This window comes from Nocardioidaceae bacterium, assembly GCA_018672315.1.
Classification (GTDB): domain Bacteria; phylum Actinomycetota; class Actinomycetes; order Propionibacteriales; family Nocardioidaceae; genus TYQ2.
In genome coordinates this window covers 1,264,637-1,322,307 of record CP076053.1, presented here as the reverse complement: position 1 = coordinate 1,322,307, position 57,671 = coordinate 1,264,637, and the positions used below count along the sequence as shown (strand labels likewise).

The window sequence follows — 57,671 nt, the reverse complement described above, 5'->3', positions numbered from 1 at the left end:
CCCGTGCCGACGATCGCGCAGGAGCACGTCTCTGTGGGACGCGCCGAGGAGCGCCGTCACCGAGAAGGCATCGTCTGCCATGTCTCGCCCGGCGACTCACGCCTCACCCGAGGCGTCCGCGTGTCGACGCCGGAGGTCATGTTCGTCGAGCTCGCGGAGCTGCTCGAGCTGGTCGACCTGGTGGTGGTCGGAGACAATCTCGTGCGGACGGGTCGTGCTTCGCGTGAGTCGCTCTCGGAGGCGGCGAGATCCGCCCGCGGAGTCGTGGGACGTCTCGCCTGTTCGGCGGCGGCCCTGATCCGAGAGGGCGTGGACTCCCCGATGGAGACCCGGCTGCGGTTGCTCCTGGTTCTCGCGGGATGCCCCGAGCCACAGGTCAACGCGACGCTGAGAGGGGGCGACGGAGAGGTCCTCCGCCGCTACGACCTGAGCTGGAACACCGCACGCCTGATCGTGGAGTACGACGGCCGTCATCACATCGACGGGAGCCACAGTGGCAGCGGGACATCGACCGGCGTCATGCGATCGAGAACGACGGATGGCGGCTCATCGTCGTCACGGCGCACGGGATCTACCGTGACCCGGCAGCGACGGTCGCCCTGGTGATGGACGCACTGCGTCAGCGCGGAGAGCCGGGCGTGCCGTCGCGCGCCCTCGCCGATTGGCGGCCGCACTTCGTCCGATGACCCGGCGGGGTCACAACCGTTCATGGTGCGCCGCCGTGACGTGAGCACGCCCTGCCTGGGTGTCACAACCGCTCACCATGCGCCGTCGTGACATGAGCACGCCCTGCCTGGGTGTCACAACCTGCAGGTCGCCTGCCACGCTTGCTGCGTGACGCAGCAGCAGCCCGGCCTGGCACTCACCTCCGGGGCCGGCCGGTGGGTGCTGGCTGCCGCCTCGCTCGGCACGGGGTTGGCGTTCCTCGACCAGACCGTGGTCAACGTCGCGCTGCCCACCCTGGGTGAGGACCTCGGAGCCTCGACCAGTCAGCTGCAGTGGGTGGTCAACGCCTACCTGCTCACCCTCGCCTCCCTGGTGCTGGCGGGCGGGTCACTGGGTGACAGGTTCGGCCGTCGCCGTGTCTTCACGATCGGCACCGTGTGGTTCGCCGTGGCCTCGTTGGCGTGCGCGCTCGCCCCGAGTCCGGTGGTGCTCATCGCGGCTCGGGCTCTCCAGGGCATCGGCGCGGCGCTCCTGGTGCCGGGCAGCCTCAGCCTGATCCAGGCGTCGTTCCGTCCGGCCGACCGTTCCGCGGCCATCGGCTGGTGGACGGGGCTGGGGGGCATCGCCATGGTCATCGGGCCCCTGGCCGGGGGTGCGCTCGTCGAGCTCGTCTCCTGGCGCTGGATCTTCGCCGTCAACCTCCCGCTGGCGGCACTGGTGGTCTGGGTCAGCGCGAGGCACGTGCCGGAGTCGCGGGATCCCGACGTGCACCCCGGCCTGCGTGGACTCGACGGGGGCGGTGCGGCGGCCAGCGTGGTGGCGCTGGGTGCGGCGACGTACGCGCTCATCGAGACCGGCACCCCGCTGACGCTCCCCGCCGCCGTGCTCGCCGCGCTGGGACTGGGCGCGCTCGTTCTCGTCGAGCGTCGCGTACGCACCCCGCTGATCCCGGTCGAGCTCTTCGCCGACCGCACGTTCGCGGTGGCGAACGGCCTGACCCTCCTGGTGTACGGCGCACTCGGCTCGCTGACGTTCTTCCTCGTGCTGCAGCTGCAGACCACGACGGGCTGGTCGGCGGTCGAGGCCGGGCTGGCGACGGTGCCCATCACCGCGATGATGCTGCTGGGGGCCGGCCGGTCCGGTGCGTACGCCGCGGCCCACGGGCCCCGTCTGCAGCTGACGCTCGGCCCGCTGCTCGCCGCCGCGGGCACCTGGTTGCTCGCCGGGGTCGATGCGGACACGGCCTACCTCACCGGCGTGCTCCCCGGCGTGCTGGTCTTCGGTGCCGGTCTCGTCGCGCTCGTCCCACCCCTGACCTCGAGCGTCCTGGCCGCCGCGCCCGACGAGCACGCGGGATCGGCGAGCGGGGTCAACAACGCCCTGGCGCGTACGGGCAGCCTGCTCGCGGTCGCCGCCCTGCCCTCGCTGGTGGGCCTGCGCGGTGGCGACTACGCAGACCCCGACGCCCTGACCGAGGGCTACCGCGCCGCTCAGCTGATCGGGGCCGCGGTGCTCGCCGGCGGTGGGGTGCTGGCCTGGGTCGGCCTCCCGCGACGCATCGAGCTCGACGCCTGACGCGGGCCCGTCGGAAGACCGTCAGACCTGCGGCTTCCAGCCGACGACCCCGACGACGATCATGCCCATCTGCTTGCGGGCACGTCGCATGATCTCGGCCTCGCGCTCCGCGGGTGAGTTGATCAGCTCGCCGGCGGTGTGGACCATCAGCTGCACCATCAGGTTCGACAGCAGCGCCAGGTCGGCCCCGGACCACCGGCGCAACGGCTCCATGCGGGCGAGGTCGGTGGAGAGCTCCCGCTCGAACTGGTCGAGGCCGCGGCTGATGGCCTCGCGGATCTCCGCGATCCCGCCGTACATCTCGCGGCCGATGAAACGGAAGTGGGGACGCTGCGTCCGCGAGAACTCCGCGACGACCGCGACGGAGCGGTCGAGGATCTCCTCGACCGGTGGATCCTCGCGGCGCACGGCCCGCACCATCTCGCGGACGGCGGCGAACGACTCGTCGACCAGCGCGAGGCCGAGCTCGTCGACGCTGGCGAAGTGCCGGTAGAAGGCGGTCGGCACGATGCCGACCTCCTTGGCCAGGCGTCGCAGCGACAGGGAGCTGAAGCTCTCGTGCTCGAGCAGGTCCAGGGCCGCTGCCATCAAGGCGTCCCGCGTGCGCTGCTTGCGCTCAGCGCGGGTGATGCCCTCGGCAGGCGCGGACGGGTCGGACACCTACACATCGTAAGACCACCAGACCAGCGTCATTCACAGAACACCTGTAGCGCTTGTGAGGTGCGTCGCGGAGAAAGTCCGACAAGGGTTTGACGCGTGACCGGGCGGCCACGCTATCGTTGAAGGTGTACAGGCGTTCACTCAATAAGATGTCTGGCCCCCCTCCACGAAAGGCAGGCCACCATGAGCATCGCTCAGACCCTGCTGCGGTCCAGGGCCGCCGCGGCGCTCACCGCGCCCCATGGCGTCGACCGCTACCTGGAGCAGATCAACCCGATGTGGGCCGCGCACGAGGTGCGCGCCCGGATCGTCTCGATCGAGCGTGAGACGCACGCTCTCGACGACCCGGCCCCCGTCGCGACCATCACGCTCCAGCCCACCTCCACCTGGCGCGGTCACCGCGCCGGCCAGCACGTGCAGCTCGGCGTCGAGATCGGCAGAGGGGTCGGCGGCGCCCGTCGTACGACCCGCGCGTTCTCCGTCTCCAGCGCCGAGTCCGGCCCCGGGGAGCGCTTCACCATCACGGTGCGCGCCAACCCCGAGGGCACGGTGTCCAAGCACCTGGTGCATGACGCCATGCCGGGCGAGATCGTGCACCTGTCGCAGGCGCAGGGCGACTTCACCGTCACCCCGGACCGGGGCGACCCGGTGCCGATGCGCCTGGTGATGGTCACCGGCGGCTCCGGCATCACGCCGGCCCTGTCGATGGTTCGTACGCTGCTGCGCCAGCGCTACCCCGGTCGCGTCAGCTTCGTGCACTTCGCACAGAGCCCGGACCACCAGATCGCGGCCGACGAGCTCGCCGCGATCAGCGCCGCCGACAACGGCGTCGACGTGCACCTGGTGCACGGCGAGCTGTTCACCGCCGAGCGGCTCGAGGCCCTCGTGCCCGACCACCGCAGCGTCCGCGCCTGGGCGTGCGGACCGGCGGCCATGATCGAGCTCGTGCAGGAGGCGTACGACGACCTCACGGTCGACGGCACGCCTGCGGACCGGGGTGGCGAGCCGCTGCTCGCCGTCGAGTACTTCAAGACCCCCGTCCTCGACACCGCCGACGCCGAGGGCACGGTCTCCTTCTCCCAGTCCTCCGGCGCCCCGGGCGCGGAGGGCGAGAACACCGGCGCGACCCTGCTCGAGCAGGCCGAGGCCCTCGGCCTCTCCCCGCAGTACGGGTGCCGCATGGGCATCTGCTTCAGCTGCGTCGCCACGAAGTCCAGCGGCACCGTCCGCGACGTCGTCTCCGGTGAGACCTCGGCCGCGCCGGACGAGGACATCCGCATCTGCATCTCCCAGCCCGTCGGCTCCTGCCAGGTCCAGCTCTGACCGGGCCGACCCCACCACCTCAGCCATCAGCCACCATCAGGAGGCACGCATGAGCATCACCAACCCCCTCAGCAAGCCGGTCCGCAGCAAGGCCCCCACCGGCAAGGGCGACCTCAAGGGTCCGCTCGCCACCACCGAGCTCCCCGAGGGCTCGACCTCGGGCACCCCCTCGGCCCCCGACGCGACCGAGACCGAGCAGGTCGCCGCCGGCCGTGTCATCGACATGGACACCGTCGACCCCACGACGGTCGCGGGCCGCTACGGCCTCACGCCGCGCCAGGTCGAGGAGTTCGGCGCCGAGGTCGAGGCCATCCGCAAGCGCGTCATGGACGACCTCGGCGAGACCGACGCGGCGTACATCCGCAAGGTCGTGAAGTACCAGCGCGGCTTCGAGGTCGCCGGGCGCGCCCTGTTCTACCTGCCGCCGTTCTGGCCGCTGGCCGTCGCGTCGCTGTCGGTCTCCAAGATCCTCGACAACATGGAGATCGGCCACAACGTCATGCACGGCCAGTACGACTGGATGGGCGACCCGGCCCTGAACTCGAAGATGTTCGACTGGGACAACGTCTGCCCCGGTGAGCAGTGGAAGTACAGCCACAACTACATCCACCACACCTTCACCAACATCCTCGGCAAGGACCGCGACATCGGCTACGGCATCCTCCGGATGGACGAGGAGCAGCCGTGGCACCCGTACTATCTGGGCAACCCGGTGTACGCGTTCCTGCTCATGGTCTTCTTCGAGTGGGGCGTCGCCCTGCACGACCTCGAGGTCGAGAACATCGTGAACGGCACGCGCTCGATCGAGCAGAACAAGCCGCTCCACGCGGGCATCATGCGCAAGGTCAAGAAGCAGGCACTGAAGGACTACGTGCTCTTCCCGCTGCTCACCGGGCCGTTCGCACCGCTGACGTTCGTCGGCAACGCGACCGCCAACCTGGTGCGCAACGTGTGGGCGTACAACATCATCTTCTGCGGCCACTTCCCGGCCGGTGTCGAGACCTTCACCGAGGCCGAGACCGAGGACGAGACCCGCGGCCACTGGTACTTCCGCCAGATCCTCGGCTCCGCGAACTTCGAGGGCGGCCCGCTGCTGCACATGATGAGCGGCAACCTGTCGTTCCAGATCGAGCACCACCTGTTCCCGGACATGCCGGCACGGCGCTACGCCGAGATCGCCCCGGAGATCCAGGAGCTGTGCGAGAAGTACGGCCTGCAGTACAACACCGGCGGCATCTTCAGCCAGCTCGGCTCGGTCTTCAAGAAGATCGCGCGGCTCGCACTGCCGGGCAGCGCCAAGAAGGAGACCGTGGCAGGCCCGACCGCGCCCGGCACGGGTCAGCCGCTCGTCCCCGAGGACGTCGACGGTGAGACGCGCGTACGCGCCTCGGCGGCCTGAGGACGCCCGCCCGAGCGCACCCGGGGCGGGGCACCCACGTTGTGCCCCGCCCCGGCGTACGCGCACAATGCCGCCATGGCAGACGACGTGACCGGAAGCCCCGAGCGACCCGGTGGGCGCCGCGGTGATCGCCTCAGCCGTGCCGAGATCAACAAGGACGCCGTGCAGGACGCGGTCACCGCGACCACCGGCGCCGTCGGCGACGTCATGGGCATCGTCGTGAAGGCGGTCGGCGACGTGGCCAGGTCCGTGGGCGGTCTCGCGACCGACCTGTTCGAGATCCGGGACGCCTCACGGCGCGCCAAGGACGACTGCGGCGAGGACCCCCGCGGGAAGTGACCCCTCGCGAGAAATGACCCCTCGCGAGTTGTGACCTCTCGGGTCAGCCGAAAGACATCGAGAAGTCGGCGGCGACGAACGAGGCGACCTGTCGGGCGTCCCGGAGCCAGGCCAGGGCTCCGTCGGGCGCGAACTCCCAGGTCGAGCGTGCCGGGGCGACCCGGGCGCGCCCCGCCACGGTCGTGACCACCTCGCCGCGGTCCTGCGGTGTCGCGTCCGGCACGTGCTCGCGCTGCTGCCGGGTGCCGAAGGAGAACGGGGCCGGGACGGCGAGGGGCCCGACGGTGCGAGCGGTGACCGAGACGACCGACCCCGGCACGGGCTCGCTGGACGGCAGCGTCACCTCGGCGTCCAGGCGCATACCGGAGCCGCCGTCGCCGGCGCCCTCGAACTGCAGGTCGGCCATGCCCTTCGGGATGGCCCACAGCCTCCGGCCGCCCGCGAGCGAGACCTCCGAGTCCACCCAGATGTCGGTGATGGTCACCCGCGTCGGCAAGGGACGTCGCAGTCGGGCCACCAGCAGCTCGCGGTAGGTCAGCACGCCGCCCGAGCGGTAGTCGACGAGCGCGCACCCGTACAGGCCACGCGGGCGCTCACCGCCCGGTCCCCGGGTCTCGTGCGAGCGGCTGAGCCAGAAGGTCGAGCACCACAGGTCTCCGCGCAGGTGCCAGGGAGCCGGGGGGTGGGTCACGAGGTCAGCGTACGAGCAGGTCGCCCCGGGGTTAAGGATCCGGCGAGACGCCTCGCGGTCGAGTCGGATACCTCCAGACTCGTACGCACGGCGCGGTCCGCGCGTCGGGATCCGAGGAAGGGACCGTGCGATGAGCCTGCGCCGCCGCGAGGACGAGATCGACCGCGCACCGAAGGACCGACGTGTCCGTGCGGTGAAGGCTGGGATCGCCGCCATGAGCACGGCCACGCTGCTGGCGATGGCCCTGCCGGTGCAGGCGGCCACCACGGACGGGTCGGGGGGTTCGGACCGGAGCCGGGGTCTCGCCCAGGCCGACGCCTCGGCCCTCGGGATCACGCTGGCGGGCACCCCGCTGGTCAGCACGGGGACGACCTCGGCGCGCGACTCCGGCTCCGGCGAGGAGGTGACGGGCCAGGTGCTCCCTCCGCTCGACGTGCTGGGCGCGCAGGGGATCCTGCCGGTCTCGCTGCTGGTGCAGGACGCGCTGGCCGAGGTGGACAGCAACAGGGCCCTCTCCGCCGCGTGCGCCGGGGTGGCCGGGGAAGGCGCCTCGGTCATCGGGATCGGCGACGCGGGCTGCATCGAGCCCGGAGCCGACGTGCTCGGCCTGCTGACCAGCCTCGACCTCACCGCCCTGCAGATCAGCGACGTGAGCGACACCGTCGACTCCCTGCTGACCGACGTGCTCGGCGACCTGCTCGGCAACCTGGGCAACACCCCGACGCCCGGCGGCGGAACCCTCGACGACGTGACGGGCGGTGCGGTCGGTGACCTCGGCGGCGGGCTCGGCGGTGTCGTGGACGACGTGGTCGACGGCGTCGTCGATTCCGTGGTCGACGGGGTCCTCGACCCGGTCACCGATCCGCTCCAGGCGGTGCTCGACCAGGTCACCACGCCCGTGCAGGCCGTGGTCGACCAGCTGGAGGCCTCGCTGCCGGAGCTGGGCCTCGGCCTCAGGCTCCGGGCGGTCGAGGCGAGCTGCACCGCCGACGGCACCCGCGCGGACGGCGCGAGCACGCTGACCGATGCGGGCGTCGTGCTGGCAGGGGGCCCCGCCGGGGAGCTGACGCTGGTCGACCTGCCGGTGCTGCCCGCTCCGAACACCGATGTCGTCGTCGACCTCGACGAGGTCGTCACCGACCTGCTGGACGGACTGCGGACCGACCTCGAGAACTCCCTCGGCGGCGTCGCCGCCGACCTGACCCTCCTCACCGATGCCCTGCAGGCGCAGATCGTCGACACCGTGCTCGCCCAGGTCGCCCCGCAGCTGGCGCCGCTGAGCGAGAACGTGCTGCGGCTGACCCTCAACCGTCAGACCACGCCCGAGTCGGGCGCGCTCGAGGTGACCGCCCTGTCGGCGGAGGTGCTGCCGGCGGCGGCTGCCCTCGGTGGTCCGAGCAACCTGGCCGCGGTCACCATCGGCACCGTCGCGTGCGGGCCGAACGAGCGTGCGGGCGCGCCCGTGGTCGAGGAGCCCGAGGAGCCCGAGGGCCCGACGGACCCGCAGACGCCGGGGACCCCGAGCGACCCCACCGACCCCACCGACCCGGGTGCGCCGCAGGGCGGACCCGGTGACGTGCCGACCGCCGTCGACGCGGGCGTCGGCACCGTGCCGACCTCGGGCCCGGTGACCGGAGCCGCTGCCGTCCTCCTCGCGCTGGCCGCGGGGGCCGCGGGCCTGCTGGCGCGACTCCGCCGCCGGGACCAGCTCGCCGCCGGCCGATGAGCCCGGCCCGTCCGCCGTCACGTCGCCTCGCCCGGACGGTCGGCCTGGTGCTGCTGCCCGCCGGGCTGGCGATGACGGTGTACGGCACGACCGCGGCCGCGCACGACGTGTGGTCCGACGGGACCCGCGACAGCGCTCCGCCCGGGTTGGCGACACCGGCGACACCGGCGTCACCGACGTCGTCCTCCGATGCCGTCGCGGCGGCATCGCCGTCCCCGGCTCAGGGCGACGCGAGCCGCATCGGACGACGTACGCCGGTGGGCGAGGCCGCGCCACCCACGGGCATCACGGTGCCCGCGCTCGGCATGAAGGCCCGCGTGGTCCCCGTGGAGGTCTCACCCGACGGGGTACTCGACCCGCCCTCCGACGTCTCGCTGGTCGGCTGGTGGCAGCGCTCGGCCCCGCTGGGGGTGGAGTCCGGACAGACCGTGCTCACGGGCCACTCGGTGCACGACGGTGGCGGCGTCATGGACGACCTCGAGCAGCTCGAGACCGGTGACCGGGTACGGGTCTTCAGCGAGGGTGCGCTCGCGCGCTACCGCGTCGCGGACGTCGAGGTCTGGAGCAAGGCGGAGCTCGCAGAGCGGGCTCTGGAGATCTTCGGTCAGGACCGTGACCCCGACCGGCTGGTCCTCGTCACCTGTGAGGACTGGAACGGGTCGGACTGGGAGTCCAACGTCGTCGTTACCGCCGATCCCGTCTGAGGGGTCGCGTGTCTTGGCAGTCCATGACACCGTGGTCCGTACCGGTCGTGCGTGGGAGCGCACGGCCTTCGCCTGCCCGCGCCCTGACGGACGCGGGTCGACTGACGACTCGGGAGATCTCTCGTGAAGAAGCTGCGCCACCCCAGCCTCGCCATCGCCGGCGCCGCCGTCCTGACGCTGCTGTCCGCGGTGTCCGCGAGCGCGGCGGACGTGGTCGCCCGGGCCGACGCCTCGGCGCTCACCGCCACGATCGCCGGCACCCAGACCGTCGACGCCGGCGCCGTGCAGGTGACCAACGACGGCGAGCGTGAGACCAAGACCGGTCAGGCGAACCCGCCGCTGAGCGTGCTCGGCGACCAGTCGCTGGCCGCCGTCGGCGTGCTCGCCCAGGACGCGACGACCCGCATCGAGAACCGCGACGGTCTCTCGGCCGCGTGCGCCGGTGTCGCCGGCGACGGGGGGTCGGTCGTCGAGATCGGCGAGACCGGCTGCCTCGAGCCGGGCGACAACGTCGACCTCGGGCTGGGCTCCCTGGACCTGAACGATCTCGACCTGGCCGACGTGACGTCGGTGCTGGGTGACCTCGACCTCGGCTCGCTGGGCGACGTCGGTGGCTCCCTGGAGGACCCGACCCAGGGCGGCGACACGGGGGTCGAGGACGGTGGCGGGGCGCTCGACGAGGTCGGTGACACCGTCGACGACGCGCTCGACCCGGTCACGATGCCCCTCGACGAGGTGCTCGACCAGATCACCGGTCCCCTGCAGGGTGTGGTCGACGCGGCCGAGTCGCAGCTGGGCGACCTCGGCCTCACCGCCTCCTTCGGTGCCGTCGAGGCGATCTGCGCTGCCGAGCCGGGCGCGGCCGAGGGCGCCGCGACCCTGACGGACGCCGAGGTCACGCTGGCCGGTGGACCCGCGGGCGAGGTGACCCTGCTGGACCTCCCGGTCGACCCCGCGCCGAACACGCGGCTGGTCACCGACCTCGGCGGCGTCACCGACGCCGTGTTCGCCGGGTTGCGCACCAATCTGCAGAACGCCCTCCAGGGCCAGGCGGAGCAGCTGACGGTGCTGACCGACGCCGTCCAGGAGCAGGTCGTCGACGCCGTCCTCGACCAGGTGCAGGGTCAGCTCGCGCCGCTCGAGGACAACGTGCTCGAGGTCGTGCTCAACAAGCAGGAGCAGCCCTCCCAGGATCGCATCGAGGTGACGGCCCTGGACCTGCGCCTGCTGCCCGCCGCCGCCGCGTTCGGTGGTCCCGACAGCCTCGCGGCCGTGCAGATCGGCATGGTGGGCTGCGGCCCGAACGCGCGCGTGGCACCGCAGGAGCCGGCCGCCCCGGCGCCGCCGGCCGACGTGCCCGAGCTGCCCACCGCCGTCAGCGCCGGTGACGTCGCCGCCTCCGGTCCCGTCGACGGTGCCTGGCTGTGGGGCGGTCTCACCGCCCTGGCCGGCGCGGCCGGTCTCGCTGGTCTCGGTCGGGCGCGCGGTCTGCGGAGGCAGCGCGTCTGATGGGTCGTCAGGGCGGTCGTCACGTGGCCGAGCACACCGCCTCGCGTGCGTCGCGGGGAGGCGGAAGCGACGCTGCGCGTCGAGCGGGGCGCGGGGCGTTCCGCGGCGCCGTCGCGGGTCTCGTCGTGCTCGGGGCCGGCATGGTCGCGATCGGCACAGGGCTGTTCGGTCTGGGTGACGACGGTGCCGACGACGCAGGAAGCTCCCGCACCGCGGCCGTACGCATCGCCGACGGGCCGGAGCGCACGGCTCTGCGCAAGGCGGCGCCCCCGACGGGACTCACGATCCCGGCTCTGAGCCTGAAGGCCCGGGTGCTGCCGATCGAGGTCTCTCCCGACGGTGTGCTGGACCCGCCCGGTGACGTCTCCGCGGTCGGATGGTGGGAGCGCTCCTCGCCCGTGGCCGCACGTCGGGGGCAGACGGTCCTCACCGGTCACTCCGTGCACGACGGCGGGGGCGTGATGGACGACCTCGAGCAGCTGACCCGCGGAGACCGCGTGAAGACGTTCCACGACGGCGCGATGGCGCGCTACCGGGTGACCTCGGTGCGGACGTGGTCCAAGGCGGAGCTGGCCGAGCGCAACGAGCAGATCTTCGCCCAGGACCGCGGTCGGGGCCGGCTGGTGCTGATCACCTGCGAGGACTGGAACGGCAGCGACTGGGAGTCCAACGTCGTCGTCATGGCGAAGCCGGTGCGGCGGGGCTGAGGGTCACAGGGCACGGGCCGATATCCCGTAGCGGAGTGTCAGTGCCCTCTGCTTGTCTTGAGCCATGGACGAGATGGCCGTGCGCGCGCACGGACTGGTGAAGACCTACGGCTCGTTACGGGCTCTCGACGGGCTCGACCTGGAGGTGCCCCGGGGCTCCGTCCTGGGTGTGCTGGGCCCCAACGGTGCGGGCAAGTCGACGGCGGTGAAGGTGCTGACGACCCTCATCAAGCCGGACTCGGGACACGCCGAGGTCTCCGGCATCGACGTGGTGCGCGACCCCGTCGGGGTGCGGCTCAAGATCGGGGTGTCGGGGCAGTACGCGGCCGTCGACGAGTACCTGACGGGCTTCGAGAACCTCGAGATGGTCGGTCGGCTCTACCACCTGGGGCGTGACACGGCGCGGGCCCGGGCGCGCGAGCTGCTGGAGCAGTTCTCGCTGACCGACGCCGCCGACCGGCCGGCCAAGGGCTACTCCGGCGGCATGCGCCGCCGGCTCGACCTGGCCGGCGCGATCGTGGCCCAGCCGCCGGTGATCTTCCTGGACGAGCCGACCACCGGCCTGGACCCGCGCAGCCGCACCGAGATGTGGGACGTCGTGCGCGACCTCGTCGGCGGGGGCACGACGGTGTTCCTGACGACGCAGTACCTCGAGGAGGCCGACCAGCTCGCCGACTCGATCCTCGTCATCGACGCCGGCCGTGCGATCGCGGAGGGCACCGCCGACGAGCTGAAGAGCGAGGTCGGCGGTGAGCGCATCGAGATCGTCGTCGGCCGGCCCGACCAGGTGGAGCAGACGCGGTCGGTGCTGGCGACGTACGCCGTGGGCGAGGTCGTGGTGGACGCCGAGAGACGTACGCTGCGGGCGCCCGTCGAGGGCGGCGCCGGCACCCTGACGCGCGCGCTGCGCGAGCTCGACGACGCCGATGTGGCCCTGGACGAGGTCGGCCTGCTCCGTCCGACGCTCGACGACGTGTTCCTCAGCCTGACCGGGCGGTCGACCGCCGAGGCCGACCAGGACGACCAGGAGGTCCCCGCATGAGCGAGCAGACGGTGCGGTCCCGCGGGGGCAGCCGGCTCGACCTGACACCGCAGCAGCTCGCCGGGTGGCGGGGCGCCTTCGTCGACTCGGCGACGGTGGCCAAGCGCAACCTGATCAAGATCAAGCGGGTGCCGGAGATCCTCGTCGGCACCACGGTCGCGCCGATCATGTTCATCCTGCTGTTCGCCTACGTCTTCGGCGGCGCGATCGACCCCTCCGGCGGGGGCGCGGGCTACCGCGAGTTCCTCATCGCCGGCATCTTCGCGCAGAACGTCATCTTCGGCTCGACGACCACGGGCGCGGCGTTGGCCCAGGACATCCAGTCGGGCGTCATCGACCGTCTGCGCACGCTGCCGATGTCGCCGTCAGCGGTGCTCGCGGGCCGCACGTTGGCCGACGTGCTCAACAACGTCATCCTGCTGGCGGTGATGAGCCTGACCGGACTCCTGGTCGGATGGCGCATCCGCAACGGGGTGCTCGACGCGGTGATCGGCTTCGGGCTGCTGCTGCTCTTCGCGTACGCGTTCAGCTGGATCATGGCCTACGTCGGCATGCTGGCCCCGAGCCCCGAGGTGATCCAGCAGGTCAGCTTCGTGGTGATCTTCCCGGTCACCTTCATCGCCAACACGTTCGTCCCCCTGGCCGGACTGCCGAGCTTCCTGCGCACCATCGCGGAGTGGAACCCGGTCTCCTCGATCACCCAGGCCGCCCGTGACCGCTTCGGGAACCCGGACCCCGCGGGACTGCGTGTGGAGGACCTGCCGTGGTCGCTGGCGAACCCCGAGCTCTACACCCTGATCTGGATCGTCATCATCCTCGCGGTGTTCGTGCCGCTGGCCCGGATGCAGTACAGGCGGGCCACCTCCCGGTGACCCGCCCGTACGACGTCGGTTCCTGATCGCGGTCAGCGGCGACGGCCGGACGCCGCGAGGGCCATGACCAGCAGGGCGCCGGTCTTGACGCGGGCGCGGAACGGGCGGCGGGGGCTGACAGTGCGGCGGCTCATCGGAGGCTCCTGGGGCTCGTCGTGTGGTCCGCGCGGGCCACTGCCCGACGGACCCCACGACCATGCGTCACGGGCCCGGCTCAGCGTGCGAGCTCGACCAGGGGCGCGACGGAGTAGCCGAACGCCGGGATCTCCTCGAAGGTGCGCACCGCGTACGCCTCGCCTGCGCCGGTGCAGGAGGCCGTGGGGTCGCAGCGGAGCACCTGCACGGTCTCCTCGTCCAGGCGGACGACGAGGAAGGCGTCGTCGCTCTCCCAGACGGCGTCGCGGGTGCGGTACTCGATCGTGCCGGTGGCCTGCCCCTCGGTGCCGACGACCCGGGTGGCTGCGAGGTCCGCGCTGTCCACCTCGCAGTAGGTCAGCAGCGCGCGACCCGAGCCGCTCCAGTCCTGCACGCACGACGTGAGCCCGATGTCGCCGGTGTAGAGGACGCGACCGGGGTCGCGCAGGAGCGAGGTCGTCAGACGCTGGGAGTCCGCGTCGTAGTACTGGAGACGGTCGGCCCCCGGGTCAGCGATCGCGAAGTTGCCTGCGACCAGATGCTCGACCGAACCGTCGGAGGGTCGCCACCAGACCAGTCGCGCGTCCGCCCGTCCCTCCTCGAGCAGCACGCGGTCTCCGTCAACCGCGACCACCTCGCCGAAGGCGAAGCCTCGGGTGGCGACGGTCTCGCCGGATGCTGCGTCGACGACTTCCACCGTCGTGTCCCGGTCCTGCCCACGAGAGGTCCAGGAGCTGCTGGCCCACGCGATCAGGCTGCTGGTGGGTGAAGCCGCCAGGGTGCGCCCGTCGATCGTGCCGATGCGTCGAGCGCCGGAGCGGTCGAGCAGCAGCACCTGCTCGCTCGCTCCCGTCACGGCATCGCCTCGCGCCACCAGGGTGCCGGGGATGCCGGTGCGGGCGAGATCGTTCAGGGCCTGACCGACGTCGACCTCGGCGCCGTCGAGGTGCAGCGTGCTGCCGACCGCGTACGGCAGACGGGGCTCCGGACCTTGGGGATAGACGGTGCCGTCAGCAAAGGCGCGTGCCGAGTCGGGCAGCGACGTGGTCTCGACGGGGGGCGTCGGCACGCTCGACCCGGCGCCGGTCTGCGCCTGGCACGCTGCCAGCACCACGAGTGCCGCGGCTGCCGCAGCGCGAGCCGTGCGCGGGGCGTTCACAATGGCCACAGCGGCATCCTCGACCCTCAGGACCCGAGGAGCACGGTCGGCTCATCGATGACGTAGCCGTTCGGCGCCTCCACCGGGAACGAGTCCGTGACCTGCGTGCAGCGCGAACGCAGGTCGCAACGGAGCAGGCGCGCGGAGTCCTCGTCGAACTCGACGGTGACGTAGCGGCGCTTCGACTCCCAGACGGCCTGGCTGAAGCTGCTGTCCGTGCGACGCCCGTCGAGCCGGCTGGCGACGGTGTACTGCGGGTCCCTGCGCACGGTGATCTGCCCCAGGCTGGCACCGGAGAAGCCCTCGAGGAACCGTCGGCCGGAGGAGTTCCAGCCGAGCTGGGCGCGGCCGAAGGGGATTCTCTTGATCACGACGTCGCGCGGGTCGGAGAGTCGGCGGACCTGCACGTCGTCGTTGGCGATGCGCCCGCCCCGTGCGACGGTGAGGCGGTCGGCGTTGATGTCAGCGCCGTAGGTGTCCCGGCGCAGCAGCACGTCGACAGTGCTGCGCCGGTAGTCCCACGACACGGCGAACGTGTGTGCCCTCGCCTTCGGTGCCCGCCGGCTGAGGACCACCTGGTTCTCGTCGACGTCGAGCACCTGGGCGCGCGGAAAGCGGCGTGCCGCGAGGACCTCGCCGGTGTAGCTGTCGATCACGGTGACGCGGCTGCGCTGACGCGGCAGGTCCGTCGCGTACGCGAGCCGGGTGCTCCGGTCGGAGATCCCGACCTCCTCGAAGGTGTTGGTGCGCGCCAGGGTCACGCGCGATCCGTCCTCGACGTACCGGCTGATGCGGAGGTCGTCGACCTGCGGCTCGGACCGCATGAGCTCGGTGACGACCCAGTTCCGGCCGTCGCCGGGGGTGGCGACGCGGGTGACAGAGAGAGGCGTGACCGGGGCGCCGTCGAGAGTGATGCTCGCGTCGCCGTCGGTGAGCACATCGCCGACGATGTAGGGGAGGCGGGGCGCGGACGCGGTCTTCTCGTCGGCCGCCGGGGTGGTGCGGGTCGCGGCGGTAGCAGGCGTGGCAGTCGTGGCCGCCAGGGGCAGTGCGAGCGCGGCCGCCACGGCGAATCGGCCCGTGGCGCGACCGAAGCGTGCGGAGGACACGGTGCGAGCCATGTGGATTCCTTCGTTATCGAGTGATTGATTGCAGTCTGCAACAGCGAGTCATCAGGACAGAACGGTCAGATAGAGCGAGACGCGAACGCAACGCTGCCGTGACCGGAGTCGACGACTCAGTCGCCGAGGACCACCGCGGGGTCGATGACGTACCCGAACTCGACGGTGACCGGGAAGGTCGGCCCTGCCTGCTCACAGCGCGACCGCAGGTCGCACCGCAGCAGGCGAGCGGTGCTCGCGCCCTCGTCGGCGCCGTACGCCACGGTGATCCAGCGGCGGTTCGTCTCCCAGGCGGCGTCGGTGAAGTCGACGTCGGTCAGGCGCCCGTCGAGACGGCTGACGACCGTGTTCTTCGGGTCGCGCCGCACCGTGACCTGCACCAGGCCCTGCTGCTCCGCGGCGCCGGTGAATGCCTGCAGCAGCCGGTGCCCGGCCGGGTTCCACGCGACGGCGTAGTTGCGGCCGGTGCGGGCGATGACCTTGCGAGGCTCGGAGATCCGGCGGGTGGCGGCCGCGTACGGGACCTTGCGGCTGCGGCGTTCGGTGACCAGCCGGTCGGCGGAGATGTCGGCCTCGAGGCCGGCAGCGCGGGTGAGGAAGTCGACCCTGTCGGCGCGGTAGTTCCACGACACCGTGATGCTCGGAGTCTTGCGTCCCGGCGTCAGTCGCCCCATGACGACCTTGCCCTGGCCGATGTCGAGCGGAGTCGCGAGGGTGAACGTGCGCTGCGCGATCGTCGAGCCGTCCGTCGTCCGCAGCACCGTCACGCGGTTGCGGGCCTTCGGCAGGTAGGTGAGGTAGGCCAGCGACTCGCCGTCGTCGGAGACCACCACGTCCTGGCTCTCGGTGCGCGCCAGGGTGGTGCGGTTGCCGTCCGCGTCGTAGCGGCTGATGCGGATGGCGGGGTTGTCGCCGCGGAAGAACTCGCTGACGACCCAGGCCGGGGTCTGGTCGCCCCTCAGCTTGATCGCCGTCACGCTGAGCGCAGCGGCCATGCGCGGATCCAGGTCGATCGTGACGGGCCCCTGCTGCAGGCGCTTGCCGACGATGACGGGGATGTTCGGCGCCGGGGCGTTCTGCCCCGCGGTGTTCGGGGTCGTGCGCGTCGGTGCGGCGTGGGCCGGCGCCGTCGCCGCCCCGAGCGGCAGCGCCATCGCGGCGGCCAGGGCGAGACGACCTGACGTGCGGGCGAAGGCGCCGGCGCGTACGTGGGTCGAGCGGTTCGTGGTGGTGGAACTGCGGTCGGTGAAGGTGTGCATGTCTGCCCCACGCCCGCCGTGACGGCCTCGTTGACGAGAGGGGGGCGGCGTTATCTCATCGTGATTGATCAGGCACAGGCCGCATCACTCCCAGCGGCCCGACCCGCTTACAAGCAGGCTTGACTGTTTGTGTCCGAGTGCGACAGAGTCCGCGACGTGACCACCACCGGCGAGCGCGTGCCCCAGGAGGAGCGCTCGCGCGTCATGCGGCGCCGCCTGCTCGACGCCTGCGTCGAGGCCCTCGTCGAGCTCGGCTGGTCGGGTACCACGACCACCGAGGTCTCGCGTCGCGCCGGCGTCAGCCGCGGCGCGCAGCTGCACCACTTCCCGAGCAAGAGCGAGCTGGTCGTGGCGGCCGTCGCGCACCTCTCCGAGCAGCGGGAGGCCGAGATGACGGCCGCGTCCGCGTCGCTGCCCGACGGCGCCGGACGTACGCGGGCCGTGCTGGAGGAGCTCGCCGCGCACTTCACCAGCCCCGTCTTCACCGCAGCACTGGAGCTGTGGGTCGCCGCCCGTACCGACCCCGAGCTGCTGGCCGTCGTCGCCCCGCTCGAGCAGGAGGTCGGCCGCACCGTCCACCGCCGGGCAGTCGAGCTGCTCGGAGCCGACGAGTCCCGGCCGGGCGTACGCGAGCTCGTGCAGGCCACGCTCGACCTGGTTCGCGGTCTGGGCCTCGCCCAGACGCTCGGCGACGACTCGGCGCGACGCGCCCGCATCCTCGACGGTTGGTCCGAGGTGCTCGACACCCGACTCGACCGCACCACGACACCAGGAGGCTCCGATGGCTGATGACCGGCTCGAGCAGGTGCTCACCGACCTCGACACCCTCGGCGACCAGCTCGCCGCGGCGCTCGAAGGACGCCCCGAGGACGACTGGCGTACGCCCACCCCGGCCGAGGGCTGGGACGTCGCTGCCACGATCGCCCACCTCGCCTGGACCGACGAGGCCGCCGTGCTCGCGGCACGCGCCCATCGCGACGGCCCGGGTGAGGACGGAAAGGCCGCCTGGGACGCGCTCGTGCTCGAGGCGATGGGCGACCCCGACGGGTTCGTCGACGCCGCCGCCCTCGGCGGTGGCGCGGCAGCCCCGAGCGAGCTGGTCGACCGGTGGCGTACGTCGCGCCGCGAGCTCGCCGAGGCTCTGCGCGCCGTGCCGGACGGGGTGAAGCTGCCGTGGTTCGGCCCGCCCATGAGCCCGACCTCGATGGCGACGGCGCGCTGCATGGAGACGTGGGCCCACGCACAGGACGTGTACGACGCCCTCGGCGTGGACGCCGACCCCACGCCCGGTCTGCGGCAGGTGTGCCACCTGGGGGTGCGTACGCGGGGCTTCTCCTTCGCCAACGCCGGCCGGCCGGTGCCCGAGCGGGAGGTGCGTGTCGAGCTGACCGCCCCCGACGGCTCGACCTGGACCTGGGGCCCTGGGTCGCCGCAGGACGCGGCCGACCGCGTCACCGGCCCCGCCCTCGACTTCGCCCTGCTCGTCACCCAGCGGCGGCACCGCGCCGACCTGGCCCTGACGGCGGTGGGAGAGGCGGCCGACGCGTGGCTCGACCTCGCCCAGGCGTTCGCGGGCCCGCCCGGGGGCGGACGGGAGCCGCGCTCGTGACCACCCCCCTCCTCGTCGGCAACTGCTCCGGCTTCTACGGCGACCGTCTCTCCGCGATGCGGGAGATGCTCGAGGGCGGGCCGCTGGACGTGCTGACCGGCGACTACCTCGCCGAGCTGACCATGCTGATCCTCGGACGCGACCAGATGAAGGACCCCTCCCTGGGGTACGCGTTGACGGTCGTACGCCAGGCCGAGGACTGCCTCGGGCTGCTGCTGGAGAAGCAGGTGCGCCTCGTCGTCAACGCCGGGGGACTCAACCCGGCCGGGCTCGCCGACAGGCTCGGTGAGGTCGCCGGCGGCCTCGGACTCGACCCGCTCATCGCCCACGTCGCCGGCGACGACCTGCGGCCGCGTGCCGCCGAGCTCGGCTTCGACGGAGCACTGACCGCGAACGCCTACCTCGGCGGCACCGGCATCGCCTCAGCCCTGGCGCGCGGTGCCGACGTGGTGGTCACGGGCCGCGTCACCGACGCCAGCCTCGTGGTCGGCGCCGGCATGTGGGCCCACGGCTGGGTCGCCGACGGATCCGCTCTCGACGAGATCGCCGGAGCCATGGCCTGCGGGCACGTGCTCGAGTGCGGCGCCCACGCGACCGGGGGCAACTTCTCCGGCTTCCTCGACCTCACGCCCGCCCAGCGGTCGGCGCCGCTGGGCTTCCCCCTCGCCGAGCTGCACGACGACGGGTCGTCGGTCGTCACCAAGCACCCCGGAACCGGCGGCGCGGTCACGGTCGACACGGTCACCGCACAGCTGGTCTACGAGGTGCAGTCCGCCCGCTACCTCGGCCCCGACGCGACGCTGCTGCTCGACACCGTCGAGGTCACGAGTGACGGTGAGGACCGCGTACGCCTCTCCGGCATCCGCGGCGACGCCCCGCCGGAGCAGCTCAAGGTCTCGGTGAACGAGTTCGGGGGGTTCCGCAACACCGTCGAGTTCGTCCTCACCGGCCTCGACATCGAGGCGAAGGCCGACTGGGTGCGTACGCAGGTCGAGGAGGCCCTGGACCGGACGGGCCGCCGCCCGCACCGCGTCGACTGGACCCTCGCCCGCACCGACCACCCCGACGCCGACACGCAGGAGGGAGCGTCCGCGCGTCTGCGCTGCGCCGTCGCCGACCGGGACGACAAGGTCGTCGGCCGCGCCTTCGCCTCCGCCGGCGTCGAGCTGGCACTGGCCTCCTACCCCGGCTTCCACGTCACGGCCCCGCCCGGACCGGCGAGCCCGTACGGGGTGCACCGTGCCGGGTTCGTCGACCGCGCGGACGTGGTCGAGGAGGTCGTGCTGCACGGTGAGCCGCGGTCGGAACGGGGCCGCGCGACGGCCGACCGTCGGGGCGGCCTCCCCGGGGGTGGCCGTGGGCCAACCACCCCTTCCGCTCCTTCGTCGCTCCAGGGGGGCCAGGCCCATCCACGGCCCACGACCACCCCCGGTCCGGCCGCTGCCCCGGACGCCCGGCCGTCGCGCGGCTCCGTGCGCGTGCCGCTCGGGTCGTTCGTGCACGCGCGGTCGGGCGACAAGGGAGGCGATGCGAACCTCGGACTCTGGGTGAGCGATGACGGTTCGCCCGTGTACAGCGCGCGGGTCGACTGGCTCCTCGAGACGGTGACCCCCGACTGGGTCCGCGACCTGCTGCCCGAGGCCGCCGAGCTCGAGGTCGAGGTGCACGCCCTGCCGAATCTCGGCGGCGTGAACGTGCTGATCCACGGGTTGCTCGGTGAGGGCGTGGCCGCCTCGACGAGGTTCGACCCGCAGGCCAAGGCGCTGGGTGAGTGGGCCCGCAGCCGACATGTCGACATACCGACCGACCTCCTGGAGGGACCACGATGAGGTTCACCTACGACGACCCCGACCTGACGGCTCTGGCCGAGTCGGCCCGCCGGTTCACCGAGCGCGAGATCGCGCCGCACATGGATGCGTGGGAGGACGCGGGCGAGATCCCGCGCGAGCTGCACACGGCGGCCGCGAAGGCCGGGATCCTCGGGGTCTCCTTCGCCGAGGAGGTCGGCGGGGAGGGTGGCGACCTCGCCCACTCGGTGACCGTCAGCGAGGCGATGCTCGAGGCGGGGGCGTCCTCAGGTCTGCTCGCAGGACTCTTCACCCACGGCATCGCCCTGCCGCACATGGCCGCGCACGGCAGCAGCGACCTGGTCGACCGGTTCGTACGCCCCACCCTGGCGGGGGAGAAGATCGGCGCGCTGGGGGTCACCGAGCCCGGGGGAGGCTCCGACGTCGCGGGCATCACCACCAGGGCCGTCCGCGACGGCGACCACTTCGTCGTCAACGGCGGCAAGACGTTCATCACCTCCGGTGACCGCGCCGACTTCGTGACCACCGCCGTCCGCACCGGCGAGCCCGGCCACGCCGGGGTGAGCCTGCTGGTGATCGAGAAGGGCACGCCCGGGTTCACCGTCGACCGGCGGCTCCGCAAGATGGGGTGGCACTGCTCCGACACCGCCGAGCTCAGCTTCGCCGACGCGCGCGTCCCGGTCGAGAACGTCGTCGGACCGGAGAACGGCGGCTTCTACCTCATCGCCGAGCAGTTCGTCGTCGAGCGCATCGCCCTGGCGGTGCACGCGTACGGCATCGCCGCCCGGAGCCTCGCACTGACCCACGCGTACGCCGGGCACCGCACCACGTTCGGCAAGCCGCTCACCGACCGACAGGTCGTGCAGCACAAGCTCGTCGCGATGAGGCGCGAGGTCGAGGTAGCCCGGGCGTACACGTGGCACGTGGTGCGCCGGCACCAGGCCGCGGGCGGCACGGGGGACGTCATCGCCGAGGCCTGCCTGGCCAAGCAGACCGCCGTCGAGGCCTGCGAGCGGGTCGTCGACCAGGCCGTGCAGATCCACGGCGGCGCCGGCTACCTGCACGGCACCGAGGTGGAGCGGCACTACCGCGACTCCCGCATCCTGCCGATCGGCGGTGGCGCGACCGAGGTGCTGACCGACCTCGCCGCCAAGCTGCTCGGCTACACCGCGCCGACATCCTGAGCACCGGCTCCCGAGAGGACCTGCGATGAAGCTCATGCCCGACTACTCCCGCACCGTCGAGGTGCACATGGACGCGCCACCGCAGCAGGTGTGGGACCTCGTCTCCGACGTCACCCGCATCGGTGAGTTCTCGCCGGAGACGTTCGAGGGCAGGTGGACTCGCGGCTCCACGGGCCCCGAGGTGGGCGCGACGTTCGCCGGTCACGTGAAGCGCAACGGGGTCGGCCCCGTGTACTGGTCGCCCTGCCGCGTCACGGCGTGCACGCCGCCCGGCCAGGACATCGCCGGCCCCGCGGTCTTCGAGTGGACCGTCGGCACCGACGCGGTGACCGTCAACAACTGGGGATACGAGATCGAGCCGCACCCCGAGGGCGGGTCGCGCGTACGCGGGTACTTCCGCATCGAGCCGAACCTGGCGATGAAGGCGTACTGGGCCGTGATGGGCCGCGCCCGGGGCAACACCAACGTGCAGGGCATGCGGACGACGCTGGAGCGCATGAAGCAGGTCGTGGAGAGGGGAGACGCATGAGCCGCGCCGAGATGCTCGAGAAGCTCGCCGACCTGGACGGCGAGCACGCCAAGGCCGTCGCGGGGGGCGGGCAGAAGTACGTCGACCGTCACCACCAGCGCGGCAAGCTGCTGCCGCGCGAGCGCATCGAGCTGCTGCTCGACGAGGGGTCGCCGTTCCTCGAGTTGTCCCCGCTGGCCGGGTGGGGCTCGGACTACACGGTCGGCGCCTCCCTGGTCACCGGCATCGGGGTCGTCTCCGGTGTCGCGTGCGTGATCACCGCCAACGACCCGACCGTCAAGGGTGGCGCGAGCAACCCGTGGACGGTCAGGAAGGGGTGGCGGGCCGCGGAGATCGCGGCCGAGAACGGACTGCCGACGATCTCGCTGGTGGAGTCCGGCGGCGCGGAGCTCACCGCGCAGAAGGAGATCTTCATCCCCGGCGGGCGTGCCTTCCGCGACCTCACGCGGGCGTCGAAGGCACGCAACCCCACGATCGCGCTGGTCTTCGGCAACTCGACCGCGGGCGGGGCGTACATCCCGGGCATGAGCGACTACACGGTCTTCGTGAAAGAGCAGGCCAAGGTCTTCCTCGGCGGGCCGCCGCTGGTCAAGATGGCGACCGGGGAGGAGTCCGACGACGAGACCCTGGGTGGCGCGGAGATGCACGCGCGTACGTCCGGGCTCGCGGACTACCTCGCCGAGGACGAGCGCGACGCGCTGCGCATCGGGCGGCGGATCGTGGCACGGCTGAATCGAGGCGCGAGCCCCCGCCGGCCCCCGTACGCGGAGCCCGCCCTCCCCGCCGACGACCTCCTCGACCTCGTGCCCGTCGACCTCACCGAGCCGTTCGACCCGCGCGAGGTCATCACCCGCATCTGCGACGGGGTCGGGCCGGGCAACGAGGTCGTCTTCGACGAGTTCAAGCCGCTCTACGGCAGCTCGCTCGTCACCGGGTGGGCGACGCTGCACGGCCACCCGATCGGCATCCTCGCCAACGCCCAGGGCGTGCTCTTCAGCGAGGAGGCGCAGAAGGCCGCGCAGTTCATCCAGCTGGCGAACCAGTCCCACACCCCGCTGCTGTTCCTGCACAACACGACCGGCTACATGGTCGGGGCCGAGTACGAGCAGGGCGGCATCATCAAGCACGGCGCCCAGATGCTCAACGCGGTCTCGAACTCCGAGGTGCCGCACCTGAGCGTGATCATGGGGGCGTCGTACGGGGCGGGCAACTACGGCATGAACGGCCGCGCGTTCGACCCGCGCTTCCTGTTCACGTGGCCGAACGCGAAGTCGGCGGTGATGGGCCCCAAGCAGCTCGCCGGCGTCATGTCGATCGTCTCGCGCGCCAGCGCCGAGGCCCGCGGCAAGCCGTTCGACGAGGAGGCGGACGCCGGCATGCGTTCCTTCGTCGAGGCGGCCGTCGAGGAGGCGTCACTGCCGTTCGCGCTGAGCGGGATGCTCTACGACGACGGCGTCATCGACCCACGTGACACCCGCACCGTGCTCGGCATCTGCCTGTCGGTGATCGCCCAGAACCCCGTACGCGGAGCCGACGGCTTCGGCGTCTTCAGGATGTGAGCCCGTTGTCGATCAAGAGAATCCTCGTCGCCAACCGCGGCGAGATCGCCCGCCGCGTCTTCGCGACCTGTCGCCGTCTCGGCATCGACACCGTCGCGGTGCACTCCGACGCGGACGCCTCGCTGCCGTTCGTGACCGAGGCCGACGCGGCCGTACGCCTCCCGGGCAACGCGCCGGGCGAGACGTACCTGCGTGCGGACCTGATCCTCGACGCCGCCCGACGCACGGGCGCCGACGCGATCCACCCCGGCTACGGGTTCCTCTCCGAGAACGCGGACTTCGCCCGCGCCGTGGAGGAGGCCGGCCTGACCTGGATCGGTCCGGACCCCGCGTCCATCGAGGCGATGGGATCGAAGATCGGCGCCAAGCAGCTGATGGCGGAGGCGGGCGTGCCCGTCCTCACCGCCCCGGCGGAACCGACCGAGGCCGACCTGCCGTTGCTGGTGAAGGCGTCAGCGGGGGGCGGCGGCCGCGGGATGCGGGTCGTACGCCGCCTCGAGGACCTGGAGGCGACGGTCGAGGCCGCGCGAGAGGAGGCGGCGTCGGCCTTCGGCGACGGCACCGTCTTCGTCGAGCCGTACGTCGAGCAGGGCCGCCACGTCGAGGTGCAGCTGCTCGGCGACGGCCGGGGGTCGGTGTGGGTCGTCGGCGACCGTGACTGCTCGGTGCAGCGACGCCACCAGAAGGTGGTGGAGGAGGCGCCGGCGCCGGGGATCCCCGACGACGTGCGCGAGGCGCTGCACGAGGCGTCCCGCAAGGCGGGCGAGGCGATCGACTACCGCGGTGCGGGCACGGTCGAGTTCCTCTACGACGCCGAGACGCAGAGGTTCTTCTTCCTCGAGATGAACACACGGCTCCAGGTCGAGCACCCGGTCACCGAGGCCGTCGCCGGCGTCGACCTGGTGGAGCTGCAGATCGCCGTCGCCGAGGGCCGCTCGCACGTGGTCGAGCAGCGAGGCACCGGCTCAGCGGCTCGGAACCCCTCGACCGACGGCGGCCGGCACTCGATCGAGGTCCGCCTCTACGCCGAGGACCCGGCGGCCGACTACCAGCCCCAGTCCGGGCTGCTCTCCCGCTTCGAGGTGCCGGGTGTCGACGGCGGCTTCGACCACGCGTACGACCTGCGTCTCGACTCCGGGTTCGGCACCGGCGACGAGGTCGGCACGTTCTACGACGCGATGCTGGCCAAGATCATCTGCACGGCCGATTCGCGGGAGGCCGCCTGCCGGCGGCTCGCGGCGACGCTGCGTCGCGCGGAGCTTCACGGCCTGCGGACCAACCGCGACCTGCTCGTCGAGGTGCTGACGCACCCGGCGTTCGTCGCGGGTGAGCTCGGCACCGACTTCCTCGACCGGCACGACCTGGTCGCGCTGGGCACGGCCGAGCCGGCGCCGGCCGATGCTGCGGCGCAGACCTGCGCGTTGCTCGCGGCGGCGGCGGCGGTCACCGAGCACGCCCGCGACGTACGCCTGGCGCTGGCCGGCGCGCCGAGCGGCTGGCGCAACGTCGTCTCCGCGCCCGCCACCACCGTCCTCGAGCTGGACGGTGAGGCGATCCCGGTGCGCTGGTGGGGTGCCACGGCGGGCACGACGGCGTACGTGCACGCCTCGGTCGCCGAGGACGACCCGGCCGACGGGGCACACGTGACACGCCTCCTCGACGCCGGCGACCACGTACGCGTCGACGTCGACCGCGACGGGGTCGTGACGCCGCACCGTGTCTTCCTCGGTGTCGCTGATGGGGGTACGAGGGTCGACACCGTCGACGTGCACGCCGCAGGAGTCCACCTCGCGCTGCGTCTCGTGCCCCGCTTCGTCGACCCCGCCGACCAGGTCTCCGAGGGGTCGCTGCTCGCACCGATGCCAGGAACGGTGGTGGCCGTACGCGCCGCCGCGGGCGACCACGTGGGCGCCGGCCAGCCGCTGCTCGTGCTCGAGGCGATGAAGATGCAGCACACCATCAGCGCCCCCGCCGACGGCACGCTCGCCGAGCTGCCGGTCGTCGTGGGTGCCCAGGTCGCGGCGGGTGAGGTGCTGGCGGTGGTGGAGCCGGACTGACGCGGCTCCGGACGCGGCAGGGTGTCAGAGCCCGCCGAGGAACGCGAGCACGCGACCGAGCATCTGGGCGTACGCCTGGGGGTGGTACGAGTCCAGCGAGGGGTCGCTGAAGAGGTGCGTGCCGCCCTCGTAGAGGTGCAGCTGCACGTGGCCGCTGCCGTCGGCGAGCGCCTGGGCGGAGGGGAGGTCCTCGGCGAAGAACTCGTCGCCGAGCATGCCGTGGACCTGGCCGGGGAGGCCGTCGGGCCATCCGCCGAACTCCGAGGCCGGGAAGCACGACTCGAGCAGCAGGGCGCCCTGGGCCCCCGGGGTCGTCTGCGCGAGCCGTTGGGCGATGCCGACGCCGAAGGAGATGCCGGCGTACACGAGGCCGGGTTCGGTCGAGCGCGCCGAGATGTCCGCCGCGGCGTCGAGGCCACGCTGGGTGAGCACCTCCGAGCCGGTCTCCCGCGCTGCCTCGAGGCCGCGTTCGATGCTGCGGTGGACGCGGCCCTCGAAGAGGTCGGGGGTGTGCACGGTGTGACCCGCGATGGCGATGTCGTCAGCGAGGGCCCTCACCCCGTCGGTGAGGCCCTGGACGTGGTGGAAGAGGACGACGTCGGCCATGGCGGTCTCCTGCGTCGGCTGGGGCGCGCCCAAACCCGACATCATCCGGTGGCCGTGTCGAGACCGAACCGTGTTCTGTCGGGAACGGTTGCGTGGCGTCACGCGGCGTAGACTTGTGAGCGCAACCGGATACCTCCGGCATTCCGTCTCTGACCTGCGACGATGCTGAGGATGCCTCGGGTATCCGGCTGCCGTGCTCCTCGTCGCCGAGCGGGTGAGCCCACGTCTTGCTCGGCGGCCGATCCCGTGCTTGAGAGGAGCACATCCCGTGGCCCAGAAGCCCCGCCGTCCCCGTCCGTCCCGCCTCCGCAGCGGTGTCACCGCCATCGCGGTCGCAGCCGGCCTCCTGGCATCTGCGGCGCCGGCCTCCGCCGGCATGTACGACGGCCCTCCGGTGGACACGCGCACCTGGAAGGGCGAGGGGCGCACGCTCCACACCGGGGATGCGGTGAAGGTCGCGGGCAAGCCGTTCAACCGGTTCCTGACGCGTACGCTCGCGGCTCTCGACGGCGACGACCCGGCGTGTGCCGGCAGCGGCACCGTGGTGCTGAAGAAGTGGCGCTCGGACGGTTACGCGTGGCTGCCGAACGTCGGCTCCTTCGCGCCGTGCCCCGGTGGCGGCTACTACGCGGTCGCGGTGCGTACGGACGGCCGCTGGAGCATCCCGCGCGAGCTCGGCGGCCAGGAGCTGCTGCAGTGCACCGACCTGTCGTCGTACTCGGTGCCGCCGGCGATCTACCGGCAGGACTGCTTCGTGCCGACGGGCAAGGCCGTGGCCTACCGCGACTGGTACTGGAACAAGGTCGACGACCGCGGCAACCGTCGCTGAGCGGTCGCTGACACACCGGGCCTCGGCTCTGGTGCGCGGTCGCTCGGACGTGCAGAATGGGACGACCGTGACAGCGCTGCTGTCACGGTCGTTCGCCGTCCACCCGCCGCCAGGAGCGCTGCCATGACCGATGTCCCCTTCACCGAGTCCGCCGAGCGCACCGAGCTGCGTGCGCAGGTGCGCAAGCTCGCGCAGAAGTCGTACGGCCACGACTGGTTCGTCGAGCGCGCCAAGGCCGGTGAGAAGACGACCGACCTGTGGCTGGAGATCGGCAAGAACGGCTACCTCGGGGTCAACCTGCCCGAGGAGTACGGCGGTGGTGGCGGCGGCATCGGCGACCTCGCCGCCGTCTGCGAGGAGCTCGCCGCGGCCGGCTGCCCGCTGCTGCTGATGGTCGTCAGCCCGGCGATCTGCGGCACGATCATCAACCGCTACGGCACCGAGGCACAGAAGCAGCGGTGGATCCCGGGCATCGCCGACGGCACCCACACCATGTCCTTCGCGATCACCGAGCCCGACGCGGGCTCGAACTCCCACCGCATCACCACCACCGCCCGTCGCGACGGTGACGACTGGATCCTGTCGGGTCAGAAGACCTACATCTCCGGTGTCGACGAGGCGAAGTCGGTGCTCGTCGTCGCTCGTGCCGAGGACGCGAAGACCGGCAACCTCAAGCCCGTGCTCTTCGCGGTGCCGACGGACGCCGAAGGCTTCAGCAAGTCCCAGATCCCGGTCGAGATCGTCAGCCCCGAGAAGCAGTTCCAGCTGTTCTTCGACGACATCCGGCTGCCGTCCGACGCGCTGGTCGGCCACGAGGACCACGGCATCGGCCAGCTCTTCGCCGGTCTGAACCCCGAGCGCATCATGGCGGCCGCCTTCGCCACCGGCACCGCGCGCTTCGCGCTCGAGAAGGCCGTCGCGTACGCCAAGGAGCGCCAGGTCTGGGGCTCCGGCCCCATCGGCGCCCACCAGGCCGTGCAGCACCCGCTCGCCGCCAGCCACATCGAAGTCGAGCTCGCCCGGCTGATGACGCAGAAGGCGGCAGCGCTCTACGACGCCGGCGACGACGCCGGGGCCGGCGAGGCGGCCAACATGTGCAAGTACGCCGCCGGTGAGGCCGTCTGCCACGCCGTCGACAACGCCATCCAGGCGCACGGCGGGCACGGCGTCTCCAGCGAGTACGGCGTCGCGTCCCTGCTCGTGGGGTCGCGCCTCTCGCGCATCGCCCCGGTGAGCCGCGAGATGATTCTCAACTTCGTCGGCAACCACACGCTCGGCCTCCCCAAGTCCTACTGATGGGGCAGCTCGTACGCCTCGAGGTCGCCGATTCCGTCGCCACGATCACGCTCGACTCGCCCCACAACCGCAACGCCCTCTCGCGGCAGCTGGTCGGTGAGCTGGTCGAGGCGCTGAGCGAGGCCGAGTCCGACGACGCGGCGAAGGTCGTGCTGCTGCGCTCGGCCGACCGGGTCTTCTGCTCGGGCGCCGACCTGTCGGAGGCCTCGACGGTGCCGATGGAGGAGTCGGCGCACGCGATCGTCGCGCTGCAGCGCCAGATCCTGGCGCACGCGAAGCCGGTGGTCGTACGCCTCGACGGACCCGTGCGCGCCGGCGGTCTCGGCATCGTCGGTGCCGCGGACATCGTCGTGACCGCGGAGGAGGCGACGTTCGCCTTCACCGAGGTCAGGCTGGGTCTGGCGGCGGCGATGATCTCGTTGACCGTGCTGCCGCGGCTGACCTCGCGCGCTGCGGCCTCGACGATCCTCACCGGCACGACCTTCGACGGCACCCAGGCGGAGGCGTACGGGCTCGTCACCACCGCCGTGCCCGCCGACGAGGTCGACGCGGAGGTCGACCGCGTGGTCGGTGAGCTGCGCAAGGGTGCGCCGCAGGGGCTGGCCGAGTCGAAGAAGCTGCTCAACGCGCCGATCATCGCCGACTGCGACGCCCGGGGCGCCGAGCTGTCAGCCCTGTCGTCGCGTTTGTTCGGCTCCGACGCTGCCCGGGAGGCCATGACCGCGTTCCTGGGCAAGAAGGGCTGACGCGAGCCTGCGCCGGCCCCACCGGTGGGTTGCACTCATCTCACGCCTGCAATCCACCGCCGAGGCGCCTCAAGGACGTTATCCACACCCCTGAAGGCGACGGCTCGGCGTCCTGGCTGATCGGGTCGAGGATCGAGGCATGCGATCTCGCGACATCCTGGACCTGCTCGAACGCCAGACCGGCGTCATCTCACGCAACCAGGTGCTCGCCCTGGAAGGCGACGACAACGACCTGCGACGCCTCGTCAGACAGCGTCGGCTCGTGCGGCTCCATCGCGGCGTCTACGTCAACCACACCGGCCGCCCGTCGTGGATGCAGCAAGCCTGGGCAGGCCTGCTGGCCGTCGGCCGGTGCGAGACGGACGGTTCTGCGTCCGAGCGCATCGGCGCAGTGCTCGGTGGAAACTCCGCGCTGCGAGCGGACTGCGGTCCGGGGTCGCGCTGGTCGAGCGCGCCCATCGAGGTGTTGACGGACGATCAGCGACATGTGTCCGCGCCTGAGGGTGTCGTCATCAAACGGATCGGCGATCTCGATCGCGTGGCGCGGTGGAACCTCGGACCGCCGCGGGCGACCGTGGAGCACGCAACCGTGTCCGTGGCGGCGCGCCTGGATCCTCTCGATGCCATAGCCGTGCTGACTGCGGCCACCGGCTCCCGCATGACCACTGCTGATCGGCTGCGCACCGAGCTGGATGCTCGTGTCCGGGTGAGTGGGCGAGGCTGGATCGAGTCGGTGCTCCAGGACATGGCACAAGGCACGTGCTCCGCCCTCGAGCACGGCTACCTCACGCTGGTCGAACGCCCGCACGGATTGACCGGCGCCCGGCGGCAGGTGCGCGACCGCATGGCGTCAGGTGCCGTCTACCGGGACGTCACCTACGACGGCCTGATCGTCGAGCTCGACGGGCTCCAGCACGCACAGACCGTCCACCGGGATGCTGACCTCGATCGGGACCTGGATGCCGCGCTGTCGGGAGAGCGAACCGTGAGGCTGGGTTGGGGCCAGGTGTTCGAGCGACCATGCCGCACCGCGTCGCGGTTGGCGCGCCTGCTGCCGCACGTGCCGATGCACCCGTGCTCATCGGGTTGTCTCGTCGCGCGAGCTGACGCTGCATGAGACTGTGGAGCGTCTTCGCCGGCGCCTTGCAGTCACCAGGTGACTGTGATCCACCGGTGACGCAGGCGTCACGTGAGACGACGGCGTGCGCGGGGCACGTACATCTCGTGAAGGACCGTGCCACCCCCGTCGCCCCCGAGCCCGTCACCCGTGAGGCGCCGCCGTACCGCGGGCCCACGCTGATGAACCAGGACTGGCGCGACCTCACCTTCCTGCACTGGCGGGTGCCGCCGGAGCGCGTCGCGTCCTCCATGCCGCCCGGCGTACGCCCCGACACCCTCGACGGGCAGACGTACGTCGGACTGATCCCGTTCCGGATGGTCGACGCGAGCCCGTTCGACCTGCCCGGCACGCCGTACTTCGGGGACTTCCTCGAGACCAACGTGCGCCTCTACTCCGTCGACGAGCAGGGACGACGGGGCGTCGTCTTCGTCAGCCTCGACGCCGACCGGTTGGCGGTCGTGATGGGTGCGCGAGCGGCGTTCGGCACCCCTTACCGGTGGGCGAGGATGCGTCACCACCGACGCCCCGACCGTCGCGGTCCGGTGCATCGCTACGACGCGCGCCTGCGGTGGCCCGGCGTACGCGGCGCACGCAGCACCATCGAGGTGCGCGACCTCGGGCCCAAGCAGGATGGGCCGACCGAGGAGGACGTCTTCGTCTCCGCTCGTTGGGGCCTTCACAGCGCCGTGCTCGGGAGGACGACGTACATCCCGAACCAGCATGGCGACTGGCCGGTCCACGACGCGGAGGTGGTGCACCTCGACGACGAGCTGCTCGCCTCCGTCGGGTTCGGGGAGCTGGCGCAGCGTCCGCCTGACCAGGTCGCGTTCAGTCCCGGGGTGCACACGACCTTCGGCTTGCCGGGCAGCCGGCGGGAGCTGGCCGGCTGACGGTCAGGCCGCCCGGCGGGGACCGGATCGGATCGGCGCGGAGAGCGTGAGCTGGTTCCGGATCGTGCCGTCCCGTTGGGCGTCGTCGGCGAGGATCCGCTCACCGTCGCGCAGCATCTGGACCATCCCGGCCCCGATCTCGACCCGTCGCGGCGACCCGATGCACCGCCGCGGCACCGAGACCATCGCGACGTCGCCGGTGAAGTCCAGGTCGGCGAAGATCCCGCGACACCGGACGCTGCCACGCGGTCCGAAGAGGGACACGTCGCGGACGGCGCCTCCGCGGAGGTTCAACGCGGTCAGGTCGACGGTGTAGCGCCGCTGAGGTGTGCGGATGTCGAAGACCGGGCCGAGGAACGCGGTGTCGCGGCGCGTCAGGTCGGCGACCTCCACGCGCATGATCAGGCGAGCGATGCCATGGCGTACGCGTAGCTGGACGATGTCGGCGCGGTCCTCCAGCGGCTCCGGCTGCGTGTCGTCGGCATCGTCACCGGTGTCGTCGACGCTTCGCACGTCGCCTGTCGCGTCGTCGTGGTCGAAGGTCTCGGCATGGGCCGGTGCGGCACCGAGGGCGAGGGAGGCGGCGCAGATCAGGGCAGCTGTCGCCGTACGCAGGACGGAGTTCTTCACGGTCACGGCTTTCGAGAGGAGGGGAGCCGTGACCGGTCGGTCCGTGCTGACCGCAGTCTAGGTGCGAGCGGGCCTGCTCAGGCGACGATTCGCGGCGAGAGCGCCGTGCGCTTCGGGGCCCGGCCCACGCGCTGCGCGTCGTCGAGCTGCACCTGGCCACCGTCACGCAGCCGGCTGGTCGCACCGACGCGGACCCAGGCGGGGTCGCCACCCAGGCACGTGCGGGGCACCCGCACGGTGGCGGTGTCGAGGTCGTAGTCCAGCACCCCGGTCACACCGTCGCAGTCGACGGCACCGCGGGAGGAGGGCGTACGCATCTTCACGACCCGATGGTACGCGCCGTCGCGCGCCACGTCGGCGACCCGCACCGCCCAGGACCCCGACGGCGTCTTCAGGCGTACGCGCACGGCCACCACGTCACCGGACGGTCGCAGGTCAGCCATGCCGACCTGCACGTCGACGGTCTCGTACTGGTGCCCGATCACCAGCGAGGTGATGTCGCCCAGGCCGTCGGCGGGGGCCTGGCGGGCCAGCGCGCCCTTCGCGGCAGGCATCGTGCGCGAGGAGGTGTCTCCGTACGCGTCGCCGTGCTGGTGCACCGCGGCATGAGCCGGACCACCCATCAGCGTCAGGGTGGCGGTGGTCGCGACGGCGGTGCAGGCGAGCAACGCCTGACGCGCACGGGTGGGGAAGGTCTGGCCCATGTGGGCCATGGTGGGGGGTCGTGCTAGCAGATGACCAGGGCCTTGAGACCTAGATCCCTCGGATTGATCGATTCTTTACCGAAAAGAGTCCGCCGCGGGCCTCCGAGCCGCACGGCGCACCCCCGCACTAGGGTGTTCTGTCCGCTCGATGCGAGGTCGGGGTCGGACGTCGAGCAGCAGCTGTCACGGAGGGGGTCGCGGTGAGCGACGAGACCGACGCCCAGGTCGCCCGCGAGGTCGCGACCGAGCAGGCGTACGTCGACGAGGTCTACACCCACCTGGAGCGTTCGATCGGGTCGGCCAAGGCGCTGGCGACCGAGGGGTACGCCCGCGGCTCGCTCGGTCACGAGGGCGGCCTGGTCGAGCGGGACGCCATGGTCTACCAGTCCGCGAAGCGCATCGCCCAGCTCGACGCCGCCCACGAGGGGCTCGTGTTCGGCCGCCTCGACATGCTGCCGGAGGTCTCGCAGGCGCCGCGCTACGTGGGTCGGCTGGGCCTGCGCGACGAGGACCACGAGACCCTCCTGATCGACTGGCGCGCCCCGGCGGCCGCGGTCTTCTACCAGGCCACCAGCGCCGAGCCGGCCTCCGTCGTACGCCGCCGGGTGCTGCGGGCCTCGGGCCGCAGGGTCGTCGGCGTCGAGGACGAGCTGCTCGACCCCAAGGCCGGCGCGGACCTCCCGATCGTGGGCGAGGGCGCCCTGATGGCGCAGCTGTCGCGTGCCCGCGACCGGTCGATGCACTCGATCGTCGCCACCATCCAGGCGGAGCAGGACGAGGCGATCCGCGCCCCCACCCGCGGTGTCGTGGAGATCTCCGGCGGTCCCGGCACCGGCAAGACGGTCGTGGCGCTGCACCGCGTGGCGTACCTGCTCTACTCCGACCGTCGTCGCTACGAGTCCGGCGGTGTGCTCGTCATCGGCCCCTCGGGCGTCTTCATGCGCTACATCGAGCGGGTCCTGCCCTCCCTCGGCGAGACCGCGGTGGCGTTGAGGTCGCTGGGAGAGGTCGTCGACGGCGTCCGCGCGGCCCGCGCCGACGTCGCCGCGGTCGCCGACGTCAAGGGGTCCGCCCGGATGGCCGAGGTGGTCCGCCGGTTGGCTCGTCAGGCCGTGCCCGGTGCCCCGGACGAGCTGTCGTACTTCTACCGCGACGACCGCCTGCGGCTCGGACCCCGCGAGCTCGCCGACCTGCGCCGACGGCTGCTGGGCGGGGCCGGCGGTCGGGGCCGGTCTCGCGGGCCGGTGACCCGCAACCGCGCGAAGGCCCGCGTCGGGCAGGTCCTGGTCGACGCCCTGTGGCGCCAGGTGCGCGGCGACCGGGCCAAGGAGCTCGGCAAGGACCACTTCGTCGACACGCTCGTCTCCGACGACGACTTCCGCGACTTCGCGGCGGCCTGGTGGCCCGAGCTCGACGCGGTCGGCGTGATGCGGTGGCTGCGTGACCCGGCGGTCGTACGCCGCGCCGCCGACGGGGTGCTGGACCGCGACGAGGTGGACCTCCTCGCCGAGCACTGGGCCGAGTCGTTGGGCGGGGACGGCTCGTTCACGGTCGGGGACGTCCCCCTGATCGACGAGCTGCGCTACCTGCTCGGCGACCCGCCGCTGGCACCGCAGCGCGACGACATCCTCGCCGAGAGCGAGGAGGAGGTGGACCTGCGTCCGGTCACCACCGTCTCCGACCAGCTGGGCGGACGCTCCTGGGCTCCGCCCTCGGGGCGTACGGAGGACGACGGGTACGCCCACGTGCTCGTCGACGAGGCCCAGGACCTCACACCCATGCAGTGGCGCATGGTCGCGCGCCGCGGCTCGACGGCCACCTGGACGATCGTCGGTGACCCGGCGCAGTCGTCGTGGCCGTACCCCGACGAGGCCGGCGAGGCGCGGGAGGAAGCGCTGCGTGGCAAGGCCCGGCACGCGTTCCACCTGTCGAAGAACTACCGCAACTCCGCGGAGGTGTACGCCTTCGCCGCGGCGTACGCGAAGCACGTCGGGCTCGATGCCGACCTCCCCGAGGCGGTGCGGTCGACGGGCATCGATCCGGTCGAGCTCGCCGCCGACGGTGACCTGCAGAAGGTCGTACGTCGTGAGGTCGTCGCGCTCGCCGAGCAGCTGACCGGCACGGTTGGGATCGTGGTCGAGGCCTCCCGGCAGGCCGAGGTCAACGGCTGGCTGGCCGGCTGGTCGGAGCTCGTCGATGCCGCGCCGCACGCCGGTGAGGCGGCCCGGGCCGAGGCGGGCGGCTACGCCGCGGCGGCGAACGACCGCGTCGTCGTGCTGACCGGCCACGACACCAAGGGGCTGGAGTTCGACGGGATCGTCGTGGTCGACCCCGACGCGATCGAGGCGGAGTCGCGCACGGGGCCGGCGACGCTGTACGTCGTGCTCACCCGCGCGACGCAGCGGCTGGTGCTGGTGCGTCCGTGACGGAGCCCGGTGCGTCTGTGACGGGTGGGGGCGGGGCGCTGGACGGGGTGCGCGTGCTGGACCTGTCCCGGGTGCTCGCGGGGCCGTACGCCGCGATGATGCTGGCCGACCTCGGAGCCGACGTGACCCGTGTCGAGCAGCCGGGCGTCGGCGACGAGACGCGGGCGTGGGGTCCGCCGTGGGTGGCCGCCGGCATCGACGGCGAGGGGAAGGCGTCGTCGTACTTCCTCGGCGTCAACCGCAACAAGACGTCGGTGTCGATCGATCTGCGTACGCCCGAGGGGCTCGCGCGGGTGCGGGCGATGGCGGCGGACGCCGACGTGGTGCTGGAGAACTTCCGTCCCGGCACGGCCGACCGTCTCGGGGTCGGCTACGCGCAGCTGTCGGCGGCGAACCAGGGACTCGTCTACTGCTCGATCTCGGGCTTCGGTTCCGGGGAGGGCGCTCACCTGCCCGGGTACGACCTCGTCGTGCAGGCCGCCGGAGGGCTCATGTCGATCACCGGCCACCCCGAGACCGGCCCCGTGAAGACCGGCGTCGCGCTCGTCGACGTCATCACCGGACTGCACGCGTCGACCGGCATCCTCGCCGCCCTGCGTCATCGCGACGTCACGGGCGAGGGGCAGCACGTCGAGGTGTCCTTGCTGGTCAGCCTGCTGTCGGCGCTGACGAGCCAGAGCTCGGCGTACGTCCACACCGGTGCCGTGGCCGGCCCGATGGGCAACGCGCACCCGTCGATCTCCCCGTACGAGACGGTGCCGACGGCCGACCGTCCGCTGGCGGTGGCGGCGGCCAACGACGGGCTGTTCACGCGGATGGCTCGTGCGATCGGGCGTCTCGACCTGCTGGAGGATCCGCGCTTCGTCTCCAACCCGTCGCGGGTCGAGCACCGGCCGGACCTGATGGCCGAGCTGTCCCGGACGTTCGCGACGCGGGGAGCCGACGACTGGTTCACGGTGCTCGTCGAGGCGGGAGTGCCGGCCGCACCCGTGAACGACATCTCGCAGGCCGTCGCGCTGGCGGAGTCGCTGGGCCTGTCGCCGGTGACCCGACCCGAGGTCCCGCGGGCGGACTTGGGTGACGGTCACGGGGTGGCGCAGGTGCGGAGCCCGTTCACGATGTCGCGTACGCCACCGCGGCACCGCACGGACCCGCCACCCCTGGCCTGATCACGCCTCGGGGAACCGGTTCGGTTCGCGCTGCGTCGAAGCCACATGGCAGACCAACCGAACGCGAAGACGAGGAGCAGCTGGCGCGTCGGCGTCGTGGGTGCAGGTCTGGGGGCCGTGGTCGTCGGAGCCTTCGTGTGGTGGGGACACGGCACCGGGCCGCAGGAGATCGACGGCGTGGTGCTCGTCCGCGACGACAGGTCGCTGGCGACGGAGGCGATCGCCGGGTTCGGGTGGTCGGCACCGATCGTGCTCCTGGAAGATCGATGCGTCGGCTTCGAGAGCGACGACGGGTCGACGCTGGCCGTGTTCCCGCCCGGGGCGCAGCTGTCGGTGCGAGGCGGAGGCGTCGTCGTGACGCACGACGACGAGCGCTTCGCCCTCGGCAGGACGTACGACTTCCAGGCCCACATCATGCCCGTTCCGGCGGGTGTGCCCGACGAGTGTGCTGCGGCCGACGCGGTCAGGCTCGACTGAGCCAGTGCGGCGAGCTCGACCCGTGCGCCTGTCAGGTCTCCCGGCCATTCGGGGTGACGTACGCACGGGTGAAGGCTGACGTACGCACGGGTCAGGCGCGTGCACGGGAACCGTGCGGCCGGGTCCCGCGTCCCATGGGCATGAGCTCACGCGTACGCCTCGCCGCGTCGGGGCCCGCTCGCACGGCGACGACGCGACGTCGCGGCACCACGGGTGCGGTGAGGGCTGCCGGACTCCTGGTCTACGTGGCCCTCTCCCGGCTTCTCGCAGCCTGCGGTGGGGCGGTCACGGCGACGGCGTCGTGCTCGACGGCCCAGCCCACGCTCGACATCGCCGCGACGTCGATCTCGCCGGGGGAGCGCGTCCGCGTCACGGGGATGTACTTCACCGAGGGGTGCCCGGACGGCAGGCCCTCCACCGACGTCCGGCTGGTGGTCCATCAGCGAGGTGAGGCGTACGCGTTGGGGACGACCGATGCCCGTCCCGACGGCACGACGGTCTGGACGGTTGCCGTCCCGTCAGCGCTCGTCGAGGGCCGAGGGGTCCTGCGCGCCGACCTCTCACAGGAGCTGCGCGTACGCGTGACCGCAGAAGACTGACCCTGCCTGGCGGCCGCAGATCGCGTGGCAGACGGGTCCGTAGCTCTCTCCAGGTGACCCTTGACGACCTGTGACGAGCACCATACCGTCAGCGCTTGTGAAACCTTTCAACCCTCGCACCGAGTTGGAGCTGACCATGACCTCACGTCCTCCGCGGACGCCCCGTCGGGCGTCATGGTGGGTCGGCCTCGTCGCCGTGGCGACGGTCGGCGCCTCGGTGATGCTGCCGGCCCCGGCGACCGCCGCCCCGACCGCCGCAATCGCCCCCGCAGCCCCGAGCGCGAGAGCGCAGGCCGCTCCCGGGAGCGTGGCGTCGGCAGCGCCAACCGCCCTGCGCACCGCGCAGCGCACCGGACCCGTCGACCTCGAGCCGGGCACGAAGCCCGCTCTCGGCTGGCAGCCCCCGATCGGTGGTCCCGGTGCGGGCGATGGCATGCAGAGCGCCTACCGGGTGCAGGTCTCCGCCGCGGGCGCCCCGGCAGCCGAGGCCACCGTGTGGGATTCGGGCAAGATCGAGTCCGAGCGCAGCCAGAGCGTCGCGTACGACGGCCCTTCACTGGCTGCATCGGGCGGCTGGACGTGGCGCGTACGCACCTGGGACGGCGACGGCACGGCGTCGGACTGGTCGGCGCCCGCCTCGTTCGGGACCGGCCCCGGCAGCAGCTGGAGCGACTCGAGCCCCGTCTGGTCGCCCTCGGTCGCCGAGGGCTGGACCGACGCCACCTACTCCGGCACCTTCGCCGTCGAGTCGGTCGCGGCGAGCGTGACCTTCCGAGCCACGAGCACGAACGACTTCTACATGTGGCAGTTCCGGGGGGCGTCAGCCGGCGCCGACGCGAACACCCTTAAGGCTCACGTCACGAGCAACGGCAGCTACCGCGTCATCAGCATCGACGCCCTGCCGTTTACGCTGATGAACGGTTCGACGTACGAGTTCCGCATCGCCACGCAGGGATCTCGCATCGTCACCGATCTGCGCCCCGCGGGTGCGCAGGAATGGAGCCGGGTCAGCTCGATCACCGACGGCACCCACGCCGCCGGCGGCATCGGCTTCCGCACCGGGAGCTCGGAATCGGCGTTCTTCGACGACCTCAGGGTCAGCGCGGACGACTCCGTCCTCTACGCCAACGACTTCTCCGCCGGAGCCGAGGAGTTCGCCTGCGGCGAGTTGCGCTCGGGCCGGCTCTACGTCGCCAGGAGCCGCAACTGCCTCACCGGCGCGGCGTGGCAGGACTACACGACCGAGGCCGACGTGCGCATCGAGCCAGGCACCAGCACCGCTGCCCTGGCCATCCGCGGCACTGACGCGGGCTACTACCTGGTGCAGCTCAAGCAGGGCAGCCCGGAGGGTCTCGTCGAGATCTACGCCAACCGCGGTGGCAGCTTCGACCGGCTCCGCAGCGTTCGTGTGCCCGGCATCGCCGTCGCAGCTGACGAGCTGCACGCGCTGCGTGTCGAGGCCCGCGGCACGACGCTGCGCACCTACGTCGACGACGTGCTCGTCGACACCCTGGTCGACACCACCTACCGCACCGGGCGTCCCGGCGTACGCACCGGCGGCTTCGAGGCCTTCGAGGTCGAGCGCCTCGTGGTCACCCCGATCGGCGGTGACCCTGTGATCGACACAGACTTCAGCGACGGCAAGAACCCCCTGACCTGCGGTCAGGTCTCCGCCGGGACCCTGACGGTGTCCCGCGGCTCCTCATGCCTGACCGCGGAAGAGAGCAACGACTGGACCTTCCTGCGGGGCGAGGCTGTCCCGGCCGACAAGGAGATCGCGTACGCCCACCTCTACACCGCCGGCGCCTCCGCACAGCCGGCGCGGGCCTTCGTGCACAAGGTCTGGGTCAATGGCACCTTCGTGGGCATCGGGCCCGTGCGGCCGATCCGCGGGGAGACCCGCTACGACGGCTTCGACGTCACCGGGCTGGTGCGTCCGGGACAGCCCAACGCCATCGGGGCGCTCGCGCACACGACCGCCGACAAGCGCTTCCAGGCCGAGCTCGTCGTCGGCTACGCCGACGGCACCTCCGACGTCTTCGGCTCCGACGACACCTGGCGGTCCCTCGCGGGCTTCGAGGCCTACCCCGCCAGCGGTGACATCGGCACGCAGTACTTCACCGCGCCGATGGAGGACGTCGACAACCGCGCCTACCCGACGGGGTTCGCCGAGCCCGGCTTCGAGGCCGCGGGTTGGGAGTCCCCGGTCGTGAAGCCGGCTTTCGACGAGCTGCTGGCGACCCCGACGGCCAAGGTGGAGCGGCAGCTGCGCGACCCGGCCTCGGTCACCGAGACCTCACCCGGCTCGTACGTCATCGACTACGGACGATCCTGGTTGGGCGGCCTAGCGCTGGACCTCCGAGGTGAGGCCGGCCAGCGGCTCGACATCCGGTACGGCCAGGTCCTCGAGAACGGCTCGGTGAAGTACCGCACCACCGCGGGCAACACCTACCGCGACCAGTGGACCCTCAAGGCGGGCCGCAACCAGATCGAGACGTGGGGCATGCGGGTGTTCCGGTACGTCGAGGTCAGCGGCGCCCCCACGGGGCTCGGCGCCTCTGACTTCCCGGCGATGGCGTACGTCTACCCGTTCGACACCGACGGTGCGGTGTTCGAATCCTCCGACGCGGAGCTGAACAGCGTGTGGGAGCTCTCGCGCAACACCCTCGAGGCGCTCAACGGCAATCTCTACGTCGACTCCTGGGAGCGCGAACGGCAGCCGTACGAGGCGGACTCCTACCTGCAGCTGCTCGCGAACCTCTACACCACGTCCGACCCGACGCTGGGTGACTTCTCCACCGACTACCTGTTCGTCCAGCGCACCTGGCCGACCGAGTGGCCGATGTACGTCATCCTCGCGGTGGCCGACGGGTTCGAGCAGACCGGTGACGCCGCCGCCCTGGCGCGCCGCTACGACGCGGTGAAGTCCAAGCTGCCCGAGCAGTGGTTCGAGGCCGAGACCGGCCTGATCCGCAAGAACTCCGGCTCGAACGGCGCCAACAGCTGCACGGACTGCGACATCGTCGACTGGCCTGCCTCGGAGCGCGACGGCTTCGTGTTCCGCCCCTACAACACGGTGATCAACGCCCTGGCCGTGCGGTCCTACCGTGCCATGGCGACGATGGCCACCGAGCTCGGTCGCACCGCCGACGTGACGGCCTACACCCAGCGGGCTGACACGATCGCGGCCGCGGTCAACGAGCGCATGTGGGACGAGGAGCGCGGGGCCTACCGCGACGGTCTGAACGCCGACCGCACCCCGGTGAACCACTTCGCGTTCCAGTCCAGTGTCTTCGCCACCGCCTTCGGCGTGGCAACGCCGGACCGGGCCGACCGGGTGGCCGACTACATCAGCGACCGCGGCATGAATTGCAGCGTCTACTGCGCGGCGTTCGTGTTCGAGGCGCTCTACGACGGTGACCGAGCCGACATCGCGTTCGACCTGCTCACCGCAGACGGCCTGCGCAGCTACCTCAACATGGTCCGCGTCGGAGCCGGCGCGACCATGGAGGCCTGGGACGTCAGCATCAAGGGCAACACCACCTACTCCCACCCGTGGGCGGCGTCCCCGGCGTACGCGATGCCGCAGGGCATGTTCGGCATCCGGCCGACCACGCCTGGCTACCGCACCTTCGACGTGCGGCCGCAAGCGGACAGGTTGGACTGGGCGAACGTCACGGTGCCCTCGGTGCGCGGGCACATCGGGGCGGCGTACGACCGCGTCGGCGACCGTGTCGACGTCGGGGTGCACGTGCCGGCCAACAGCACAGCGACCGTGGCGCTGCCGAAGGTGCCCGCCGGCACCGAGACCGTGTACGTCGACGGAGTCGCGACGCCGGTCAAGGTCACGGGCGGCTACGCCGAGGTCGCGGACGTAGGGCCGGGCTGCCACGTGCTGAGCACGCAGCGGGGTGTCGCGGTGGCCGACAACGAGCGCCTCACCACGGTCTGCCCGTCCGGGTGGTCCTCTCCCGATGTCGTCGCGCCGACGGTGACGGTCGCGGTCGACCCGGCCGAGCCGGACGGCCGAAACGGCTGGTACGTCGGCGAGGTCGCCCTCGAGGCGTCCGCCACCGACGACTCCGACGGTCCACTGACCATCGAGATCCGCTCCGGCTCCGCCGGCGAGCTCGGCGACTGGACCGCCTACCCTGGCCCCGTCACGGTGCCGGAGGGCGAGACGGTCTTCGCCGTACGCGCTGCCGACGAGACGGGCAATGTCTCGGACGTGGAGCGGGTGGAGGTCTCCCGCGACGCCACGGCACCGGGTCTGATCTGGAGTGCCGCGCCGGAGGACGGCACCAGCTTCGGTGCCGGCCAGGTGCCGCAGCAGGCGCCCACCTGCACGGCCACCGACGACCTGTCGGGGCCTGCAGGATGCGAGGTCACCGGCTGGTCGACGGAGCCGGGCGAGCACGCGCTGACCGCGACGGCGTCCGACGTGGCCGGCAACACGACCGTGGAGCGCCGAACCGTCACGGTGCGCGAATCCTGGCAGGTACGCGGACTCGAGCGTACGAAGGGTGCCGACGGAAGCCCCGTCAAGGCCGGCTCGACCGTGCCGATCCGCTTCATGCTGCTCGACTCCGCCGGCGAGGTGCGCCGGTCCATCGACGCGGTGAACGACATCCGGCTGTACGTCGGCTGCGTCGCCGAGGAGTCGCGGGCGGACGCCGGGGACCTCCGGTTCGCGACCCGCGGTGGCGGTCTGTCGGTCCAGGACGACGGCTTCGCCGTCAACTGGGCGACGCCCCGGGGCGCCTCGGGCTGCCACACCGTCGTGGTCGAGGTCGCCGACGGCACCGAGCACGCCGTGGAGGTGATCCTGCGCTGAGCAGCGACGGCCGGGCACGACCCGGTCGGACAGCGACCGCCCCCGACCTGCGATCCGGTCGGGGGCGGCCGCGTGTCGTCAGGGTGTCCGTGTCGATGCCCGGGCGACGACCTCCGGCTCGAAGACCACCCGACGGTGCGTGTGCGGGGTGCCCTCACCCTCCGCCAGGAGGAGCTCGGTGGCGGTACGTCCGAGGTCGGCACGCGGTTGGCGTACGGACGTCAGCGGCACCGCGGCCGCGCCGGCGAACTCGATGTCGTCGTAGCCGATGATCGCGAGCTCCCCCGGCACGCTGACTTCTCTGCCGACCATGCCCTGGAGCACACCGAGCGCGACCAGGTCGTTGGCGCAGAAGGCGGCAGTCGGGCGGCGATCCACGTCCTGCGCCAGCAGCGCCTCGCACGCGGAGAGGCCATGGGTGACCGTGAGGGCCGGGGTGTCGATGACCGTGAGGTCGGCGGCGGCGCGCCCGGCCGTCGCCCACGCCTCGCGAGCCCCGGCGAGACGGTCGGCGACCTGACCGAGACCGAGCGGGCCGCCGACGAAGGCGATCCGGCGATGGCCCCGCTCCACGAGGTGCTCGACCGCGAGTCGTCCGCCCAGGTGGTCGTCGACGGCGACCGAGCACAGGGCGTCGTCGTCGCGGACCCGGTCGACAACGACGAGGGGGACTCCACGGGCGCTGACCTCGAGGAGCCGGGGCGAGCCCGGGTCGACCGCGGTGACCATGATGCCGGCGACGCGCTGCTCCACCAGGCGGTCCAGGTGTGCCTGCTCGCGCTCGGCGCGGTTCCCGCTGTCGCACAGGAACAGCGTCAGGTCCGCTGACTCGGCGCTGCCCTCCATCGCCCTGGCGACGTCGGTGAAGAACGGGTTCGTGGCGTCGAGCATCACGTAGGCGAGGACGCGGCTGCGACCCGCGCGAAGCGTCCGCGCGGACTCGTTGCGCACGAATCCGAGCTCGCGCACCGCCTTCAGCACCCGCTCGCGGGTGGCCTCGCTCACCCGGTCTGGACGGTTGAGGACGTTGGACACGGTGCCCAGCGAGACTCCCGCAGCGATCGCGACGTCCTTCACCCCGACGGAGTGGCGGGGTTCGGGTGGCTGGCTCGACTCGCCCGCGCCGCGCGTCTGGCCTGCGGGGACACGGCCCGGGGGTCGATTCACAGCACTCCTGCTCGTGGAAAGCGGACTGTCCGCCTCCACGGGCATGCTAGGCGACGCTGATGCTCGACTGGTGACCGTTCAGGCGCCCTCCGTGCGCTGTCGCCAGGCCCCGCTGCGATTTCGTAATCACTCGACCCTTGACGTGTGTGGTCGTGGTCACTAGCGTCGGAGATCACACATTGAAACCTTTCAATCAGGAGGGTGCATGAGCGAGCAGAGCCAGGTGACGCTCCAGCTCCACGACGTCACGAAGAGTTTCGGTGCCGTACGCGCCCTGACCTCGGGCACCCTCGAGGCGCGCGCCGGATCGATCCACGCGCTCGTCGGCGAGAACGGTGCCGGCAAGTCGACCCTGGTCAAGATCGTCGCCGGCGTGCACCGTCGCGACGGTGGCGACCTGAGGCTCGAGGGCGAGAGCGTCGACTTCTCCAGCACCAGCGAGTCCAAGGCCGCTGGTGTCGCGGTGATCTACCAGGAGCCGACCCTGTTCCCCGACCTCTCGGTCACGGAGAACGTGTTCATGGGACGCCAGCCGCTCAGCCGCGGCCGACGCATCGACCGGCGCGAGATGGATCGTCAGGTGCGCGCCCTCTTCGCGCGACTCGGTGTCGACATCGACCCACGACGTCCCGCCCTCGGTCTCAGCATCGCCGACCAGCAGCTGATCGAGATCGCGAAGGCCGTCTCGCTCGACGCGACGGTCCTCATCATGGACGAGCCCACCGCCGCACTGTCCGGCGTCGAGGTCGAGCGACTCTTCGCCGTCGCCCGTGGGCTGCGGGACGAGGGCCGCGCGCTGGTGTTCATCTCCCACCGCTTCGACGAGGTCTTCGACCTCTGCGACACCATCACCGTGATGCGCGACGGGGCGTACGTCGGCACTCGCCGGACCGCCGAGACCGACCCCGAGGAGATCGTGGGTCTGATGGTCGGTCGCGAGGTCGGCGATCTGTTCCCCAAGACGCCTGCCCAGCTCGGCGAGACCGTTCTCGAGGTCGAGGGCCTCGGTGCGCGCGGCGTCTTCTCCGACGTCAGCCTCACGGTGCGCGCCGGCGAGATCGTCGGCCTCGCGGGGCTGGTCGGCGCGGGACGCAGCGAGATCGCGCGTGCCGTGTTCGGGGTCGACCGCTACGACGCGGGGTCGGTGCGGGTCTGCGGCGAGGCCGTGCGCCCCGGCAGCCCCCGGGCCGCCGTCGAGGCCGGCATGGCCCTGATCCCCGAGGACCGCCGCCAGCAGGGCCTCGTGACCGAGGCCTCGGTCGCGCGGAACGTGGCGGGCGTGATCCGACGTGGCCTCGGACGCGCCGGCATCCTCACCATCTCCGACGAGACTGCCGCTGCCGCTCCCTGGGCCGCGCGGCTCGAGGTCAAGACCGGCGCCCTGGACCTCGGCGCGACGACGATGAGCGGAGGCAACCAGCAGAAGGTGGTCATCGCCAAGTGGTTGGCGACGGAGCCGCGTCTGCTGATCATCGACGAGCCCACCCGGGGCATCGACATCGGCACGAAGTCCGAGGTGCACCGTCTGCTCTCCGACCTCGCCGGCCAGGGCCTGGCGATCCTGATGATCAGCTCGGAGCTGCCGGAGGTGCTCGGCATGGCCGATCGCGTGCTCGTGGTCTGCGAGGGGCGGATCACCGCTGACCTCGACCGCTCCGAGGCCGATCCGACGACGGTGATGCAGGCGGCGACGCGGACGGCCGCGCGGGCGGACGGCACGGCGTCCGGTCGCGACGCCGAGGCGGTGGCCTCGTGAGCGCCGACGCCGCCGCCGCCCGCTCCGCGACCGCTCGCGGTTCCGCGACGGCCGCGACCTCCACGGAGGAGGCCGGCACCGGACCGGGGCCCGGTCGACCTCCGACCCGCCAGGGCCCGCGGTCGGGGCCGGCACGTGCGCGCGACGCCGCGACGACCCTGATCCGGTCACGAGAGCTGTCGATCGCCCTCGTGCTGGTGCTGGTCGTCGCGCTGGCGACGTTCCAGACGCCCAACTTCCTCTTCAGCTCCGGTGGATGGCGCGACCTCCTGCTCACCCCATCGATCCTCATGATGCTGGCCGCCGGCCAGGCGGTCGTCATCATCACGCGCAACGTCGACCTCTCGGTCGGGTCGGTGCTCGGGCTGACCGCCTACCTCACGGGTCGCCTCTTCATCGACGTGCCGGGCATCCCCATCGTGGCGGTCGCGGCGGCGGGTGTCGCGGTCGGTGTCGTGCTGGGCCTCGTCAACGGCTTGCTGGTGACCTTCGGACGGGTGCCGGCCCTGGTCATCACGCTCGGCACCCTGTACGTCTACCGCGGCATGGTGCTGACCTGGGCGGGAAGCGACCGCGTGAACGCAGGCGACCTGCCTCGGCCGTTCCTGCAGCTGGGTGTGCGGTCCGTGCTCGGCGTGCCGGTGCTCTTCTGGCTGGCGCTCGCCGTCCTGGTGGCCGTGGGGTACTTCCTCCACACCGCGCGCTCGGGCCGCGAGATGTACGCCATCGGTTCCGACCCCGACGCCGCCGAGCTCTACGGCCTCCCCGTGCGCCGGCGCGTCCTGAGCGCCTTCATGCTCTCGGGCGGACTGGCCGGGCTGGCAGGCGTCATGTACGCCGCGCGCTACGGCACGGTGAGCTCCGGCGCCGGCCAGGGCCTCGAGCTCGAGGTCGTCGCCGCCGTCGTGATCGGAGGAGTCGCGATCTTCGGCGGTTCCGGCACCGTGTGGGGCGCCGCGGTCGGCGCCGTGCTGCTGGTGACCATCAATCGGGCGCTGCCGATCCTCGGCATCCCCGACTTCTGGCAGCAGGCCGTCGTGGGCGTGCTCATCATCGCCGCGATCGTGCTCGACCGGGTGCTGGCAGCCCGCCGCGCCCGACGATTGACCGAGACCGAGGAGAAGGCATGAGTGCCACCGTCGAGTCGCCGCGTCCCGACACCGGCACGAGCACGGCGACCCAGCGTGCTTACCGCGATCACGCCCACCCGCTGTGGCATCGCCTGCTGCTGACCCGCGAGAGCGCGGTCGTGGCGCTGCTGCTCGCCGTGGCGGCGTACGCGTTGGCGAGCGTCGACAACTTCGCCGGACCGCTGACGCTCACGTTCCTGCTGCTCGACACCGCGCCGATCCTGCTGATCGCCCTGCCGATGACGATGGTGATCGTCACCGGCGAGATCGACCTCTCGGTCGCCAGCATCGTCGGTCTCGCCAGCGTGCTCACCGGGCTGCTGACCCAGGCCGGGCTCCCGATGTCGCTGACCCTGCTCGTCGTGCTCGTCGCCGGGGCCGGCGCGGGCGCCTTCAACGGATTCCTGGTCGCGTACGTCGGCCTGCCCTCGCTCGCCGTCACCATCGGCACCCTCGCGCTCTTCCGCGGACTGGCGGTGGGCCTGCTGGGCACCACCGCCATCACCGAGTTCCCCGACGCCTGGTCCGACCTCGCAACCGCCACGATCGGGGCGAGCGGGGTGCCGTACGTGATCGTGCCGTTCCTCCTGCTGCTGGTGCTCTTCACGTGGCTGCTGCACTTCTCGGCCTTCGGCCGCGGTGTCTACGACGTCGGACTGAGCAGCGAGGCCGCCCACTTCACCGGTGTCGACGTCGAGCGGACCAAGTTCCTCCTCTTCGTGCTCTCGGGTGCTGTCTCCGCCTTCGCCGGCGTCTACTTCACCCTGCGGTTCGGCAGCGCCCGCGGCGACAACGCCACCGGCTTGGAGCTCCAGGTGATCGCCGCGGTCCTGCTCGGTGGCGTCTCCATCTTCGGTGGGCGAGGTCGCCTGCACGGCGTCATCGCCGGCGTGCTGCTCATCGGCGTGCTGTCCTCCGCGCTGCGCCTCGAGGGCGTCACCGTCAACGTCATCAACATCGTCGTCGGCCTGCTCCTCGTCGCCTCGGTCGTCTCACCGGTGGTCATCGAACGTCTCGGCAGCCTGCGTGCCTCGCTGTCGCGCCGCCTCGCCGCTCGGTCCTCCGGCTCGGGGGCCCCGACAGGTTCGTCCAGCTCGTCCCGATCGGGGGCCTAGCCCCTGCCGTCACCACACGTCACCTCCGCATCCCTCCGATTGAAACGATCCATCCCGAAAGGTCACCTCATGTCGATCACGAAGTCGTTCACCAAGCGCACCCTCGCCGTCCTCGCAGTCAGCGGCACGCTGGCGCTCTCCGCCTGCGGCGGCGACAGCGGCGGCTCGGCCGACTCCGGCTCGGGCTCCGGCTCGAGCGAGGAGCAGGTCAGCGTCACCATGCTGCCGAAGAACCTCGGCAACCCCTATTTCGACACCTCCACCCAGGGTGCCCGTGCGGCAGCCCAGCAGGTCGGCGCCGAGTTCGAGGAGGTCGGTCCCCAGGAGGCCACCCCCGACGCGCAGGTGCAGTACATCAACACCGCCGCGCAGCAGGGCCGCGATGCCCTGATCCTGTCGGCCAACGACCCGTCCGCCGTCTGCGACGCTCTCGACCAGGCGCGCTCCGCCGGCACCGCGATCGTCACCTTCGACTCCGACACCGAGCCCGAGTGCCGTGACCTCTTCATCAACCAGGCCACCGCCGAGGGCATCGCCTCGGCCCAGGTCGAGCTGATCGCGGAGCAGATCGACGGCGACGGCCAGATCGCGATCCTCTCCGCCAGTGCCAACGCGACGAACCAGAACACCTGGATCGACCTGATGCGCGAGCAGATCGAGTCCGACTACCCCGACATCGAGCTCGTCGACGTGGTCTACGGCAACGACGACGACCAGGAGTCCTTCGACAAGACCGCTGCGCTGCTGCAGTCCAACCCGGACCTCGAGGGCATCGTCTCCCCGACCACGGTCGGCATCGCCGCCGCGGCGCGCTACCTGTCCGACAGCCAGTTCGACGGTGAGGTCGCCCTGACCGGTCTGGGCACGCCGAACCAGATGCGCGAGTACGTGGAGGGTGGCACCGTCGAGGCCTTCGCCCTGTGGAACCCCGAGGACCTCGGTGCCCTGGCCACCTACGCCGCCACCGCCCTGGCCTCGGGCGAGATCGAGGGCGCCGAGGGCGACTCGTTCTCGGCCGGCGAGCTCGGCGAGTTCACCGTCGACGCCGACTCCACAGTGCTCCTCGGCGACCCGTTCGTCTTCGACGCCGAGAACATCGGCGACTTCGACTTCTGATCGACCACCCCCCGACCGTGCGTGGCGGGTCCGGCGCGACCGGACCCGCCACGACCGGACGGCAAGGAGACCCCGTGCAACGTGTCTGCTTCACCCTCCAGGTCCGGCCCGACCGGCTCGAGGAGTACGCGGCCCGGCACCGCGCGGTCTGGCCCGACATGCTGCGGGCCCTCGCGGACGCCGGTTGGCACGACTACTCGCTGTTCCTCCGGGACGACGGCCTGCTCGTCGGCCACCTGCGTACGCCGAGCCTCGAGCAGGCCCAGGCGGCGATGGCGGCGACCGAGGTCAACGCCCGCTGGCAGTCGGAGATGGCGGAGTTCTTCACCGGACTCGACGACGCGGCCCCCGACACCGGGTTCGTACGCCTGACCGAGGTCTTCCACCTCGAGGAACAGCTCGACCGGCTCGACGACACCACCCCCACCCCGACCAGAGACGAGACACCATGACCGCCTTCGAGACCATCGGCGACCAGCTGGCCGAGCTCGCGATCGAGGTCCCTTCCTGGGCCTACGGCAACTCGGGCACCCGGTTCAAGGTCTTCGGCACCCCCGGCACCCCGCGCGACGTCTGGGAGAAGATCGACGACGCCGCCACGGTGCACCGCTTCACCGGCCTCGCACCGACCGTGGCCCTCCACATCCCGTGGGACGACGTCGAGGACTTCGGCAAGCTCCGCGCGTACGCCGCCGACCGTGGCGTCGCGCTCGGCACGATCAACTCGAACACCTTCCAGGACGACGACTACAAGCTCGGCAGCCTCACCCACCGCGACGGAGCGGTCCGCCGCAAGGCGATCGACCACAACCTGCGGTGCCTCGAGATCATGGGCGAGACCGGCTCACGGGACCTGAAGATCTGGCTGGCCGACGGCACCAACTACCCCGGTCAGGCCGATCTGCGTGCCCGTCAGGACCGCCTCGCCGACAGCCTCGCCGAGATCTACGCCTCGGTGGGCGAGGGCCAGCGACTGGTGCTGGAGTACAAGTTCTTCGAGCCGGCCTTCTACCACACCGACGTGCCCGACTGGGGCACCGCGTACGCCCAGGTCGCCGCTCTCGGCGACCGCGCCGTGGTCTGCCTGGACACCGGGCACCACGCACCTGGGACGAACATCGAGTTCATCGTCATGCAGCTGCTGCGCCTCGGCAAGCTGGGGTCCTTCGACTTCAACAGCCGCTTCTACGCCGACGACGACCTGATCGTCGGGGCAGCTGACCCCTTCCAGCTCTTCCGCATCCTGGTCGAGCTGGTCGCGGGGGACGGGTACGGCAGCGGCAGCGACGTCGCGCTGATGCTCGACCAGTGCCACAACATCGAGCTGAAGGTGCCGGGCCAGATCCGATCGGTGCTCAACGTGCAGGAGATGCTCGCACGCGCTCTGCTACTCGACCGCGGCGCGCTGGCGTCGGCGCGCGCCGACGGTGACGTGCTCACCGCCAACGAGGTGCTGATGGACGCGTTCTACACCGACGTACGACCCGACCTCGCGGCATGGCGCGAGGGCCGCGGGCTGCCGGGCGACCCGATGAGGGCGTACCGGACCAGCGGATACCAGCAGGAGATCGAGCGGACCCGCGAGGGCGGGGCCCAGGCAGGATGGAACTGAACCGATGACACGCACCTCACTCACCGCACCGACCACCAACCCCGTGGTCCAGGACCTCGTGGCCCGGTCCAACCGACTGGGCAGCGACCCGAAGAACACCAACTACGCCGGCGGCAACACCTCAGCCAAGGGCACAGAGACCGACCCGGTCACCGGCGAGGACGTGGAGCTGGTCTGGGTCAAGGGCTCCGGTGGAGACCTGGGCACCTTGACGGCGGCCGGCCTCGCGGCCCTGCGGCTGGACCGGATGCGGTCGCTCGTCGACGTCTACCCCGGTGTCGAGCGCGAGGACGAGATGGTCGCCGCGTTCGACTACTGCTTGCACGGCAAGGGCGGAGCCGCGCCGTCGATCGACACCGCGATGCACGGCCTCGTCGACGCCGCCCACGTCGACCACCTGCATCCCGACTCCGGCATCGCGATCGCGACGGCCGTCGACGGGCCCGAGCTCACGACCACGATCTTCGGTGACGAGGTCGTCTGGGTCCCGTGGCGTCGTCCCGGCTTCCAGCTGGGCCTCGACATCGCCGAGATCAAGGAGAAGAACCCGCAGGCGATCGGCTGCGTGCTCGGTGGCCACGGCATCACTGCCTGGGGCGACACCTCGGAGGAGGCAGAGCGCAACTCGCTGCGGATCATCGACACGGCCGCGGCCTACATCGCCGAGCACAGCCGGGCCGAGCCGTTCGGGCCGGCCCTCGAGGGCTACCGTCCGCTGCCCGAGGCCGAGCGACGGGCCAAGGCCGCCGCCCTGGCCCCGACCATCCGCGGGATCGCCTCGGCCGACCAGCCCATGGTCGGCCACTTCACCGACGCCGACGCCGTGCTCGAGTTCCTCGCGTCCACCGAGCATCCGAGGCTGGCCGCCCTCGGCACGTCCTGCCCCGACCACTTCCTGCGTACGAAGGTCAAGCCGCTCGTGCTCGACCTGCCCGCGGACGCCTCTGTCGAGGACTGCATCACCCGCCTGCACGAGCTCGCGGAGCGCTACCGCGAGGACTACCAGGCCTACTACGACCGGCACGCCGAGCCCGACTCCCCGGCGATCCGCGGCAAGGACCCGCTGATCGTGCTGGTGCCGGGGGTCGGCATGTTCTCCTTCGGCCGCAACAAGCAGACGGCGCGGGTGGCCGGCGAGTTCTACCTCAACGCCATCAACGTCATGCGCGGCGCCGAGGGCCTGTCCTCCTACGCACCCATCGAGGAGTCGGAGAAGTTCCGCATCGAGTACTGGGCCCTGGAGGAGGCCAAGCTGCAGCGCATGCCCGCGCCGAAGCCGTTGGCGACGCGCGTCGCGCTGGTCACCGGCGCCGCCTCGGGCATCGGTCTCGCGACGGCGCACAAGCTCGCCGCCGAGGGCGCCTGCGTGGTGGTGGCCGACCTGTCTGCCGAGAAGGCGCAGGCGGCAGCAGCGGAGATCGGTGGCACCGACGTGGCCGTGGGCGTCGAGGTCGACGTCAGCGACGCAGCCGCCGTGGCGCGCATGGTCGAGCAGGCCGTGCTCGCCTTCGGCGGCGTGGACCTCGTGGTCAACAACGCGGGCCTGTCGCTGAGCAAATCGCTGCTCGAGACCACCGAGTCCGACTGGGACCGCCAGCACGACGTCATGGCCAAGGGCTCGTTCCTGGTCTCCCAGGCCGCGGCCAGGGCGATGATCGCGCAGGACATGGGCGGGGACATCGTCTACATCTCCTCGAAGAACTCCGTCTTCGCGGGGCCCAACAACATCGCGTACGCCGCCACGAAGGCCGACCAGGCCCACCAGGTGCGGCTGCTGGCCGCCGAGCTCGGCGCCCACGGCATCAAGGTCAACGGCGTCAACCCCGACGGTGTCGTGCAGGGCTCCGGCATCTTCGCCGGCGGCTGGGGCGCGCAGCGGGCCGAGGTGTACGGCGTGGCTGAGGAAGACCTGGGCAAGTTCTACGCGCAGCGCACCATTCTCAAGCGCGAGGTGCTGCCCGACCACATCGCCAACGCTGTCTTCGTGCTCTGCGGACCCGAGATGACGCACACCACCGGCCTGCACGTACCTGTCGACGCCGGCGTCGCCGCGGCGTTCCTGCGCTGAGAGGAGACCAGGTGCCCACCACGCGACAGCGTCCGGCCCTGAGGGACGTCGAGGTCGCTGCCGTCGACCTCGGCGCTTCCTCGGGTCGGGTGATCCACGCCCGCGTGGGCGCCGACCGCCTCGATCTCGACGCCGTCGCGCGATTCGAGAACACGCCCGTACGTCTGCCAGACGGCCTGCACTGGAACGTCCTCGAGCTCTACCGGCGCTCGGTGCAGGGGCTCGCGGCCGCCGAGTCGGCGAGCGGGCCGACGGGGCTCACGAGCATCGGCATCGACAGCTGGGCGATCGACTACGGGCTGCTGCGCGGCGACCGGTTGCTCGGCCAGCCGTTCCACTACCGCGACGAGCGCAGTGCAGGGGGCGTGGAGCGGGTGCGCCAGGTGGTGACGCGCGAGGAGCACTTCGCGCGCAGCGGGTTGCAGCACTTGGACTTCACCACGGTGCACCAGCTCGCGGTGGACCCGCTGGTGGCGTGCGCCGACAGGGCGCTGCTCGTGCCCGATCTGCTCGGCTGGTGGCTGTGCGGTCAGCAGGTCGCGGAACGCACCAACGCGTCCACCACCGGGTTGCTCGACGTCACCACGGGCGAGTGGGACACCGAGCTCGTCGAGCGCCTGGGCCTCGCCACCAGCCTCTTCCCGCACCTGGTGGATCCGGGAACCCGGCTGGGGCGGTTGCGACCCGCGGTGCGGGCCGAGGTCCCGACCGACGCGGTGGTCGTCAGCGTCGCTTCGCACGACACCGCCTCGGCAGTGCTCGGCGTGCCGATGACCGAGCCGGGTGCCGCGTACGTCTCCTGCGGCACCTGGGGACTGGTCGGCGTCGAGACGGGTGCCCCGGTGCTCTCCGAGGCCGCGCGGGACGCGAACTTCACCAACGAACGCGGCGTGGACGGCCGCACCCGCTTCCTGACCAACGTGATGGGCACCTGGCTGCTCTCCGAGACCCTTCGCTCGTGGGGTGCGGACGGCACCGGTGAGGTGCTGCAGCGTCTTCTGGCCGAGGCGTCCGCCCGGCACGACGCGGGCGTCGAGCCGACGCTCTTCGACGTGCAGGACCCGCGCTTCGTACGCCCCGGCAACATGCCCGCACGGATCGCCGCGTGGTGCCACGAGCACGACGTACGTGCTCCGGCGGGGCAGGCGGAGGTCGTTCACGCCGTCGTCGCGAGCCTCGCCGACGCGTTCGCCGGAGCGGCGCGCGCGGCCGGCGAGCTGGCCGGGGTCGACGTCGACCGCATCCATGTGGTCGGGGGCGGGTCCCGCAACGAGCTCCTGTGCCGACTGCTGGCCGACCGCGCCGGTGTGCCGGTCGTCGCCGGACCGGTCGAGGCCACCGCCATCGGCAACGTGCTGGCTCAAGGACGTGCGGCCGGCGCGCTGCGCGGGTCGCTGGAGTCGCTCCGCGACCTGGTCGCCCGGACCCAGCCGCTGCGGACCTGGATGCCGCAGCCCTTGGCGGAGCGGTCCCGCTCGGGGAAGGTGGGCGCGTGAGGGTCGCGCTGATGGTCACCTGCGTCAACGACGCGATGTTCCCGGACGTCGGCAAGGCGACCGTGCGGCTGCTGCGTCGGTTGGGGGTCGACGTGGAGTTCCCCGCCGCCCAGACGTGCTGCGGCCAGCCCATGGTCAACACCGGGTACTACGACGAAGCGGTGCCCGCGGTGAGGCAGGTGGCGACCGCGTTCGACGGCTACGAGGCCGTCGTCGTCCCCTCGGGGTCGTGCACCGGGTCCGTACGCCACCAGGCCGCCGACGTCGCCCGGCGCACCGGTGACACCGTGCTCCTCGACACGGTCGAGTCGATCGCGCCACGCACGTACGAGCTCACCGAGTTCCTCGTCGACGTGCTCGGGGTGACCGACGTCGGGGCGTCGTTCCCGCATCGTGTGACCTACCACCCCACCTGCCACTCCCTGCGTCTGCTCGGCGTCGGCGACCGGCCGCGCCGGCTGCTCGAGAAGGTGCGCGGCATCGACCTCGTCGAGCTGCCCCGCGCCGAGGAGTGCTGCGGGTTCGGAGGCACCTTCGCCACGAAGAACGCCGACACCTCCGTCGCGATGGGCTCGGACAAGGCGCGGCACGTACGCGACACCGGCGCCGAGGTGCTCGTTGCCGGCGACTCCTCCTGCCTGATGCACATCGGGGGGCTGCTCAGCCGACAGCGATCGGGCGTACGCACCATGCACCTCGCCGAGATCCTGGCGAGCACCGAAGGCAGTGACGGGGGAGCCCGCTGATGGCCACCTTCGTCGGCATGCCCGCCTTCCCCGAGGCCGCCCGCGAGAAGCTCGGCGACACCGTGCTGCGCCGCAACCTCGCCCACGCCACCGCGACCATCCGCGACAAGCGCGCGAAGGTCGTCGGCGAGCTCGAGGACGCCGGCACCTGGCAGGACCTCCGGCTGGCCGGCGCGGCGATCAAGGACACCGCCCTGCACGACCTCGCCGATCACCTCGAGCTGCTCGAGCGACGCCTCACCGCGGCCGGCGCGACCGTCCACTGGGCGCGCGACGCCGCCGAGGCCTGCGCGATCGTCGCCTCCGTCGCGCGTACGCACGACGTCGACGAGGTCGTGAAGGTCAAGTCGATGGCCACCGCCGAGATCGAGCTCAACGAGCACCTCGCCGACGAGGGCATCGCTGCCTGGGAGACCGACCTCGCCGAGCTCATCGTGCAGCTCGGAGACGACCTGCCCAGCCACGTGCTCGTCCCGGCGATCCACCGCAACCGGGCCGAGATCCTGGACATCTTCCGCCGTCGCATGGCCGACGCCGGCCGCGCCGCACCCGACGACCTCACCGACGACCCGCGTCGCCTGGCCGAGGCCGCACGCTTGCACCTGCGCGAAAAGTTCCTGCGCGCGAAGGTCGGGGTCTCCGGCGCCAACTTCGCCGTCGCCGAGACCGGCACGCTCGTCGTCGTCGAGTCCGAGGGCAACGGCCGGATGTGCCTCACGATGCCCGAGGTGCTCGTCAGCGTCGTCGGCATCGAGAAGGTCGTGCCGACCTGGGAGGACCTCGATGTGCTGCTGCAGACACTGCCGCGGTCCTCGACCGGCGAGCGCATGAACCCGTACACCTCGACGTGGACCGGGGTCACCGACGGCGACGGCCCCCGTGAGGTGCACGTGGTGCTGCTCGACAACGGGCGTACGCGGGCGCTGGCCGACGAGGTCGGCCGTCAGGCGCTGCGCTGCATCCGCTGCTCGGCATGCATGAACGTGTGCCCGGTCTACGAACGCGTCGGCGGGCACGCGTACGGATCGGTCTACCCCGGGCCGATCGGCGCGATCCTCAACCCGCTCCTCCGCGGCGTCGGTGAGGACCCGCAGGTCGACTCGCTGCCGTACGCCTCGACGCTCTGCGGTGCCTGCTACGAGGTGTGCCCGGTGGCCATCGACATCCCCTCGGTGCTGGTCGACCAGCGGCGGGCGGTCGTGGACGCGAAGCGCGGCAAGCGGCCCTCGGCCGAGGCCCTGGCGATGAAGGCGGTCGGGGCGGCCTTCGGGTCCCCGCGGCGGCTCGGCGCGCTGGAGCAGGCGTCGGGTCTCGCGGGACGGGCGGTGTCGCGCCTCGGGTCCGTCACCCTGCCCGGTGGACGGTCCGCACTGCGGAGCGCGCCCGGCCCCGGTCGTGCCTGGACCGACGCCCGGGACGCCCCCGCGCCACCGGCGGAGTCGTTCCGCGCCTGGTGGGAGCGCACCGACGGTGGTCGCTCGTGAGCGCGCGGGAGGACATCTTGGCCGCCGTCCGAGCGGCGACGGCCTCGGCGCCCGAGGTCGCACCGGTCGACCGCGGCTATCGGCGTACGCAGGACCTGGATCCTCAGGCCGTGCTGGACCTGTTCGTCGAGCGGGTCGCCGACTACCGCGCGGAGGTCGTCACCTGCCGCGCCGACGAGGTCGCGGCGACCGTACGCGCGCAGCTGACCGATGCGGACGGCGCCGTCGTGCTCCCCCCGGGGCTCGATCTCGACCTCGGCGGGACCGCGACCGTGGTCGACCGCCCGGAGCAGCGCGTGAGCGCCGCCGACCTGGACGCGGCGTACGCCGTCGTCACCGCAGCCCGAGTCGGCATCGCCGAGACCGGGACGATCGTCCTCGACCACGCCGCCGACCAGGGACGCCGCGCGATCACCCTGGTGCCGGACCGCCACGTCTGCGTCGTCCGCGCCGACCAGGTGGTCGAGTCGGTGCCCGAGGCCGTCGCCACGCTCGACCCGACGCGGCCGCAGACCTGGATCAGCGGCCCCTCCGCCACCAGCGACATCGAGCTGGACCGTGTCGAGGGCGTCCACGGACCCCGCACGCTCGTCGTCGTGCTCGTGCGCTGAACCGACGAGGCGTCAGGCGACGGTCGTGAGCGGGTGGATCGCGACCTCGCCGCCCAGGTGGTCACCGGCAGCGGCGAACGCCCGCTGCACGTGCGGACTCTGCATGTGGGAGTCCAGCGCCTCCTGGTCACGCCACACCTCCACGGTCACGAAGGTGCCCGGGGCGGCCTGTGACTCGTAGAGGTCGTAGGAGACGCAGCCCTCCTCGGTGCGGGTGGCCTCGACCAGCTCGGTGAGGGCCGCCCTGATCGACTCCTCGGACCCGGCCTTGGCGGGGATGGTGGCGACGACGTGCAGTTCACTCATCGGGGCGTCCTCTCGTGAGCCCGGTCGCGCACCGGGCAGGCGCATCCCTCCTACCCTCGGGCGCGCTCCTCGTACGCCCGGCGCGCGGAGGCGTCCGCGTCGGCCAACGCACGGTCGGCTCGGGTCAGCCTCGCCAGCAGGCGCTGCCCGGCGCGGGGCAGCACGTGCGACGTCCGTCCCAGGGACTGCGCCCAGCGAGGCACCCACAGCTCCGGCGCTCCGGAGACGATCGCGTGCTCGACCACCTCGGCGACCTGCTCCGCGGTCACCGGCTTCACCCCGACCGTCGCGGGCACACCGACCGACAGCTCGGTCTTCACGATGGTGGGCAGCACCGTCGACACGGTGACGCCGGTCGGCTCGAGCTCGGCGCGCAGCGCCTCGGAATAGCCCACGACGGCGAACTTCGAGGCCGAGTACGTCGCGCCCCCGGCCAGGGGCAGCCGTCCGACCGCCGAGGCGACGTTGACGATCGACCCCGCACCGCCTTCGACCATCGACGGCGCGAAGGTCTTCACGCCGTGGACGACCCCGAAGAGGTTCACCGCCACGATCGCCGCGGTCACCTCGTCGGACTCCTCCAGGGCCGGACCGAGCGGCATGATCCCCGCGTTGTTCACCAGCACGTCGACCCGGTCGACCCCCTGCGTGGAGATCGCCGACCGGAACCCCTCCCAGCTGTCCCGGTCGGTCACGTCGAGCTCGGCTGCGGTGACCCGTCCGGGGTGGGCGGCGGCGAGACGCGTCCGCGTGTCCTCCAGGGCGGTGGGGTCCTTGTCGCCCAGCGCCACCCGGCACCCCGCGCGCAGCAGCCGCTCGGCCGTGGCGGCGCCGATGCCGCGTCCGCCGCCGGTGATGACGACGGAGAGTCCGTCGAGTTTCCTGCTCGTGCTCATCGTGAGATCTCCTCGGGGTCGCGGCGGGGTCGTGGGCGCAGGTCGACGGGTTGGCCGTCGCGGGGGAAGGGGAGCGAGCGGAAGTCCAGCGGGGCCTCGTACGCCGGGTCGACGTGCACCTCGAAGCGCCGCAGCAGGTGGCACAGCACCGCCTTGATCTCGAGCCCGGCGAAGCCCATGCCGAGGCACTTGTGCACGCCCCCGCCGAA

51 protein-coding genes (2 of these 51 running past the window's edge) are annotated in these 57,671 nt (G+C 71.9%); 39 read left to right on the top strand and 12 right to left on the bottom strand.

What is annotated here, in order from left to right:
• Together KLP28_06150 and KLP28_06145 are read left to right on the top strand one after the other, a co-directional pair.
• A protein-coding gene (locus tag KLP28_06150) for a hypothetical protein (protein QWC86274.1) crosses the window boundary here: on the top strand, positions 1–606 show its 3' portion. It extends 219 nt beyond the left edge of the window; 606 of the gene's 825 nt are visible here — the last part of the coding sequence; the start codon falls outside the window, past its left edge; its stop codon occupies positions 604–606.
• 228 nt (positions 607–834) lie between these two features.
• Positions 835–2,241, top strand: coding sequence for an MFS transporter (locus tag KLP28_06145; GenBank protein ID QWC86273.1), 1,407 nt, complete (start codon positions 835–837; stop codon positions 2,239–2,241).
• Between the two features lie 21 nt (positions 2,242–2,262).
• On the opposite strand, the gene KLP28_06140 is transcribed toward KLP28_06145, so the two are convergent.
• Positions 2,263–2,901: a TetR family transcriptional regulator gene (locus KLP28_06140; protein ID QWC86272.1), complete on the bottom strand. Its 639-nt coding sequence runs from the start codon at positions 2,899–2,901 to the stop codon at positions 2,263–2,265.
• 183 nt (positions 2,902–3,084) lie between these two features.
• Here KLP28_06140 and KLP28_06135 point away from each other — a divergent pair, with 183 nt between their 5' ends.
• From KLP28_06135 to KLP28_06125, 3 genes are all read left to right on the top strand, one after another.
• The gene (locus KLP28_06135) at positions 3,085–4,224 is read left to right on the top strand and encodes an iron-sulfur cluster-binding domain-containing protein (GenBank protein QWC86271.1); all 1,140 of its coding nucleotides are present in this window, start codon (positions 3,085–3,087) and stop codon (positions 4,222–4,224) included.
• Between the two features lie 223 nt (positions 4,225–4,447).
• On the top strand, positions 4,448–5,623 hold the full coding sequence (locus KLP28_06130; protein ID QWC86843.1) for an acyl-CoA desaturase: 1,176 nt from the start codon (positions 4,448–4,450) through the stop codon (positions 5,621–5,623).
• Positions 5,624–5,698: 75 nt separating this feature from the next.
• Positions 5,699–5,962, top strand: coding sequence for a hypothetical protein (locus KLP28_06125; GenBank protein ID QWC86270.1), 264 nt, complete (start codon positions 5,699–5,701; stop codon positions 5,960–5,962).
• Between the two features lie 43 nt (positions 5,963–6,005).
• On the opposite strand, the gene KLP28_06120 is transcribed toward KLP28_06125, so the two are convergent.
• Entirely contained in the window at positions 6,006–6,653 is a 648-nt protein-coding gene (locus KLP28_06120; protein QWC86269.1) for an acetoacetate decarboxylase family protein, read from the bottom strand.
• Positions 6,654–6,783: 130 nt separating this feature from the next.
• On the opposite strand from KLP28_06120, the gene KLP28_06115 reads away from it, so the two are divergent.
• The 6 genes from KLP28_06115 (at position 6,784) to KLP28_06090 (ending at position 13,213) form a co-directional block, all read left to right on the top strand.
• Positions 6,784–8,379, top strand: a complete 1,596-nt coding sequence (locus KLP28_06115; protein ID QWC86268.1) for a hypothetical protein — start codon at positions 6,784–6,786, stop codon at positions 8,377–8,379.
• A gap of 71 nt (positions 8,380–8,450) precedes the next feature.
• Positions 8,451–9,083, top strand: coding sequence for a class F sortase (locus tag KLP28_06110; GenBank protein ID QWC86842.1), 633 nt, complete (start codon positions 8,451–8,453; stop codon positions 9,081–9,083).
• Positions 9,084–9,206: 123 nt separating this feature from the next.
• Positions 9,207–10,592, top strand: a complete 1,386-nt coding sequence (locus KLP28_06105) for a hypothetical protein (protein ID QWC86267.1) — start codon at positions 9,207–9,209, stop codon at positions 10,590–10,592.
• Positions 10,593–10,732: 140 nt separating this feature from the next.
• Positions 10,733–11,299, top strand: a complete 567-nt coding sequence (locus KLP28_06100; GenBank protein ID QWC86841.1) for a class F sortase — start codon at positions 10,733–10,735, stop codon at positions 11,297–11,299.
• 64 nt (positions 11,300–11,363) lie between these two features.
• Positions 11,364–12,341 (top strand): ATP-binding cassette domain-containing protein, encoded by a 978-nt coding sequence (locus KLP28_06095; protein ID QWC86266.1) that lies wholly within the window; start codon positions 11,364–11,366, stop codon positions 12,339–12,341.
• Positions 12,338–13,213 carry an ABC transporter permease gene (locus KLP28_06090; protein ID QWC86265.1) on the top strand — a complete coding sequence of 292 codons (876 nt, stop codon included), beginning with the start codon at positions 12,338–12,340 and terminating at the stop codon, positions 13,211–13,213. Before KLP28_06095 ends, KLP28_06090 begins: the two co-directional genes overlap by 4 nt.
• Positions 13,214–13,427: 214 nt before the next feature.
• Here KLP28_06090 and KLP28_06085 read toward each other — a convergent pair whose 3' ends face one another.
• The 3 genes from KLP28_06085 to KLP28_06075 form a co-directional block, all read right to left on the bottom strand.
• Complete coding sequence (locus KLP28_06085) at positions 13,428–14,516, bottom strand: hypothetical protein (GenBank protein QWC86264.1); 1,089 nt, start codon at positions 14,514–14,516, stop codon at positions 13,428–13,430.
• A 17-nt stretch (positions 14,517–14,533) separates the two neighbouring features.
• A complete protein-coding gene (locus KLP28_06080; protein ID QWC86263.1) occupies positions 14,534–15,628 on the bottom strand; it encodes a hypothetical protein in 1,095 nt (364 codons plus the stop codon).
• A gap of 116 nt (positions 15,629–15,744) precedes the next feature.
• On the bottom strand, positions 15,745–16,887 hold the full coding sequence (locus KLP28_06075) for a hypothetical protein (protein ID QWC86262.1): 1,143 nt from the start codon (positions 16,885–16,887) through the stop codon (positions 15,745–15,747).
• A 204-nt stretch (positions 16,888–17,091) separates the two neighbouring features.
• On the opposite strand from KLP28_06075, the gene KLP28_06070 reads away from it, so the two are divergent.
• From KLP28_06070 to KLP28_06040, 7 genes are read left to right on the top strand one after another with little or no spacing between them, the layout of a single operon-like run.
• Complete coding sequence (locus KLP28_06070; protein QWC86840.1) at positions 17,092–17,676, top strand: TetR/AcrR family transcriptional regulator; 585 nt, start codon at positions 17,092–17,094, stop codon at positions 17,674–17,676.
• On the top strand, positions 17,669–18,496 hold the full coding sequence (locus tag KLP28_06065; GenBank protein ID QWC86261.1) for a TIGR03084 family protein: 828 nt from the start codon (positions 17,669–17,671) through the stop codon (positions 18,494–18,496). The genes KLP28_06070 and KLP28_06065 overlap by 8 nt, the downstream gene beginning before the upstream one ends.
• Positions 18,493–20,325, top strand: coding sequence for a DUF1446 domain-containing protein (locus KLP28_06060; protein QWC86260.1), 1,833 nt, complete (start codon positions 18,493–18,495; stop codon positions 20,323–20,325). The genes KLP28_06065 and KLP28_06060 overlap by 4 nt, the downstream gene beginning before the upstream one ends.
• Positions 20,322–21,488 carry an acyl-CoA dehydrogenase family protein gene (locus KLP28_06055; protein QWC86259.1) on the top strand — a complete coding sequence of 389 codons (1,167 nt, stop codon included), beginning with the start codon at positions 20,322–20,324 and terminating at the stop codon, positions 21,486–21,488. The genes KLP28_06060 and KLP28_06055 overlap by 4 nt, the downstream gene beginning before the upstream one ends.
• Positions 21,489–21,513: 25 nt before the next feature.
• Positions 21,514–22,017, top strand: a complete 504-nt coding sequence (locus KLP28_06050; GenBank protein ID QWC86258.1) for an SRPBCC family protein — start codon at positions 21,514–21,516, stop codon at positions 22,015–22,017.
• Between the two features lie 11 nt (positions 22,018–22,028).
• The gene (locus tag KLP28_06045) at positions 22,029–23,576 is read left to right on the top strand and encodes an acyl-CoA carboxylase subunit beta (protein QWC86839.1); all 1,548 of its coding nucleotides are present in this window, start codon (positions 22,029–22,031) and stop codon (positions 23,574–23,576) included.
• Positions 23,573–25,633: an ATP-grasp domain-containing protein gene (locus tag KLP28_06040; GenBank protein QWC86257.1), complete on the top strand. Its 2,061-nt coding sequence runs from the start codon at positions 23,573–23,575 to the stop codon at positions 25,631–25,633. The genes KLP28_06045 and KLP28_06040 overlap by 4 nt, the downstream gene beginning before the upstream one ends.
• A 24-nt stretch (positions 25,634–25,657) precedes the next feature.
• Here the strand turns inward: KLP28_06040 and KLP28_06035 are convergent, their stop codons facing one another.
• A complete protein-coding gene (locus tag KLP28_06035) occupies positions 25,658–26,239 on the bottom strand; it encodes a dienelactone hydrolase family protein (protein QWC86256.1) in 582 nt (193 codons plus the stop codon).
• A gap of 268 nt (positions 26,240–26,507) precedes the next feature.
• On the opposite strand from KLP28_06035, the gene KLP28_06030 reads away from it, so the two are divergent.
• The 5 genes from KLP28_06030 (at position 26,508) to KLP28_06010 (ending at position 31,120) form a co-directional block, all read left to right on the top strand.
• On the top strand, positions 26,508–27,068 hold the full coding sequence (locus KLP28_06030; protein QWC86255.1) for a hypothetical protein: 561 nt from the start codon (positions 26,508–26,510) through the stop codon (positions 27,066–27,068).
• A 123-nt stretch (positions 27,069–27,191) separates the two neighbouring features.
• Complete coding sequence (locus KLP28_06025; GenBank protein QWC86254.1) at positions 27,192–28,364, top strand: acyl-CoA/acyl-ACP dehydrogenase; 1,173 nt, start codon at positions 27,192–27,194, stop codon at positions 28,362–28,364.
• Entirely contained in the window at positions 28,364–29,110 is a 747-nt protein-coding gene (locus KLP28_06020) for an enoyl-CoA hydratase family protein (protein ID QWC86253.1), read from the top strand. Before KLP28_06025 ends, KLP28_06020 begins: the two co-directional genes overlap by 1 nt.
• A 139-nt stretch (positions 29,111–29,249) precedes the next feature.
• Entirely contained in the window at positions 29,250–30,227 is a 978-nt protein-coding gene (locus KLP28_06015; GenBank protein ID QWC86252.1) for a type IV toxin-antitoxin system AbiEi family antitoxin domain-containing protein, read from the top strand.
• A 182-nt stretch (positions 30,228–30,409) separates the two neighbouring features.
• The gene (locus tag KLP28_06010; GenBank protein QWC86838.1) at positions 30,410–31,120 is read left to right on the top strand and encodes a DUF2071 domain-containing protein; all 711 of its coding nucleotides are present in this window, start codon (positions 30,410–30,412) and stop codon (positions 31,118–31,120) included.
• Positions 31,121–31,123: 3 nt separating this feature from the next.
• Here the strand turns inward: KLP28_06010 and KLP28_06005 are convergent, their stop codons facing one another.
• Both KLP28_06005 and KLP28_06000 read right to left on the bottom strand, forming a co-directional pair.
• Complete coding sequence (locus KLP28_06005) at positions 31,124–31,750, bottom strand: hypothetical protein (GenBank protein QWC86251.1); 627 nt, start codon at positions 31,748–31,750, stop codon at positions 31,124–31,126.
• Between the two features lie 77 nt (positions 31,751–31,827).
• Positions 31,828–32,454 (bottom strand): hypothetical protein, encoded by a 627-nt coding sequence (locus KLP28_06000; protein QWC86250.1) that lies wholly within the window; start codon positions 32,452–32,454, stop codon positions 31,828–31,830.
• 200 nt (positions 32,455–32,654) lie between these two features.
• On the opposite strand from KLP28_06000, the gene KLP28_05995 reads away from it, so the two are divergent.
• The 5 genes from KLP28_05995 (at position 32,655) to KLP28_05975 (ending at position 41,959) form a co-directional block, all read left to right on the top strand.
• Entirely contained in the window at positions 32,655–34,880 is a 2,226-nt protein-coding gene (locus KLP28_05995; GenBank protein ID QWC86249.1) for an AAA family ATPase, read from the top strand.
• The gene (locus KLP28_05990) at positions 34,877–36,049 is read left to right on the top strand and encodes a CoA transferase (protein QWC86248.1); all 1,173 of its coding nucleotides are present in this window, start codon (positions 34,877–34,879) and stop codon (positions 36,047–36,049) included. Before KLP28_05995 ends, KLP28_05990 begins: the two co-directional genes overlap by 4 nt.
• A gap of 45 nt (positions 36,050–36,094) precedes the next feature.
• Complete coding sequence (locus tag KLP28_05985) at positions 36,095–36,526, top strand: hypothetical protein (GenBank protein QWC86247.1); 432 nt, start codon at positions 36,095–36,097, stop codon at positions 36,524–36,526.
• 140 nt (positions 36,527–36,666) lie between these two features.
• Positions 36,667–37,125 (top strand): hypothetical protein, encoded by a 459-nt coding sequence (locus KLP28_05980; protein QWC86246.1) that lies wholly within the window; start codon positions 36,667–36,669, stop codon positions 37,123–37,125.
• Between the two features lie 136 nt (positions 37,126–37,261).
• Positions 37,262–41,959: a glycoside hydrolase family 78 protein gene (locus KLP28_05975; protein QWC86245.1), complete on the top strand. Its 4,698-nt coding sequence runs from the start codon at positions 37,262–37,264 to the stop codon at positions 41,957–41,959.
• Positions 41,960–42,037: 78 nt separating this feature from the next.
• Here KLP28_05975 and KLP28_05970 read toward each other — a convergent pair whose 3' ends face one another.
• Positions 42,038–43,171 (bottom strand): LacI family transcriptional regulator, encoded by a 1,134-nt coding sequence (locus tag KLP28_05970; protein ID QWC86244.1) that lies wholly within the window; start codon positions 43,169–43,171, stop codon positions 42,038–42,040.
• Positions 43,172–43,331: 160 nt separating this feature from the next.
• Between KLP28_05970 and KLP28_05965 the strand changes: the two genes are divergently transcribed.
• From KLP28_05965 to KLP28_05915, 11 genes are all read left to right on the top strand, one after another.
• Positions 43,332–44,882 carry a sugar ABC transporter ATP-binding protein gene (locus KLP28_05965; protein QWC86243.1) on the top strand — a complete coding sequence of 517 codons (1,551 nt, stop codon included), beginning with the start codon at positions 43,332–43,334 and terminating at the stop codon, positions 44,880–44,882.
• A gap of 158 nt (positions 44,883–45,040) precedes the next feature.
• Positions 45,041–46,012 carry an ABC transporter permease gene (locus tag KLP28_05960; protein QWC86837.1) on the top strand — a complete coding sequence of 324 codons (972 nt, stop codon included), beginning with the start codon at positions 45,041–45,043 and terminating at the stop codon, positions 46,010–46,012.
• On the top strand, positions 46,009–47,127 hold the full coding sequence (locus KLP28_05955) for an ABC transporter permease (protein ID QWC86242.1): 1,119 nt from the start codon (positions 46,009–46,011) through the stop codon (positions 47,125–47,127). Before KLP28_05960 ends, KLP28_05955 begins: the two co-directional genes overlap by 4 nt.
• A 69-nt stretch (positions 47,128–47,196) precedes the next feature.
• Entirely contained in the window at positions 47,197–48,243 is a 1,047-nt protein-coding gene (gene rhaS / locus KLP28_05950) for a rhamnose ABC transporter substrate-binding protein (GenBank protein ID QWC86241.1), read from the top strand.
• 74 nt (positions 48,244–48,317) lie between these two features.
• On the top strand, positions 48,318–48,695 hold the full coding sequence (locus tag KLP28_05945) for an L-rhamnose mutarotase (protein ID QWC86240.1): 378 nt from the start codon (positions 48,318–48,320) through the stop codon (positions 48,693–48,695).
• Entirely contained in the window at positions 48,692–49,855 is a 1,164-nt protein-coding gene (rhaI, locus tag KLP28_05940; protein QWC86239.1) for an L-rhamnose isomerase, read from the top strand. Before KLP28_05945 ends, rhaI begins: the two co-directional genes overlap by 4 nt.
• Positions 49,856–49,859: 4 nt before the next feature.
• On the top strand, positions 49,860–51,923 hold the full coding sequence (locus KLP28_05935; protein QWC86238.1) for a bifunctional aldolase/short-chain dehydrogenase: 2,064 nt from the start codon (positions 49,860–49,862) through the stop codon (positions 51,921–51,923).
• A 38-nt stretch (positions 51,924–51,961) separates the two neighbouring features.
• Positions 51,962–53,419, top strand: a complete 1,458-nt coding sequence (locus KLP28_05930) for a rhamnulokinase (protein ID QWC86836.1) — start codon at positions 51,962–51,964, stop codon at positions 53,417–53,419.
• Positions 53,420–53,430: 11 nt separating this feature from the next.
• Positions 53,431–54,165, top strand: a complete 735-nt coding sequence (locus KLP28_05925; protein QWC86835.1) for a (Fe-S)-binding protein — start codon at positions 53,431–53,433, stop codon at positions 54,163–54,165.
• The gene (locus tag KLP28_05920) at positions 54,165–55,649 is read left to right on the top strand and encodes a lactate utilization protein (GenBank protein ID QWC86237.1); all 1,485 of its coding nucleotides are present in this window, start codon (positions 54,165–54,167) and stop codon (positions 55,647–55,649) included. Before KLP28_05925 ends, KLP28_05920 begins: the two co-directional genes overlap by 1 nt.
• A complete protein-coding gene (locus tag KLP28_05915; protein ID QWC86236.1) occupies positions 55,646–56,260 on the top strand; it encodes an LUD domain-containing protein in 615 nt (204 codons plus the stop codon). The genes KLP28_05920 and KLP28_05915 overlap by 4 nt, the downstream gene beginning before the upstream one ends.
• Before the next feature lie 12 nt (positions 56,261–56,272).
• On the opposite strand, the gene KLP28_05910 is transcribed toward KLP28_05915, so the two are convergent.
• The 3 genes in view from KLP28_05910 to KLP28_05900 are tightly spaced (at most 50 nt apart) and all read right to left on the bottom strand, a layout consistent with a single transcriptional unit that may run on beyond the window.
• Positions 56,273–56,566: an antibiotic biosynthesis monooxygenase gene (locus tag KLP28_05910; GenBank protein ID QWC86235.1), complete on the bottom strand. Its 294-nt coding sequence runs from the start codon at positions 56,564–56,566 to the stop codon at positions 56,273–56,275.
• 50 nt (positions 56,567–56,616) lie between these two features.
• Positions 56,617–57,462, bottom strand: a complete 846-nt coding sequence (locus KLP28_05905; GenBank protein ID QWC86234.1) for an SDR family NAD(P)-dependent oxidoreductase — start codon at positions 57,460–57,462, stop codon at positions 56,617–56,619.
• Positions 57,459–57,671: the end of a cytochrome P450 gene (locus KLP28_05900; GenBank protein QWC86233.1), read on the bottom strand. 1,197 nt of this gene lie beyond the right edge of the window; 213 of the gene's 1,410 nt are visible here — the last part of the coding sequence; the start codon falls outside the window, past its right edge — the gene reads right to left on this strand; the stop codon is at positions 57,459–57,461. Before KLP28_05900 ends, KLP28_05905 begins: the two co-directional genes overlap by 4 nt.

What these genes read in the sequence shown, in the direction of transcription:
- KLP28_06110 (QWC86842.1), top strand. Translation starts at nt 8,451, where the DNA reads ATGACGGTGTACGGCACGACCGCGGCCGCGCACGACGTGTGGTCCGAC.
- KLP28_06055 (QWC86259.1), top strand. Translation starts at nt 20,322, where the DNA reads ATGAGGTTCACCTACGACGACCCCGACCTGACGGCTCTGGCCGAGTCG.
- KLP28_05935 (QWC86238.1), top strand. Translation starts at nt 49,860, where the DNA reads ATGACACGCACCTCACTCACCGCACCGACCACCAACCCCGTGGTCCAG.
- KLP28_06065 (QWC86261.1), top strand. Translation starts at nt 17,669, where the DNA reads ATGGCTGATGACCGGCTCGAGCAGGTGCTCACCGACCTCGACACCCTC.
- KLP28_06035 (QWC86256.1), bottom strand. Translation starts at nt 26,239, where the DNA reads ATGGCCGACGTCGTCCTCTTCCACCACGTCCAGGGCCTCACCGACGGG.
- KLP28_05920 (QWC86237.1), top strand. Translation starts at nt 54,165, where the DNA reads ATGGCCACCTTCGTCGGCATGCCCGCCTTCCCCGAGGCCGCCCGCGAG.
- KLP28_06050 (QWC86258.1), top strand. Translation starts at nt 21,514, where the DNA reads ATGAAGCTCATGCCCGACTACTCCCGCACCGTCGAGGTGCACATGGAC.
- KLP28_06045 (QWC86839.1), top strand. Translation starts at nt 22,029, where the DNA reads ATGCTCGAGAAGCTCGCCGACCTGGACGGCGAGCACGCCAAGGCCGTC.
- KLP28_06015 (QWC86252.1), top strand. Translation starts at nt 29,250, where the DNA reads ATGCGATCTCGCGACATCCTGGACCTGCTCGAACGCCAGACCGGCGTC.
- KLP28_05955 (QWC86242.1), top strand. Translation starts at nt 46,009, where the DNA reads ATGAGTGCCACCGTCGAGTCGCCGCGTCCCGACACCGGCACGAGCACG.
- KLP28_06025 (QWC86254.1), top strand. Translation starts at nt 27,192, where the DNA reads ATGACCGATGTCCCCTTCACCGAGTCCGCCGAGCGCACCGAGCTGCGT.
- KLP28_06010 (QWC86838.1), top strand. Translation starts at nt 30,410, where the DNA reads ATGAACCAGGACTGGCGCGACCTCACCTTCCTGCACTGGCGGGTGCCG.
- KLP28_05925 (QWC86835.1), top strand. Translation starts at nt 53,431, where the DNA reads ATGGTCACCTGCGTCAACGACGCGATGTTCCCGGACGTCGGCAAGGCG.
- KLP28_06075 (QWC86262.1), bottom strand. Translation starts at nt 16,887, where the DNA reads ATGCACACCTTCACCGACCGCAGTTCCACCACCACGAACCGCTCGACC.
- rhaI (QWC86239.1), top strand. Translation starts at nt 48,692, where the DNA reads ATGACCGCCTTCGAGACCATCGGCGACCAGCTGGCCGAGCTCGCGATC.
- KLP28_06100 (QWC86841.1), top strand. Translation starts at nt 10,733, where the DNA reads ATGGTCGCGATCGGCACAGGGCTGTTCGGTCTGGGTGACGACGGTGCC.
- KLP28_05985 (QWC86247.1), top strand. Translation starts at nt 36,095, where the DNA reads ATGGCAGACCAACCGAACGCGAAGACGAGGAGCAGCTGGCGCGTCGGC.
- KLP28_06130 (QWC86843.1), top strand. Translation starts at nt 4,448, where the DNA reads ATGGACACCGTCGACCCCACGACGGTCGCGGGCCGCTACGGCCTCACG.
- KLP28_06070 (QWC86840.1), top strand. Translation starts at nt 17,092, where the DNA reads ATGCGGCGCCGCCTGCTCGACGCCTGCGTCGAGGCCCTCGTCGAGCTC.
- KLP28_06125 (QWC86270.1), top strand. Translation starts at nt 5,699, where the DNA reads ATGGCAGACGACGTGACCGGAAGCCCCGAGCGACCCGGTGGGCGCCGC.
- KLP28_05910 (QWC86235.1), bottom strand. Translation starts at nt 56,566, where the DNA reads ATGAGTGAACTGCACGTCGTCGCCACCATCCCCGCCAAGGCCGGGTCC.
- KLP28_06095 (QWC86266.1), top strand. Translation starts at nt 11,364, where the DNA reads ATGGACGAGATGGCCGTGCGCGCGCACGGACTGGTGAAGACCTACGGC.
- KLP28_06090 (QWC86265.1), top strand. Translation starts at nt 12,338, where the DNA reads ATGAGCGAGCAGACGGTGCGGTCCCGCGGGGGCAGCCGGCTCGACCTG.
- KLP28_06135 (QWC86271.1), top strand. Translation starts at nt 3,085, where the DNA reads ATGAGCATCGCTCAGACCCTGCTGCGGTCCAGGGCCGCCGCGGCGCTC.
- KLP28_05905 (QWC86234.1), bottom strand. Translation starts at nt 57,462, where the DNA reads ATGAGCACGAGCAGGAAACTCGACGGACTCTCCGTCGTCATCACCGGC.
- KLP28_05970 (QWC86244.1), bottom strand. Translation starts at nt 43,171, where the DNA reads ATGCCCGTGGAGGCGGACAGTCCGCTTTCCACGAGCAGGAGTGCTGTG.
- KLP28_06000 (QWC86250.1), bottom strand. Translation starts at nt 32,454, where the DNA reads ATGGGCCAGACCTTCCCCACCCGTGCGCGTCAGGCGTTGCTCGCCTGC.
- KLP28_06080 (QWC86263.1), bottom strand. Translation starts at nt 15,628, where the DNA reads ATGGCTCGCACCGTGTCCTCCGCACGCTTCGGTCGCGCCACGGGCCGA.
- KLP28_05965 (QWC86243.1), top strand. Translation starts at nt 43,332, where the DNA reads ATGAGCGAGCAGAGCCAGGTGACGCTCCAGCTCCACGACGTCACGAAG.
- KLP28_05975 (QWC86245.1), top strand. Translation starts at nt 37,262, where the DNA reads ATGACCTCACGTCCTCCGCGGACGCCCCGTCGGGCGTCATGGTGGGTC.
- rhaS (QWC86241.1), top strand. Translation starts at nt 47,197, where the DNA reads ATGTCGATCACGAAGTCGTTCACCAAGCGCACCCTCGCCGTCCTCGCA.
- KLP28_05980 (QWC86246.1), top strand. Translation starts at nt 36,667, where the DNA reads ATGAGCTCACGCGTACGCCTCGCCGCGTCGGGGCCCGCTCGCACGGCG.
- KLP28_06020 (QWC86253.1), top strand. Translation starts at nt 28,364, where the DNA reads ATGGGGCAGCTCGTACGCCTCGAGGTCGCCGATTCCGTCGCCACGATC.
- KLP28_06115 (QWC86268.1), top strand. Translation starts at nt 6,784, where the DNA reads ATGAGCCTGCGCCGCCGCGAGGACGAGATCGACCGCGCACCGAAGGAC.